General features: G+C 32.3%; 62 protein-coding genes (1 of these 62 running past the window's edge). 9 read left to right on the top strand and 53 right to left on the bottom strand.

The features are described 5' to 3' along the window. Window positions 1-502: 502 nt before the first annotated feature. The 8 genes from BLT22_RS08825 to BLT22_RS08860 all read right to left on the bottom strand — a co-directional run bounded on the left by BLT22_RS08825 (window position 503) and on the right by BLT22_RS08860 (window position 7,963). The gene (locus BLT22_RS08825; RefSeq protein ID WP_091762578.1) at window positions 503-1,717 is read right to left on the bottom strand and encodes a phosphopentomutase; all 1,215 of its coding nucleotides are present in this window, start codon (window positions 1,715-1,717) and stop codon (window positions 503-505) included. A 1-nt stretch (window position 1,718) separates the two neighbouring features. Beyond that, window positions 1,719-2,879, bottom strand: a complete 1,161-nt coding sequence (locus BLT22_RS08830; RefSeq protein WP_091762580.1) for a YhfX family PLP-dependent enzyme — start codon at window positions 2,877-2,879, stop codon at window positions 1,719-1,721. 19 nt (window positions 2,880-2,898) lie between these two features. Next, entirely contained in the window at window positions 2,899-3,246 is a 348-nt protein-coding gene (locus tag BLT22_RS08835; RefSeq protein ID WP_091762582.1) for a PRD domain-containing protein, read from the bottom strand. A 14-nt stretch (window positions 3,247-3,260) separates the two neighbouring features. Continuing rightward, complete coding sequence (gene yhfZ / locus BLT22_RS08840; RefSeq protein ID WP_091762584.1) at window positions 3,261-4,184, bottom strand: GntR family transcriptional regulator YhfZ; 924 nt, start codon at window positions 4,182-4,184, stop codon at window positions 3,261-3,263. Between the two features lie 3 nt (window positions 4,185-4,187). Further along, on the bottom strand, window positions 4,188-5,303 hold the full coding sequence (locus BLT22_RS08845) for an aminotransferase class V-fold PLP-dependent enzyme (RefSeq protein WP_091762586.1): 1,116 nt from the start codon (window positions 5,301-5,303) through the stop codon (window positions 4,188-4,190). Window positions 5,304-5,314: 11 nt separating this feature from the next. Next, the gene (locus BLT22_RS08850) at window positions 5,315-6,187 is read right to left on the bottom strand and encodes a phosphotriesterase family protein (RefSeq protein ID WP_218127266.1); all 873 of its coding nucleotides are present in this window, start codon (window positions 6,185-6,187) and stop codon (window positions 5,315-5,317) included. 91 nt (window positions 6,188-6,278) lie between these two features. Further along, entirely contained in the window at window positions 6,279-7,580 is a 1,302-nt protein-coding gene (locus BLT22_RS08855; protein ID WP_091762591.1) for a YhfT family protein, read from the bottom strand. 11 nt (window positions 7,581-7,591) lie between these two features. Continuing rightward, entirely contained in the window at window positions 7,592-7,963 is a 372-nt protein-coding gene (locus tag BLT22_RS08860; RefSeq protein WP_091762593.1) for a DUF2620 domain-containing protein, read from the bottom strand. Window positions 7,964-8,294: 331 nt separating this feature from the next. Between BLT22_RS08860 and BLT22_RS08865 the strand changes: the two genes are divergently transcribed. After that, the gene (locus tag BLT22_RS08865; protein ID WP_091762595.1) at window positions 8,295-9,332 is read left to right on the top strand and encodes an amidase family protein; all 1,038 of its coding nucleotides are present in this window, start codon (window positions 8,295-8,297) and stop codon (window positions 9,330-9,332) included. A 93-nt stretch (window positions 9,333-9,425) separates the two neighbouring features. On the opposite strand, the gene BLT22_RS08870 is transcribed toward BLT22_RS08865, so the two are convergent. From BLT22_RS08870 to BLT22_RS08945, 16 genes are all read right to left on the bottom strand, one after another. Continuing rightward, window positions 9,426-10,022 carry a KpsF/GutQ family sugar-phosphate isomerase gene (locus BLT22_RS08870; RefSeq protein WP_236048814.1) on the bottom strand — a complete coding sequence of 199 codons (597 nt, stop codon included), beginning with the start codon at window positions 10,020-10,022 and terminating at the stop codon, window positions 9,426-9,428. Window positions 10,023-10,037: 15 nt separating this feature from the next. Next, the gene (locus BLT22_RS08875) at window positions 10,038-12,119 is read right to left on the bottom strand and encodes a BglG family transcription antiterminator (RefSeq protein WP_091762597.1); all 2,082 of its coding nucleotides are present in this window, start codon (window positions 12,117-12,119) and stop codon (window positions 10,038-10,040) included. Between the two features lie 17 nt (window positions 12,120-12,136). Further along, window positions 12,137-12,769 (bottom strand): bifunctional 2-keto-4-hydroxyglutarate aldolase/2-keto-3-deoxy-6-phosphogluconate aldolase, encoded by a 633-nt coding sequence (locus tag BLT22_RS08880; protein WP_091762599.1) that lies wholly within the window; start codon window positions 12,767-12,769, stop codon window positions 12,137-12,139. An 11-nt stretch (window positions 12,770-12,780) separates the two neighbouring features. Continuing rightward, window positions 12,781-13,668, bottom strand: coding sequence for a 4-hydroxy-tetrahydrodipicolinate synthase (gene dapA, locus BLT22_RS08885; RefSeq protein WP_091762601.1), 888 nt, complete (start codon window positions 13,666-13,668; stop codon window positions 12,781-12,783). 28 nt (window positions 13,669-13,696) lie between these two features. Further along, window positions 13,697-14,956 carry a PTS ascorbate transporter subunit IIC gene (gene ulaA / locus BLT22_RS08890; RefSeq protein WP_091762603.1) on the bottom strand — a complete coding sequence of 420 codons (1,260 nt, stop codon included), beginning with the start codon at window positions 14,954-14,956 and terminating at the stop codon, window positions 13,697-13,699. 12 nt (window positions 14,957-14,968) lie between these two features. Continuing rightward, window positions 14,969-15,256 (bottom strand): PTS sugar transporter subunit IIB, encoded by a 288-nt coding sequence (locus BLT22_RS08895; protein WP_091762605.1) that lies wholly within the window; start codon window positions 15,254-15,256, stop codon window positions 14,969-14,971. A 14-nt stretch (window positions 15,257-15,270) separates the two neighbouring features. Beyond that, the gene (locus BLT22_RS08900) at window positions 15,271-15,723 is read right to left on the bottom strand and encodes a PTS sugar transporter subunit IIA (RefSeq protein ID WP_091762607.1); all 453 of its coding nucleotides are present in this window, start codon (window positions 15,721-15,723) and stop codon (window positions 15,271-15,273) included. Between the two features lie 250 nt (window positions 15,724-15,973). After that, window positions 15,974-16,627: a beta/alpha barrel domain-containing protein gene (locus BLT22_RS08905; protein WP_091762609.1), complete on the bottom strand. Its 654-nt coding sequence runs from the start codon at window positions 16,625-16,627 to the stop codon at window positions 15,974-15,976. Window positions 16,628-16,629: 2 nt separating this feature from the next. Continuing rightward, window positions 16,630-17,229, bottom strand: coding sequence for an SIS domain-containing protein (locus tag BLT22_RS08910; RefSeq protein WP_091762611.1), 600 nt, complete (start codon window positions 17,227-17,229; stop codon window positions 16,630-16,632). A 102-nt stretch (window positions 17,230-17,331) separates the two neighbouring features. Beyond that, complete coding sequence (locus tag BLT22_RS08915) at window positions 17,332-18,228, bottom strand: dihydrodipicolinate synthase family protein (RefSeq protein ID WP_091762613.1); 897 nt, start codon at window positions 18,226-18,228, stop codon at window positions 17,332-17,334. 48 nt (window positions 18,229-18,276) lie between these two features. Then, window positions 18,277-18,681, bottom strand: a complete 405-nt coding sequence (locus BLT22_RS08920) for a PTS sugar transporter subunit IIA (RefSeq protein ID WP_091762615.1) — start codon at window positions 18,679-18,681, stop codon at window positions 18,277-18,279. Further along, a complete protein-coding gene (locus tag BLT22_RS08925) occupies window positions 18,678-19,622 on the bottom strand; it encodes a phosphoglycerate dehydrogenase (protein WP_091762617.1) in 945 nt (314 codons plus the stop codon). The genes BLT22_RS08920 and BLT22_RS08925 overlap by 4 nt, the downstream gene beginning before the upstream one ends. Window positions 19,623-19,654: 32 nt before the next feature. After that, window positions 19,655-20,497, bottom strand: coding sequence for a PTS system mannose/fructose/sorbose family transporter subunit IID (locus BLT22_RS08930; RefSeq protein ID WP_091762620.1), 843 nt, complete (start codon window positions 20,495-20,497; stop codon window positions 19,655-19,657). After that, complete coding sequence (locus tag BLT22_RS08935) at window positions 20,494-21,243, bottom strand: PTS mannose/fructose/sorbose/N-acetylgalactosamine transporter subunit IIC (RefSeq protein WP_091762622.1); 750 nt, start codon at window positions 21,241-21,243, stop codon at window positions 20,494-20,496. Before BLT22_RS08935 ends, BLT22_RS08930 begins: the two co-directional genes overlap by 4 nt. 15 nt (window positions 21,244-21,258) lie before the next feature. Next, window positions 21,259-21,741, bottom strand: coding sequence for a PTS sugar transporter subunit IIB (locus BLT22_RS08940; RefSeq protein ID WP_091762624.1), 483 nt, complete (start codon window positions 21,739-21,741; stop codon window positions 21,259-21,261). Between the two features lie 180 nt (window positions 21,742-21,921). Continuing rightward, complete coding sequence (locus tag BLT22_RS08945; protein ID WP_176935421.1) at window positions 21,922-22,113, bottom strand: CAT RNA binding domain-containing protein; 192 nt, start codon at window positions 22,111-22,113, stop codon at window positions 21,922-21,924. A gap of 126 nt (window positions 22,114-22,239) precedes the next feature. Here BLT22_RS08945 and BLT22_RS08950 point away from each other — a divergent pair, with 126 nt between their 5' ends. The 5 genes from BLT22_RS08950 (at window position 22,240) to tnpC (ending at window position 25,220) form a co-directional block, all read left to right on the top strand. Next, window positions 22,240-22,467, top strand: a complete 228-nt coding sequence (locus BLT22_RS08950; protein WP_091762628.1) for a helix-turn-helix domain-containing protein — start codon at window positions 22,240-22,242, stop codon at window positions 22,465-22,467. A 127-nt stretch (window positions 22,468-22,594) separates the two neighbouring features. Further along, window positions 22,595-22,867, top strand: a complete 273-nt coding sequence (locus tag BLT22_RS08955; protein WP_091762630.1) for a hypothetical protein — start codon at window positions 22,595-22,597, stop codon at window positions 22,865-22,867. Between the two features lie 153 nt (window positions 22,868-23,020). After that, window positions 23,021-23,221, top strand: coding sequence for a hypothetical protein (locus BLT22_RS08960; protein WP_091762632.1), 201 nt, complete (start codon window positions 23,021-23,023; stop codon window positions 23,219-23,221). Further along, window positions 23,208-23,567 (top strand): IS66 family insertion sequence element accessory protein TnpB, encoded by a 360-nt coding sequence (gene tnpB, locus BLT22_RS08965; protein WP_091762634.1) that lies wholly within the window; start codon window positions 23,208-23,210, stop codon window positions 23,565-23,567. Before BLT22_RS08960 ends, tnpB begins: the two co-directional genes overlap by 14 nt. Before the next feature lie 102 nt (window positions 23,568-23,669). Then, window positions 23,670-25,220 carry an IS66 family transposase gene (gene tnpC, locus BLT22_RS08970; RefSeq protein ID WP_091762636.1) on the top strand — a complete coding sequence of 517 codons (1,551 nt, stop codon included), beginning with the start codon at window positions 23,670-23,672 and terminating at the stop codon, window positions 25,218-25,220. A 138-nt stretch (window positions 25,221-25,358) separates the two neighbouring features. Here the strand turns inward: tnpC and BLT22_RS08975 are convergent, their stop codons facing one another. Further along, window positions 25,359-25,715: a hypothetical protein gene (locus BLT22_RS08975; RefSeq protein ID WP_091762638.1), complete on the bottom strand. Its 357-nt coding sequence runs from the start codon at window positions 25,713-25,715 to the stop codon at window positions 25,359-25,361. Between the two features lie 132 nt (window positions 25,716-25,847). Here BLT22_RS08975 and BLT22_RS08980 point away from each other — a divergent pair, with 132 nt between their 5' ends. Beyond that, window positions 25,848-26,105 carry a hypothetical protein gene (locus BLT22_RS08980; protein WP_091762640.1) on the top strand — a complete coding sequence of 86 codons (258 nt, stop codon included), beginning with the start codon at window positions 25,848-25,850 and terminating at the stop codon, window positions 26,103-26,105. A gap of 167 nt (window positions 26,106-26,272) precedes the next feature. On the opposite strand, the gene BLT22_RS12500 is transcribed toward BLT22_RS08980, so the two are convergent. After that, window positions 26,273-26,401: a hypothetical protein gene (locus tag BLT22_RS12500; protein WP_256333885.1), complete on the bottom strand. Its 129-nt coding sequence runs from the start codon at window positions 26,399-26,401 to the stop codon at window positions 26,273-26,275. Window positions 26,402-26,458: 57 nt separating this feature from the next. Between BLT22_RS12500 and BLT22_RS08985 the strand changes: the two genes are divergently transcribed. Then, the gene (locus BLT22_RS08985; protein ID WP_091762643.1) at window positions 26,459-26,698 is read left to right on the top strand and encodes a hypothetical protein; all 240 of its coding nucleotides are present in this window, start codon (window positions 26,459-26,461) and stop codon (window positions 26,696-26,698) included. A 119-nt stretch (window positions 26,699-26,817) separates the two neighbouring features. Then, window positions 26,818-27,156: a hypothetical protein gene (locus tag BLT22_RS08990; RefSeq protein WP_091762645.1), complete on the top strand. Its 339-nt coding sequence runs from the start codon at window positions 26,818-26,820 to the stop codon at window positions 27,154-27,156. 743 nt (window positions 27,157-27,899) lie between these two features. On the opposite strand, the gene wzx is transcribed toward BLT22_RS08990, so the two are convergent. The 27 genes from wzx to BLT22_RS09125 form a co-directional block, all read right to left on the bottom strand. Beyond that, complete coding sequence (wzx, locus tag BLT22_RS08995) at window positions 27,900-29,312, bottom strand: O-unit flippase-like protein (protein ID WP_091762647.1); 1,413 nt, start codon at window positions 29,310-29,312, stop codon at window positions 27,900-27,902. Continuing rightward, on the bottom strand, window positions 29,299-29,886 hold the full coding sequence (locus BLT22_RS09000; RefSeq protein WP_091762649.1) for an acyltransferase: 588 nt from the start codon (window positions 29,884-29,886) through the stop codon (window positions 29,299-29,301). The genes wzx and BLT22_RS09000 overlap by 14 nt, the downstream gene beginning before the upstream one ends. Before the next feature lie 20 nt (window positions 29,887-29,906). After that, window positions 29,907-30,524 carry a CatB-related O-acetyltransferase gene (locus BLT22_RS12540; protein WP_280525130.1) on the bottom strand — a complete coding sequence of 206 codons (618 nt, stop codon included), beginning with the start codon at window positions 30,522-30,524 and terminating at the stop codon, window positions 29,907-29,909. An 11-nt stretch (window positions 30,525-30,535) separates the two neighbouring features. Then, window positions 30,536-31,198, bottom strand: a complete 663-nt coding sequence (locus tag BLT22_RS09010) for a xenobiotic acyltransferase family protein (protein WP_091762653.1) — start codon at window positions 31,196-31,198, stop codon at window positions 30,536-30,538. 3 nt (window positions 31,199-31,201) lie between these two features. Further along, complete coding sequence (locus BLT22_RS09015) at window positions 31,202-32,074, bottom strand: glycosyltransferase family A protein (RefSeq protein ID WP_091762655.1); 873 nt, start codon at window positions 32,072-32,074, stop codon at window positions 31,202-31,204. Window positions 32,075-32,111: 37 nt separating this feature from the next. Continuing rightward, on the bottom strand, window positions 32,112-33,569 hold the full coding sequence (wzy, locus tag BLT22_RS09020) for an O-antigen polysaccharide polymerase Wzy (protein WP_091762657.1): 1,458 nt from the start codon (window positions 33,567-33,569) through the stop codon (window positions 32,112-32,114). Window positions 33,570-33,572: 3 nt separating this feature from the next. Then, a complete protein-coding gene (locus BLT22_RS09025) occupies window positions 33,573-34,709 on the bottom strand; it encodes a glycosyltransferase (protein WP_091762659.1) in 1,137 nt (378 codons plus the stop codon). A 29-nt stretch (window positions 34,710-34,738) separates the two neighbouring features. Continuing rightward, window positions 34,739-35,626 carry a glycosyltransferase family 2 protein gene (locus BLT22_RS09030; protein WP_091762661.1) on the bottom strand — a complete coding sequence of 296 codons (888 nt, stop codon included), beginning with the start codon at window positions 35,624-35,626 and terminating at the stop codon, window positions 34,739-34,741. A gap of 9 nt (window positions 35,627-35,635) precedes the next feature. Then, on the bottom strand, window positions 35,636-36,205 hold the full coding sequence (locus tag BLT22_RS09035) for an acyltransferase (RefSeq protein ID WP_143020647.1): 570 nt from the start codon (window positions 36,203-36,205) through the stop codon (window positions 35,636-35,638). Between the two features lies 1 nt (window position 36,206). Beyond that, entirely contained in the window at window positions 36,207-37,181 is a 975-nt protein-coding gene (locus BLT22_RS09040) for an SDR family oxidoreductase (RefSeq protein WP_091762664.1), read from the bottom strand. Between the two features lie 17 nt (window positions 37,182-37,198). After that, complete coding sequence (locus BLT22_RS09045; protein ID WP_091762666.1) at window positions 37,199-38,518, bottom strand: nucleotide sugar dehydrogenase; 1,320 nt, start codon at window positions 38,516-38,518, stop codon at window positions 37,199-37,201. Then, on the bottom strand, window positions 38,519-39,634 hold the full coding sequence (locus BLT22_RS09050) for a glycosyltransferase family 4 protein (protein WP_091762668.1): 1,116 nt from the start codon (window positions 39,632-39,634) through the stop codon (window positions 38,519-38,521). Window positions 39,635-39,636: 2 nt separating this feature from the next. Next, window positions 39,637-40,479: an NAD-dependent epimerase/dehydratase family protein gene (locus tag BLT22_RS09055; protein ID WP_091762670.1), complete on the bottom strand. Its 843-nt coding sequence runs from the start codon at window positions 40,477-40,479 to the stop codon at window positions 39,637-39,639. 23 nt (window positions 40,480-40,502) lie between these two features. Beyond that, entirely contained in the window at window positions 40,503-41,129 is a 627-nt protein-coding gene (locus BLT22_RS09060) for a sugar transferase (protein ID WP_091762672.1), read from the bottom strand. Window positions 41,130-41,229: 100 nt separating this feature from the next. Beyond that, a complete protein-coding gene (locus tag BLT22_RS09065; protein ID WP_091762674.1) occupies window positions 41,230-43,107 on the bottom strand; it encodes a polysaccharide biosynthesis protein in 1,878 nt (625 codons plus the stop codon). Window positions 43,108-43,252: 145 nt separating this feature from the next. After that, a complete protein-coding gene (locus BLT22_RS09070; RefSeq protein WP_091762676.1) occupies window positions 43,253-43,951 on the bottom strand; it encodes a CpsD/CapB family tyrosine-protein kinase in 699 nt (232 codons plus the stop codon). A gap of 15 nt (window positions 43,952-43,966) precedes the next feature. Next, window positions 43,967-44,710 (bottom strand): YveK family protein, encoded by a 744-nt coding sequence (locus BLT22_RS09075; protein ID WP_091762678.1) that lies wholly within the window; start codon window positions 44,708-44,710, stop codon window positions 43,967-43,969. A gap of 238 nt (window positions 44,711-44,948) precedes the next feature. Then, on the bottom strand, window positions 44,949-46,118 hold the full coding sequence (locus BLT22_RS09080; protein ID WP_091762680.1) for a nucleotide sugar dehydrogenase: 1,170 nt from the start codon (window positions 46,116-46,118) through the stop codon (window positions 44,949-44,951). A 129-nt stretch (window positions 46,119-46,247) separates the two neighbouring features. After that, window positions 46,248-47,219 (bottom strand): LCP family glycopolymer transferase, encoded by a 972-nt coding sequence (locus BLT22_RS09085; RefSeq protein ID WP_091762682.1) that lies wholly within the window; start codon window positions 47,217-47,219, stop codon window positions 46,248-46,250. A 102-nt stretch (window positions 47,220-47,321) separates the two neighbouring features. Further along, the gene (locus BLT22_RS09090) at window positions 47,322-48,332 is read right to left on the bottom strand and encodes an NAD-dependent epimerase (RefSeq protein WP_091762684.1); all 1,011 of its coding nucleotides are present in this window, start codon (window positions 48,330-48,332) and stop codon (window positions 47,322-47,324) included. 342 nt (window positions 48,333-48,674) lie between these two features. Continuing rightward, window positions 48,675-49,838 (bottom strand): O-antigen ligase family protein, encoded by a 1,164-nt coding sequence (locus tag BLT22_RS09095; RefSeq protein WP_091762686.1) that lies wholly within the window; start codon window positions 49,836-49,838, stop codon window positions 48,675-48,677. Window positions 49,839-49,871: 33 nt separating this feature from the next. Then, complete coding sequence (locus BLT22_RS09100) at window positions 49,872-50,957, bottom strand: hypothetical protein (protein WP_091762688.1); 1,086 nt, start codon at window positions 50,955-50,957, stop codon at window positions 49,872-49,874. Between the two features lie 36 nt (window positions 50,958-50,993). Next, complete coding sequence (locus BLT22_RS09105; RefSeq protein WP_091762690.1) at window positions 50,994-51,713, bottom strand: acyltransferase; 720 nt, start codon at window positions 51,711-51,713, stop codon at window positions 50,994-50,996. A gap of 23 nt (window positions 51,714-51,736) precedes the next feature. Continuing rightward, complete coding sequence (locus BLT22_RS09110; protein WP_143020648.1) at window positions 51,737-53,062, bottom strand: lipopolysaccharide biosynthesis protein; 1,326 nt, start codon at window positions 53,060-53,062, stop codon at window positions 51,737-51,739. Between the two features lies 1 nt (window position 53,063). Continuing rightward, complete coding sequence (locus BLT22_RS09115) at window positions 53,064-54,173, bottom strand: polysaccharide pyruvyl transferase family protein (protein WP_091762694.1); 1,110 nt, start codon at window positions 54,171-54,173, stop codon at window positions 53,064-53,066. Window positions 54,174-54,201: 28 nt separating this feature from the next. Beyond that, window positions 54,202-55,371: a glycosyltransferase family 4 protein gene (locus BLT22_RS09120; protein ID WP_176935423.1), complete on the bottom strand. Its 1,170-nt coding sequence runs from the start codon at window positions 55,369-55,371 to the stop codon at window positions 54,202-54,204. A gap of 169 nt (window positions 55,372-55,540) precedes the next feature. Continuing rightward, window positions 55,541-57,671, bottom strand: the 3' portion of a protein-coding gene (locus BLT22_RS09125; RefSeq protein WP_176935425.1) for an N-acetylglucosaminidase. 890 nt of this gene lie beyond the right edge of the window; the window shows 2,131 of its 3,021 coding nt (coding positions 891-3,021); its start codon lies off the right edge, out of view — the gene reads right to left on this strand; its stop codon occupies window positions 55,541-55,543.

Here is a 57,671-nt window from a genome sequence, read left to right on the forward strand (position 1 = left end):
TCTTATTGAGTTAAGTGATGAATTGCTCTTATCTGGTAACTGTATGATAATTTCTTAGTGAGTTGATTGATATTCTGCTCTTATCTGGTAACTGAATGGAAATTTCTTATTGAGTCGATTGATATGCTGCTCTTATCTAATAACTGAGTGATAATCTCTTATTGAGTTAAGTGATAAACTGCTTTTATGCGGTAAAGTTCATCTAACTGTGTAAAACACATTAATCCAGCACCAAAACAAATAGATACAAAAATGAACTGAGAATAGTCTGAAATTTGCCTAATTAAAGAAGCACCCTCGAACTGAATTTATTCAAGCTGAAAACCAAATCGAACAATAAAATAGTGATTATGAAGGAGAAATTGATCAAACAAACGATCAAGAAGCATTTAAGAAAAAGAAGAAACCCTGAAAGAATTGTAAAAATACAATTCTTTCAGAGTTTCTCTATATTTGAAGATTTTCAAAAACTTTTGTCCTAGTCTTATTCTCAAAGGTTTACTTATTTTATCAGTTCTTTCATAAACGAAACTCCATTCGCTGGTTTTTGAGTTTCGAAATAGTCACTAATTGTAGCAGCAACATCAGACATCGTTTCTCTCAAGCCGACTTGTCTATTAGATAATCCTTTTGAATAAATCAAAAGAGGAACCTTTTCTCTAGTATGTTGGCTATGACCAACTGTCGGATCATTTCCATGATCGGCCATAACAATTAAAATATCTTCCTCATTTAATTTATCTAACAAACGACCAATATTTTTGTCACTTATTTCTAATCGGTCTGCATACCGAGGAACATCTTCAGCATGTCCAGCTAAATCAGTCTCTTGAATATTCAAACAGATAAAACCAGTGGACATTTTATCAACTTGTTCAAATAATTGATCAAAAAGATATTGAGTATCCACCCCTGGATATAACTCTTGACTTTTTGTTTGAACAATATCTGCAACTTTTCCTATTAAAGAAACAGGTATATCCTGTGTATCTAATATGGAAGGAATTTGTATTTTAGGATCAATGCCATATCCCAAGTGTATAACCTGATATCCTTTATCGTACACACCTGATTCGGGTGCATCGACTCCAGAAAATTTATTGTCTATAATTTTTCTGGCATTCAGCAGATTATCAAGGTCCATATTTTCTCCACCAAATGTGATCACTCTAGAAACCTTGACCACTTCTCTAACCTTTTTTCCAATTTCTGTTAACTCTTCAAATGAAATAAGATCTAAACTACCCGATACGTTATAAACTTGTCCAAGGTCTGTTTCTAAGTTGTCTCCTATGGTTACACATTCATTAATAACCAGTATGTTTGGCTCATGTTCTTCGCCTAATTTTCTAACAGTATATCCATTTTCAAAAAGATGCTTTTTCACTTTATCTATTGAAGCACTGAAAGGTTCATTTAACGGAATCGGCGGGATCGTTCCCATTATTTCTTGATGTCCTAGAAATGAATCCGCACCTTGATGTGATAGATTTGCGGTACCCCAATTTGCTTTTTCAGAAAATTTAAATCCTTCCCATTCTTCTCCTATTGCATTCATCAAACCTAAGTTAAGTAGATTAGGAATATTTATTTCCGGTATTTTTTTGATAATATGAAGTGCAGTATTACTACCAACATCTTGTGCCCTTACTTCTTCTACATCGCCCATAGCACCTACACCAAAACTGTCTAATACAATTACAATAAATTTGCCCATGCTAAATCCTTTCTATTTGATTTCCTTGACTATCGTAAATACCAACTAATTGGGGTGCTCCAGAGTTCAACCCCTCAACAATCGCTACATGGCTTCGCGTCACAAAAATTTGTGTGCGAAATGCCATAATGGCCGTCGCTCCGATAGGTTGGCGATTTTTTATTTCTAGGTAATAATCAATATTTTCACTCGGAAAAGGTTTCACTTTAGTCTCTGAGCGGTTAGCTTTATGATCAATTAAAACATTCTCCAAATTTCCTCTAGGATAGTACCCGCCACCATATATATAAGAACTATCTTTGCTGTTGTGGGAAATTTCACTGACGTATACGTAGGCTGGTTTTTCCTCTAGCTCAAATTCAGCATGCATTGGAGAGGTACCTGATAAAGCATGACCGGGCTCAGCCTGTGTGCCCTTTATTTCTTTAATTAATGGAAGTGTTTTAACTGAAGTAGCCGAAGGTACATTCATTTCTGATATACAAAATCCGTTTTCTTCTAATAAATGCTTAGCTTTTTCTAAAGTAATCACATTATGAGATGGTTCAAATGCTTTAGTCTCCTGATTAAATAAGATACAAGGAAAAGATGTAACACCAACAATGTCACAAAATTCAAATGATTTAAATTCAGTCATATCTGCTTCTAATTCCTCTAACAAAAAGCCTCCATACTGCCCAGGATATATAGCATCCCCTTGATCAATCACACGCAATAATATCTTTTGCTTAATGTCCAGTTCTTCAGCAATTTCATTTATTTTACGTAACTTTTCTACTGAATAAACCGTTATATAATCTACACCATAGGTCATGACTTTTTTGATAAAGTGATCTGGAAGTTGAACCAAATGACCAACATTTCCAATAGGAATATGATTATCCATCATGATTTTTGCTTCTTTAAAATCCACTACTACAGCTTTTTCTATTCCTGCTTCAATAAGTGCATTGGCAATAATTGGATTACGTCCGATTTGTTTCAACATAAAATATAGTTCAATATCTAATTTTTTTGCCTCTATTGACATTTTACTGGCATTTTCTTTTATTTTATCTAAATCAATCACATATGTGTCTGGTAAAATCTGTCCACTTTGATGTAATGAAACAGCATAGTCAATTAATTCTGGATTACGTTTCTTAACCATTTCCAAAAACATCTTATCGTCTCCTAATCAATTAATTTCGTAATAACGTAACTAAGTGAAGATGGAAATACCCGTCCTCATCTTGAGAAAAAGTAGTCGGAGCGATAACTTTTAATTCTTTCCATATTTCAATTGCTTCTTCATACTTCTCATCATTTTCAATTTCTTGTTTTATGATTTCATCAATACCATCGATCATTTCATCTGTATTTTGTCTGGCAGTAGCCATAGCTAAATGTGTGATAAATACATCTGCTTCCTCTTCATTTTCAACAATATTTCTATTTATTAAAAACATTAAAGCCTCTTGAGCATACTCAAATGTTTCTTGATCAATAACTTTATTTTCTTTTAATATGATTAACTTTTCTTGAATCATGACACTTCTCCTTTTTAGAATCTAGGAATTAAATCTCCCGTTTTTACAAGTTGCTGTATTTCTTTCATCTGAGTGATTGAGATATTTTTTTTACAGACTACTTGTCTCATCAGTCTATTTTTTGAACAGACAATAACCGCTTCGCTAATTGCTTTATGATAATCTTTCATAGGAATATCAATATAATTCAAGTCCGTGTATCCTTTTTCTAAAATTTCATCATAGTTCCAGACCCCTGCATCGATTTTCTTTTCTCTAATTGCATGAATCAATTGATTGGCAGGATAGTCTACTAATGTAACTTCTTTATTTTTCACTAATTCTTTCGTTAAGAAATAATGGTCTAATGAGTCTTTATCTATCCCGATTTTCATACCTTTTTGAATCTCTTTTTTATTATCCTCAGAAAATATCAAAATATGTTTAGATAAATAAGAGGATGGTCCAAAGGATAAGGCAATAGATATATTGCGACCATTTTGAATTTCTTGTTCTGCAGCAAAACGAGAAACAACCGCAAAATCATATACTTCGTTTTCTGCTGCTTCTATTCTCTCTTTAGACCCTCTGATAAAGGCTAAATTCAGTTTAATATCTTGTTCATTCAGCATAGAATACAGTCCTGTTGCAAAGCCTTCGTATAGTTTTGAATAGGGTAATGGCATAGTTCCGACTAGTCTATTAGCATTTGCAAAATTCTGCAATTTTTTGTAATCAATTTTTTCAATGAATGTGCCTAAATGACCTCTGCTTTTTGTTTTTATGGCTTTTTCTTTCTTTAAAAATTCCAAAGCATTTTGTACCGTTCCTCTAGAAAATTGATATTTTTCTTGGAGTTCATTCATGATGGGTAAACGGTCATTAATATTTAACAAATAGATTTCTGAAGCAATCTTTTCTATTGCTATACCCTTTTTCTTATAAAAACTTTCTCCCATAGCTTATTCCTTCCTATTATTTGCTTTTTCTACTTTATCTATTGACTGTTTTAAAATTCTTATGATTGTATCTGCTCCAGCTCTCATCGGATTAATTCTAATCATTTTTTCTTCATATGATGAATCATATTGCAAGAATGTATTGGAGACTCTATAAAACATAGGGACAATTTCATATTTTGATTCTGCTCCTACAGGATAAGGTGCAGCTCCAAATTCTTTTGCCTGTTCAAGCACCTTCTTAGCAATTGCTTCTTCAAACTCAACTAGGACGACTTTTGATTGAGCATTCGCTATTCGTGCTGATTTAATTCCTTCTAATTCCCCATTATTTAATCTATCATATAGTTCCTGACTTGTTCTCGCAGAGATCGCTAATGCCACTGGAGCATAAGTTAATCCTCTTAACACCGCTAAAGCTTCATGCCCTTGTACTTGTAATCCTCCTGAATAACTATCTTTTTTTAGCAGTTCGATATACGTCTTTTTACCTACTACACAACCGATTCCTTCAGGTCCTAATAATTTAAAGGTAGAGAAGCAAGACAAAGAAGCACCCATCTCAACACCGATTTTAGGTATTTTCATCACTGCATAATTATCATCTGTAACAATGGGTATTTCTGAATGAATTTTTCTAATAGCTTGAATGAGTTGCTCTGAATCATAAGCGTCATCTGGTTTTTGCCGAGTTAATTGAATCAAGATACCATCAAAAGTCTTATCATTGATTACTTTAATGACTTCTTCTATATCATTAAAGTTAACTTTAATAGTAGCAATATTTAACATATCTAAAGATACTTGAGTAGTCGGATAAACGGGTGCATCGTGGATCATAATCGTTTTATTTGGACCAATAGCACGATATAATGCATTTCTGATGGCATTTGTGCCAGCTCCTCTTACCAATAAAGCAGCTTCAGTACCAAAAAACTTTGCTAATACTTTTTCTACTTTATCTGTTGTTTCAGGTTTGTTCAAACCTGGAACGACTCCTAAGTCTCCCTGACTTAACAGTTCATTTCCTGGAAAGACTTGACTGATACAATCAACAAATTTAAATTGTTTTAACGCAGCTTCTTCTATCGTAATACTTTTTAATGGATAGGTTTGCATTCTGATGCTCCTTATTTATAAAATGCTCTAGGATTATGTGATAACATTTTTTCGATAATAGGCTCTGAAATATCATTTTTTCTCATCAACGGAACAAAAGTATCAAGTAAATAGGCATACCCTAGACCTCCGTTTGCTTTTAGATGAGAACGCCGAGTAATGTCCATTGATAGAAAAATTTTATCTTCGAAACCTTCTTCAATAATTTTCTTCAACATCTCTACTCTTGTCTGATCAGGCATATAATTTTCTTTTCCTATTGTATCAAATTCAACATAAACGCCCTCTCTTAACAAAGACAGTACATACTCTACATCTCCTGTTAAATCAACATGTCCAATTACTACTTTGTTCAACTCTATATCTTTTGATTTAAAGAATTCCACTTGTTCTTTACCAAACGTACCAAGCGTTGTATGTGTGGTAATCGGTACGCCCGTTTCTTTATGAGCTAGTACGGATGCTTCAAATACTTTTCTTTCACGATCGGTCATTTGGTTTTTACTTGTCCCTATTTCTCCGATTAGCGAAGCTTTGACCTCACTATTATCTATTCCTACTGTGATATCTTTTACCATCATAGCTGCTAATTCTTCAACTGTTGATGTTTCAATATATTCAGGAAGAAATTTATCCTGATACCACCCAGTAGATTGAACAATATTTATCCCACTAGCTTCCGCTACTTTTTTGACATATTCAGGATTTCGTTTCATCCCTCTAACTGTAACATCAATAACATTCCGAACACCTTTATCATATAATTCTTTATACTCTTCAATTGTTTGTTTGAAACAATTCAAATTTGTATCTTCTACCTTTTTAAGGGAAGAAAGATCTATTGTAGTATGTTCATGCGCATAGGTATAACCCTCTAATAAAATCATTTATATCCTCCTTTATATGGCTATGTAAGTTAAAGCAGAGAGACGTGAAAATTAAAAGAACTCTCTGCTTATCCTTTCTTCTATTTAACTATCCAGCGGGCGTCCATAAGCTCAATACATAAAGAATATTTACAATAATACCTAGCGCAATCGCTGCTACTGGACCAACTGCCATATCGACAAGCGGCTTTTTAGCTGTACGGTTAAGAAGATAAATACCGATTACCCAGAAAAATCCAATGCCTGGAGCAATTTGTTCACTTGCTAACGCTCCACCAACTAATAAAGCAATTTCAAGTACTCTATTCATTGCAGTTCTGATATGTTCTCCCAATTCACGTACACCAGGGAAACGATCTAATCCTTTAGCTGCTCCATCCAGAAGTGAGATTTCTACTAACATTGCAACAGTTCCTAAAACGAAAGCTAATATAGGATTACCTTGTAAAAAGATTCCTATAGCAAAAACAAAGGTGGTTCCTGCAGGACTGTATACTCCTGTTACAATCGCTGTGGAGAACACAAGTGGAATAAAGCCAATCCCTCTAGCTAAAGCAGCTAATCCTGCTTCTCCAAATTGTCCACTATCCATTAAGCTTAAAGAAATCGGATCTCCTGCAATCAACGTTAAACTTGTAGCAGCAGCAACTAGTCCACCCGTTAATGAAAGTAAAATCATATTCTTCTTGATTTTCTTAACACGTTCAGCAAAGATACTGACTAAATTCTGATTATCTGTGGAGTCACCTTTAACTTTTATTGCAAAATAAAGCATGAAAATCATACCAGCAAGTAAGGTCATACCTTCAGCACTTAAGGTAACTTGTGCACCTCCAGGTAGAGTAAATGACCCAAATTGTTTCGTTAAAAACATAGCCAAGGCAGCAACTCCAACTGTTAAAGCCCCCTTTTTAAATCCATGTTGATAAGCAACTGCTATACCAGGGAACACAGAGAAAGCTACAACAATTGGGTTTCCAACCATTCCAAGTGCATCAAGGAAATTAACTGGAAGTATTTCAAAAATATTTACGATAAATTGCAGACCAAATGTCAGACCTATTCCCCATGCTGCTCCTAAAACTCCAGCAAGTGCTAATCCCAATTTGGAATTTGGTGTCCAAGTTCCAATAATATCTGTCATCAACAGTAAACTATGAATAAGTAAAATACTTGCACCAATTGAAACTGGAATACCAAATCCAATCACTAAACCAAAACTAACCGCAAAGCTTGTAGCCGCCAATTCTTTTTTACTAATTACGCCATCAGAATGATACTCTGGCATAACTGGTCTTAAACCATCATTAAATACTGCTATACCCTTATTCGTTAACATAGTCGCCATAGCACCTAAAGCACCGATGACAATTATTTGAGTTATGTCCATTTTTGAACCTCCTATTTATCTTCTTTTTTTAATATTTCTTTTACGATAATTGGTAAAACTGTATCTTTATGTTGGGCTGTAAATCCAAAAGCCTGTTTCCCAGCTTGTACTTCTTCAGCAATTTTCTCTTCTGACATAATATTGCCTGGCATAGAAACAGTAGAACAATTACTCCGTCCAATCAATGCAATGGCCATCGCTAATGCTCCACCGCCACCGGTATTGCATGCTCCAAAGTAATAATCAGCTTGCTTATTTTTCAAAGCCATTGCTGCATCTAAATCACTTTTCACTTCTACTTCCGCTTTGTCCCCGACTAATTCATTAATAACTTGAGCCACTTCTTTTTTATCAATTTGACCACCTACAACAAATTTCAACATATTTGCATCTCCTCAATGATATTTCAATTTACATTTTTTTGTAAATTGATAGTTAAAAAATATCTATTCAACATAGATTACATTCTTACTCAGGTTTATTCACTTACCTAGAAACCATACCTCACCCAGATAGATGTTCCTCCTTTGAAAATTTGTTAACCGCTTTCTTGAACAAAGTATAATATGCCTAATTTGTTTTTGCAAGTTTTATTTTAAACAAAATCTAAAAAATCTATTAAATAACCTTTTTATAAAATTTCTCTAACTATTTATTTTGATTTATGGTAGTTTATTGGTGGTTGAACCAAATACTTATTAAAAAGGTGATATTATGAACCAGTTAACGATTAAAAAAATGGCAAAGAAAACTTTTATAGCAATGAATAATCCCTATCAATCTGTAGTAAAAGTCTACCCTCAAGCTATTGATAAAATATTAGCTTCCCCTTTTTCTTATATTGGCATTAAGAACAAACCGGAAATTCCAAAAGCGTTAATTGATCTTTTTGAAGACACAAACCAGTATGCCTTGCATACAATAGATTCATCAAGCTTGGGAGGCAGGGCAATTGATACACGTTTAATGAATCCAATTACAGGTAGACCAATGACTGGATCTTCTAGCGGTACTGCCATCAATGTATTACTTGGAATCAATGATTTAGGGATAGGTACTGATGGAGGCGGGTCGGTCCTCGCGCCTGCTATGTCTCTAAATTTGTTCAGTTTCATTTCACCCGCTTTATGTAAAAAGCATGTCGAAAAGTTCCAGAAAAAGTCTACTGATTCGCTATCCTTCACTCCGTCCATCGGATTCATTACAAGAACTTATGACGAAATCAGCAAAGCTATAATGATTTCAATAAATGGTGTTAAAAGCTCTTCTACTGCTCCATTATCTATGTTAAAAGTAGAGAACAAGACTAAACAACTTTCTTTTGATACAGCACTAGACCACTATCATCCTACTACCTGTTCAATAGATTTATCTTCCTCTAGAGAATCACTCATTAAATTTGTAAGTGACCAAGTTGAAAAAAATGATCTTATTGTCTCTTTAGAAGGACCAATTGATTTATTAGGATTAGGTGATACAGTACTTGGTCATATGGGATCACTGGCAAATGATTTACAAGCAAGTGCGAATAAAGGGTTAATCAGAGTTGCTAATATGGCTAATGCTGCTGCATGTACTATTCCAACTGAAAATTATGGTACTGCCTATGTCCTTATCTGCAAAGATACTCCCGAACACATTACCAAAATGCTAAGAGTCGCTTCTACACTCGCGCAAGACCAAGATCCATTACTTGAAAAATACTTTACTAGCTTCGAAAATTATTTTCCGAAGGAATTTCCAGATATTTAAATTTTGGCTAAATTCTTTATTCATCCACTAAAAGATACACAATATTCACAAAAAGCAACGACGTATTCATTGAATACATCGCTGCTTTTTTATTTATATCTTTTTTTCTAGTTGCTTTCCAAGACTTCCTCCTGGATGGTAAAGATGAAAGTTTTCTTTATCAAAAGCTTTTAATTTTGCTACTGTACCTGCTAATGCATCGCCTATTGCTAAGGTTAGTGTTGAACTAGTGGTTGGGGCTACATTTAAATAATCAGCTTCTTTATCATACTGATAGATAAGTGAATAATTGGCAGCTTTTGCTAAAGTAGAATATTTATTTGAAGTTAAAGCAATTTTTACTGGTTTTATTTGATTTAAAGATGGTAGTAAAAAAACCAGTTCACTAGTTTCACCACTATTTGATATAAGAATTACAATATCTTTTTTCTCTATCATTCCTAAGTCCCCATGCAATCCTTCTGCAGCATGCATAAAAAATGAAGGTGTTCCCGTACTTGATAATGTGGCAGCAATTTTTTGTCCAATATGTCCAGACTTCCCGACTCCTACAACCACCACCTTGCCCTCGACATTAGCAATCACTTCAATGACTTTCGCAAATTCATCTCCTATTTGAATTGATAAATCTTTCAATGCTAAAGCTTCTATATCAATAATTCTTTTTGCTTCTTCTAATATATTAATCATAATCACCTCATTCATTTAAGCTGTATTTATTCGTGTCTCAAAGTCGTTTATATATTCTTTTACTTCTAATGCTGTATTAGATGAATTAAGCTTTTCGAAAAAAGAATCTTCTGATATCAGTTGAATAAATGTCGACATAGCTTTTAAATGCGACTCCTTGTCAATCGAACCCAAAGTAAATATATATTTAACAGGATCTTTATTATTATTACCGAATTTAACAGGTTTGGCTAGAACCGTTATCCCCATAGCTGTTTTGTTAACACCATACTTTGGTTTAGCATGAGGCATTGCAACTGAATTAGAAATAACAAGATATTCACTATTTGTTTCCATAGATTTTTTAATCTCATTAATATATTCTTCAGAGATAGCACCTAATATTTTTAAAGGATTAGCCGCTTTTTCAACTGCATCCCATTTATCATGAGCAGTTACATCTAATTGGATATATTCCTTTAAAATAATATCTGAAAGTTCTAAGTTAACTTTTCCGTACGTTTCGTGTGATAAGTCATCGACAATAGATCCTCTAATTTCATTCTCAAACTCTTTAAATTCTTTTTCCGGCACGTACTTTTTCACTATATTGATCATTTGATTAAAACTCGGAAGCTGGTATTGAAAGTTATTTATCTTCGAGTACACTTCACTTATTAAATCCGAGATCTCAGCATCTGTCATTACTGGACTTACTACAAAATATGGTTTTTTCTCTTTAACAAATTCAACTTGGTTAATTGTAGTAAATATAATATCTGCTCGATCAAAAACAGAATCCAGATTAATGAATTCAATAGGCTCCATAAAAATAAATTCAGGAAATATAGATTTCAACCTTGAATACAACAACATTGAACTACCTATTCCATTTGGACAGACGATTGCAGCTACTTTCTGATATTCGGGTTGCTTGCTAAAATTTGAAATAATAGATGCAAAATGAATCGTCAAATATGATAATTCATCTTCAGATATCACTCTATCTAGTTCTTTTTCAAAACTTTTAAATGTTTCTTTAACAATTGTAAAAAGTGCACTATATTCTGATTTTATTTTTTCTAATAATGGATTGTAGACTGGTATTCTAAATAACAATCGATAATAGGCAGGTTGAAAATGTATATATAATTGAGCAATAACATCCTCTTTTTGTTCAATGACTATTCCTGAAAAGGATTCAAAACGATTTAAAAATCTTCTAACCATTTTCATCACATTATTTCTATTTTCATTTGTTATTTCATGAATCCCGGCAGAAAAACCTAATACACATCTACTTAAATATTCTGAAGAAGATTCAGTATACATATCAAAATATTTTAATAAAGATAATGAAAACTCATATTCATCTGTATTCATTAAATCTTTAGCATCAATGTATTCGTCAATTCTTACAGCATGATTTAATAGTCGCTGTTTCAATAAAATAAAACTATACGTAAATTCAATCAATCGGTTTTCCACAAATTTTATATCATGTTTCCTCATTACAGAAGATATAATACTTAGCATCTCTTCGAATTTAATCAATTGGTTTGTTTCGATAAAATAGTCTATGAACTTACGATTTGGATTAAAAGCTAAACTATACAACACGATCTTTAATAAGTATGCTCTTAAATCAAGTTCATCCCCTGAGAGGTTATATCCTTCTAATCGGTTATACTCAATGCCGATATTCTGTTCTTCTAAATCATTTTTTAAGTCTCCTAAATCTTTAAAAATAGTAGCTTTACTAACTTCAAGTGCATCCACGAAATGGTTAATAGACAAATAACCCTCTCGTAAAAATATCATCATATAGATAAAATGCATTCTTTCTTGCCTATCCATTAAATACTGACTATCAAAATGATCACTATCCATATCTATTCGTTTTAACAAAAATGTATAGGTTTCGTGATCTATACTAGCTTTTTCTTTAATAAATCTTACTGGCTGGTGTTTATTATCTTTGATCCAGCCATTTATTTTATCCATAGTATATTCTAACTGTCTTTTAGTAAGGTTTACTTCTTTCATAATATCTTGTTTTAATACATAAGAGGATGTAGTTAGTGCTCTAATAACCTGAATTGATCTACCATCTAACATGATTCCCCTCCTAACAATTAATCTTTCTTTCTAATGTTATCTCTTGATAAAACTAAAGACGCTGCATTCTTTTTAATTTCTTCATATGAACCTTTAGTCAATAATGAACCTACCCCAAGACATTCCACTCCAGTGTTAAACCATTCTTCAGCATTATCAATATTTACCCCACCAGAGGAAAGTAAAGGCATATGTGGAATGGGCGTTTTGATCGTCTTAATAAATGAAGGCCCAAAATGACTCGCTACTGGAAATACTTTTACATATGAAGCTCCGTACTCTAAAGCTTCAATCATTTCTGTCATGGTTGTACACCCAGGCGCATAAGGTATCTGATATCTATTACAACTAAAAGCAATTTCTTTTTTAAAATTAGGTGCAATGATAAATTGTGCCCCTGCCATTATAGCTAGTCTAGCAGTCTCGCTATCTAATACAGTTCCCGCTCCTATAACCATTGTTTCTTTAAACTCTTCTTTTAGAAACTCAATAATTTCTCCAGCATTTGGAAGGGTATAGCTAATTTCCAGTACATTAACGCCACCATCTAGACATGCTTGTGCAATTTCTTTTGCTCTTTCTTTTGTTTTAACTCTTACAATTGCCATTATACCTGTATTTTTAATTTCAGATACTACTTCTAATTTCATGAATATACCTCCTATTCATTCTTATCATATCTTTTCAGCGTTTTTTCAATGACTAATTTAGCTTTAGAGGTTGGATCTAATATTGGTTTACATGCTCTCCCTACATTTAGACCACTTATCGTTACACAATATTTTAAACTACTAGGAATTGTTGAACTTTTCAGAATATTCCTTAGTGGTTCTATACTAGATTGAAGTTCTTGCGCCTTAACTAACTTATTATTTTTCCAACATTCATATAGTTCGATAAACGTTTCTGGAATAACGTTCGAGAGTGCCGTTACACCTCCATTTCCCCCTACTTCAAGTAAATCTAGTATCTTAGAGTCAGAACCCGAAAGTACATAAAACTCATCATTATTCCTGGTAATCTCCAAGTAAGCTTTCATATTTTCAAAATCCCCACTACTATCTTTAATCCCTACAATTCTTTTATGTTCTGACAATTCAAGAACCGTTTGTGGTTCAATATTAACCCCAGTTTTACTTGGCATATTATATAGTAAAATTGGCAAAGAAGTAGCATCAGCTATTGTTCTGTAATGTTTCACCAATTCTTGTTGAGTGACTGGTATAAAATAAGGCGTAATAATAGATAAAGCATCAGCTTTTAATTCTTCCATTTTCTTAGAGAGTTTAATGACTTCGTTTGTAGAATTCATCCCCACACCCACTATGACTGGCACACGATTCGCAACTGTTTCAATTACTTTTTTAGCAAAAATCAGCTTACTTTCTTCACTTAGCAAATGCGCTTCCCCGTTTGTTCCTAGAATAAATAAGCCATTAACACCTGCTTCTATTAACTGATTAACCAATTTTTCTGTAGCATCAAGATTGATCGTTTCGTCAGCATTCAAGGGAGTAACCATAGCTGTAATAATACCTTCAAATTTCATCATATCCTCCTATATCTTGGTTCCATCATTAACTAAATATTCCCAACAACCAATCTAAGAATATTCCGACAATATTATAATCGACATTTGGGAACGTGGAACCTTCAACACCCATACCTGCATATAATGGATATAAAATAGCTGGTAAAAATGCAAGTAATAATCCGACAAAGAAAGATCCTAAAACCGCTCCTCTCCAGCCACCAGTTGAATTACCAAATACACCCGCTGCACCACCAGAAAAGAAACAAATATGTGCTGCTGGTATGATGACTACAGGAAAACTGAAGCTAGCCATAAATAAGATAGCAAGCAATCCTGCTGCATATGAAGATAAGAAACCAACTAATACAGCGGTTGGTGCGAATGGAAAAATAGTCGGTACATCCAATGCTGGTTTAGAATTGGGAATAAATTTCTCTGAAATCGATACAAATGCCGCAGTTATTTCAGCAAGGAACATTCGAACCCCTGTCATCAAAATAGACATTCCAGCTGCAAAGGTAAAAGCTTGCATTAAAGGATAAACTAGCCAATGAACTGATCCTGAAATTTCCGATGTTGCCTCACTACCTGCTGCTATTGTGGCAATATAGAATAATATCAACATAATGACAGAAACACCCATTAAAAAATCTCTAAAAAAGGATAACCACTTTGGAAAATTGATGTCTTCAGTTGTTTTATCTTTATATTTACTGAACGCTTGTCCAATATAACCTGACGCAGCATAACCAATCATATTAAAATGTCCAATCGCCATATCATCACTACCTGTGATTTTTCTAATGAATGGCTGACAAAGTTGCGGTAATGCTGCTGAAAAGAAGCCAAGCATTGTTCCTCCAATGATGATTGCAGTTACATCATCAAAACCATGCGATTTTAGAATAAGAGCTAGAACGCCTGCAAAGAACAAACTATGTCCACCATGAAATAAAATATTTTTTAAAGGTGTAATTCTAGCAAAAAATAGATTCATTATAAAACCAAGAATTAATGTACTCGAAACGACAAAACCATATGAAGTTTGTGCCAATGCAATCGCTGCTTCTGGCGATGCTATAACACCCGTTATATTGAATCCTGTTTGAAACAGGGTATTAAAGTTTTGAAGCGAACCAGTAATTGTACTGGCCCCTACACTAAAGATTAAAAACCCTATGACTGTTTTAAATGTGCCTTTTAAAACTTCTGTTCCGCTTTTTTTCTGTGCTAATAATCCTATTAGCGCAAATGTTCCAAGTAAAATCCCTGGATTGCTTAGAAGACTGACTATAAATTTCATTTTTTCTCTCCTTTATTTCGAATGTGCTTCAATGAATGAGCTTAATTTTGTTTTTATTTCTTCCTTATTGGTAATACTTGCTATACCAATTATTGGTTTATTGATCCCTATACTTTCAAGTTCATCTTTTACATCCGTTAAAGTAATTAATAAATCTCCAGTGAACCCGCTCACGGCATCTAACGAAGCATGTTCTACCTCAATTGGAAAATTTTCTTCCTTAATAACTTGTTCTGCCTTTATTTTCAGCATCAAACTGGATCCTACGCCAGCTCTACATGCAATTAACGCTTTAAACATAAAATTTCCTCCCACTAATTCGTTTCCATATTTTTTATATAATCTAATATTTCTGAGCTATTATTGCTTGTATCTAATAACGATAAAAACGTTTCATCTTCCATTAGTTCCACCAAGTTAGCTAATGCACTTAAGTGGCTGGTACTATCTGTAGCACTTAAAAAGAATAGGTATTTAACTGGATCATTCGCCTGATTACCAAATTCTACAGATTGATTTAAGACAGTTATACTTAAAGATGATTCTAATGCTCCATATTCAGAAGGAGCATGTGGTAACGCTATATGTTTAGCAATTACAATATAAGGACCTGTTTCCTTAGCAATTTGTACTACTTTTTCTACATACCGTTCTGTAACTTTATTGCTTTCCAGCAATGGTTTTGCTGCTTTGTAAATCGCTTCTTCCCAATTATAAGCTTCTACATTTAACTGAATTGCATTATTTCCAATTAACTTACTTAGCAAAATCTTTGACCTCCTTTCTTTTTGAATTTCTTTATATACACATCATAATTTGAAGCGGTTACAATATCAATAAGCATTGAATCTCGATTTTGTTAGCGTTTACTACAAAAAGTATAGTCAGACAGTATTTTTCCCATTTGCTAATTGATCCAGCATATAGTGATAATTCAGAAATATTATAGTAAAGGCATAAACTCTTATTTTCTCAATAAAAGTTTATGCCTTTTGCTATTCGAAACATTTAATAAAATTATTCTATTTCAAGTATTTCACATTCACTTCTTTTTTCATCAATAATGTTACGAATTTTTTTAGCGTTTTGGGTAATTTCTTCTGTAGTTCCTTTAGTGAGTAAGGATCCAAAACCACATATGTCTGTTCCACGTTCGATCCAAGTACTACAGTTTTCTAAATTAATACCACCGCTTGCTAGTATTGGCATATCTGGAAATGGTGTCTTAAAAACTTTAGATAATTTACTACCATAGAAATCGGATATCGGAAATGCTTTAATAAATGCTGCTCCATAACTTAATGCTTCTATTGCTTCTGTAAAAGTTGTACACCCAGGTGCGTAAGGAATTTGATATCGATTACAAATTTTTGCAACATCTTTATTGAAATTTGGAGCGATAATAAACTCTGCTCCACTCATGATCGCATGCCTCGCTGTTTCTGAATCGAGTACTGTACCTGCTCCTATACAAAGAGTTTCTCCAAAGCGTTCTTGTAACTGACTAATAATATCTCCTGCATTATTTAGTGTATAGCTAAGCTCCATTGCTGGTACGCCCCCATTTATACACCCCGTAGCTATTTCAGTTGCTCTTTCAATTGAATGCGTACGGACTATAGCAAGAGCACCTGTGTCGTGTAACCGCTTCGTGACTTCTAATTTTTTCATTTTTATACTCCTTCTTTTCCTATTCTATTTTCTCCAATTGTTCCTCCAGGGTGCCATTTTAGATAACCTTCCATATCAAGTTCCTTTGCTTCCTGTAATAATACAGACAAACATTGTAAAATAATTAGTTGATTTAATATCGAAGCCCGAGGTGGTTTGTTTAAATCATCTCCTTCATTCATAACCTCTGATACTAGCGCAACTTCCGACAAACGACTTAAGGAAGTCCTAATGTTCTTTGATAAACCAATAACTTTAGCTCCATTACATTTCACAGTCTCAACCGAATAAAGTAACTCTTTTGTTTCACCACTATTTGAAATAGCAATAACGATATCTCCAGGAATAACTTGCCCGCTTGATCCGTGAACTGCTTCCGTTCCATCTAGTTCATAAGCTGGAGTTCCTGTTGAAGATAATAAAGAAGCACAATATCCTGCAACATAAGATGGTTTTCCAATTCCCATAACATGGACTCTATTTCCTTTTTTTTCTGCTGATTGTATAAGTTTAGCTGCATACTTGAGGGCAGAAACCGGAAGCGAATCATAAAGTAATTTATTTACTTCACTATCAACTGTATCAATAAATTTCTGTAGCATCTCTTTACTCCTTCATTTTATTTTTGAGCGTTTCTATGTTGCTTTTTACTTTTGAGCGTTACCATTTTAGTTTTCCATTTCTTTTTTTGAGTAAGTGTTACTCTATCTTTCTTTATTTATGCCTATTTTTTTCAACATTTCTTGAATTTCTTTATCTGCTTCCTCTGACAATTCTAACGTTGGATATCTTGCTGGGCCTACCTCAGCGATTCCAGCTAATTCAATAGACCGTTTTAAGGCTGAAGGAACAGTTCCTAATTTCAAAATTTTTCTCAACTCTTCAATCGCTTGCTGGTAACCACTTATTTTATCTACTTCGTGGTACTTTAGAGCATGATTAAAGCCAACTAATTGATCAGTTAATAAATTACTAGTTCCTGCTACAGCTCCTTTAGCACCTAACGCATAAGCCTGTGCAATTTTAGAATCTGATCCTATTAATACAACAGTATCAGTATTCTTAGTAGCATTTATATAGCTTTCAAATAATTCTAAATCACCACTACTGTCTTTGATCCCTCTCACATTTTTAATACTTGAAAGTTTTTCAACAAGTTCAGGTGATAGTTTATATCCAACTGTTTTTGGAATATTATATAAAATGATTGGTATCTCTACACTATTTGCAATACTTGAAAAATAGTAATACAATTCTTCTTCAGTAGGTTCGAAGAAGTAAGGAGCAAGAACAGAAAGTGCATCAACTCCAAGCAATTCCATTTTTTTGGATAATCTAATGCTTTCATGTAATGAACAGCTACCTGTTCCCACATAAACAGGTACTCTTTTATTAACCTTTTTTGTTACATGTTCTACAAACTGCAGTTTTTCATTTTCGGTCAAAACCTGAAATTCTCCGTTACTACCCAGTAAGAATAAACCATCTATACCTTTATCAATTAAACGATCTATTAACTGATCAGTAGCTTCATAATTTATTGTTTGATTATTATCCCTACAAAAAGGTGTTACCATAGGGGTTATCATTCCTTGAATCATTTTTTCATCCTTTCAGAACGATTAGAAAATCACTCTATTATTCACTTTTTAATCTAATTTCTTATTTGTATGAACAGTTCCTTCATTAGCTATCTTAATAGTTTCATCTACTAATTCTTCAATATTTATTTCTTGTTCCCCTGAAACCTTCATGTAAAGATCAATGAATATACACAGACTAGCCCCCGTAATTACTTCAAGATTGTATTTTTTTGTTAGAGCCGTTAGTACATTAGAAGGGGTTCCCCCGAACAAGTCAACTAAAGCTATTGTTTTTCCATCATTCCGTTTCAATATAGATTCAGCAGTCTTCAGAAAATCATCAAATGACATTTCTGGTAATAAAGAGATAACTTCTACTCGCTCAACTTTTCCTATAATCATTTCAGCAGAAGCCACTAGTTCTTCAGCAAAATGTCCATGACTAGCTACAAGTATATTTATCGGGGTCATTTTTCATCTCCACCTACTAAAAGTTTTTCCATTACAATACTAGTTGCCAAGTGACAAGTCCGTTGTTCGGATTCTTCAGTTCTTGAAGCAGTATGAGGTGTCAAAATAAATTGATCTAACTTTAGTAATCCTATATTTTCTACTGGAGGCTCCTGGCTAAATACGTCAAACATAGCAGAACGAATTATACTGTTCTTTAACGCATTTAATAGGGCTTCTTCATTAACGACTCCACCTCGTGCACTATTGACTAAACAGGCAGTAGATTTCATTTTTTTAAGCTCGTAACCTGAAATTAAATTTTTAGTAGAAGAATTTAGTGGAACATGTAAGGAAAGGTAATCGCTATCTTGAAGAATTTCGTCATAGGATACTTCTTTAACCTTACTTTCTTCTTTAATTTTTTCATCAATTTCTATCACATCATATACAAGTACTTCCATACCTAATCCACTGACTTGCTTTGCAAGGCGTTGACCAATTGCTCCAAATCCTATTATTCCCAATGTTTTCCCTTTTAATTCTCTTCCCGTCTCTTTTATCCAGTTTCCTTCCTTTACTTGTTTAGTTGAAGAAAAAAGATTTTTTGCGTCCATGAACATTAGTGAAAGAACATGTTCTGCGACTGCATTTGTATTTGTGCCAAGGGTTTTTCCTATAAAAATATTTTTTTCAGCAGCATATTCCAAATCAATATTGTCGGTTCCTACCCCAAACTTACAAATCACTTTTAGATTTGGACATGCATCTAAAAAGTCTTTATCTATTGTATCCACTCCTACAATTAGTCCATCTGCATCTTTTGCTTTTTTCAATAATACGGCAGCAGTATAAGGCAACCCTGTCTGATTGAAATCTACATCAATCCCATTTTCATCAAACTGTTTTAAAGCTTTTTCTCCATAGTTTGCGAAACCTCTCGGAGTAATCACAACTTTCATCTGACCTATTTCCTCCTTTTATGTTTTTGTAACTAAATAACACCAATTAATGTGAGCAGAATTGCAAATACCATTACAAATAGAATAATCTGCAAGTATTTAGGTCCTTTTTTTATAATGAAATAATAAATACCCATTACTAAGGCAAACGGCAATAAATTGGGAATCATATTGTCTATCAATTCTTGAACCTGTACAGTTTCTGCTTCACTGGAATAACTTAAAATCGTTTCAAATTTAACGTAAGCAGCTGATAAACACCCAATCATAAATAAGCCAACAATACTTGCAATATCAATAACCTTTTTAATTGCTCCAGATTGAAGGATCGATAGAACTGAGTTTTTACCCAAATTGTATCCTCTATTAAATAGGAACCAAGAAAATCCATAAGCCCACGCCATATAAATAAGTGAAGGGACAAAAGCAGCAAAAATTGATCCATTCAATGCCATTGGAACAAAAATAGCCAGTGGAATAGTCATTACAATTCCTTGATCCACACTATCTCCAATGCCGGCTAAAGGCCCCATCAAACCAATTTTTAATGACTCCATCATTTCTTCACTAACGTCTTTATTCCCTCTTGCTCTTTGTTCTTCCAAGGATATGATTATTCCATGAATTACACTCCCCCAGTCCGCATTAGTGTTAAACATACGAGCATGACGTCTCATGGCTTGTTGTAATTCTTCTGGTTGGTCTTTATAAACTTTTCTCAAAATTTTATTGATAGAGTAACAAAATCCTAGTGCTTGCATTCGATCAAAACTCACCGGTACCTCTACCACTAGACACCATCTCAACCAAGCAATAAATAAATCAAATTTTGTTACTTTTTTTGAATCATTTTGTACTTCTACTTTTGAGCTCAAGCTATTCCCTCCTCATCTGAATGTTGTTTAAATAAAGAAACTATCATTGCTAGTGATAACGCAAAAACAGCTCCTGTCAACATAGAAAATCCTGCTATCGAATAAGCAAAGAACCCTAAAACAAAGAATGGTAAATAATGACGTTTACCCATAACCACTAAGGTTAAGCTAAACCCTAAGGCTGGTAGCATAGCCCCGGCATTAGATAGACCATTCATAATCCATTCTGGTATAAAATCGATAAAAGCTTGTACGACATTTGCTCCAAAAAGCGTTGCTATAAATACAGGTGTAAAATACAAAACACCATTTGCTAACCAGGGTAGTAAAAAGGTATATAAAGAAACTTTATCGTATTTTTCTTGTTCAATCATTGTATCGGAACGACTATTAAAAAAAGTATTAATTGTTCTTCGGACATTATTAATCAGTACACCAAGTACTCCAAATGGAATAGCTAACGCTACAGCAGTTGTAGGATCTAAATTATTTAATAAAGCTGCCGGTATAGCAATACAAGCTGCCAAGGCTTGGTCACTTGGTATATTACCTCCTGCTTCAATTCCACCCATATAAAGTAATTGAATAGTTGCACCATATAATAATCCTGCTTGTGCGTCACCGAATATCCAACCGATTAATACACCAAGAACAACCGGTCTTCTAAGTGCGTAAGAAAAGAAGTAATGTGCTCTTCCCATAGAGAGCCAATACAGTAAACCTACTAATATTGATTGTACGAACATAAATAAACCTCCTCTTTATAGTTTTTTAACTGCATCCTCCAACTTCATAGAAGGATAATCAGGTGTAGTTTGCAGATATACCTCAATTCCTTTATTTTCTATTTCAATTAGCCAGTCTGCATCTTCTTGATTTAAAGTAATAGCATTATTTACCGACTTTCTATCTGGTCCACCACCTAACCCTCCTACTTGAACATCCTTTAACTCTAGTCCTTTTTGAACTGCTTCATATAACTGCTGCACAGTCTTAAATAAAAGTAAGACTTTCCGATGTTCGAAGTTACCATCTAATTGTGATTTTATGGCTTTATCCACATCCATTATTTTGATATTTACACCCTTTGGAGCTGCCATTTTAAACACTTCTTGCATAAAGATGTCTTTACTTAGTGATGTATCAACAGCAATAATCTCATTTGCATCACATCGCTTCACCCATTGAGTAATCACTTGTCCATGAATCATTCTGAAATCTATTCTCGTTAATACGATTGGCATTGCTGTTACCTCCTATTTTTTAAAAAAATGTTAATACTTCTATCCCCCTCTCATCAATCTTGTTTCGTAGATCACCTCCTTAAATAAATCCAAATAAAAAACCCAAACTCTCTACGGACACAATGGTCGTTGTAAAGAATTTGGGTTAAAGCCTCATGATTGACATTGAGTAACTCCCCATTATTCAGTTTTAATTATGATTCGTTCTTTGTATCTTTGATCTTCGACGAATACATTTTGGATCAGTTTCTTATTGATGATATCTCCTCTCGCTTTTTTGAATCCCAGTCCCTTACCTGTTACAACACATTTCCTCCCCTCTTCTGTCCTGACTATTACTGCATTATTAGATACAACATGAAGGGCTTTCATTTTATCTAACCTTTCATAATAAATTATAATAATTAAATCACAAATGATGTTCATTCAGTAATCACTTACATAGTATATTTTAGTTTATGATGGTTATAAAGTCAACAATGGAAAGAGGTTTTTTATATGAAAGAGAAAAAAATTGTTTTCCATATCCATCAGCTCTTAACAGAACGCAATATGTCTATGCGTGAGCTAGGTAGGTTAAGTGACATCGACATATCTAAATTAAGTCCTTTAGTCAACGGCAAACGTCAGCGTGTGGATATTGGTCATCTACAACGTATTGCGGAAGCACTTGATTTAGATGATATCAATTCAATGATTTCAATTGAAACTGTTGAAAATGAGTAATCAATCTTTGATTAACTAAATATTACCACATAGTGAATAGCTATCTGTTATAGATAGCTACATCATATAAGAATAATTTTAGAAATAACCAATTTTGGATTAAAAATTATAGAAAAGGAGAATTATCATGAATCAAAAAGGAACTTTAACTGAGGACAAAAAGGAATATCATTATAACATTCCTCTATCCGATAATATGGATTACACTAAATTTGAAACAAAACAATACTTAGAAGAACAATCAAAAAAATTCGAATTAATATCTATTTCACATAGAAAAGTAATCATTGCTAAAATAGATCACTCTGAAATCAGTGCTGAAGAGTTTCAATGGTTAGACAAATTGGTACCAGATTATTTTGATGACATTGAATATCAAGTCTTATTTGAAAAAGAATAATTTTTTTCTAAAAGTCTAAATTGTTCAATTTCTTAAATCACATAAATAGAGGTAGGATTGTCAAAAAGGTAAGCGATGAATAGCTGGGTACCTGTTAGTCCGTATGTCCTCCTGTTAAACTTAAGTTATCTTAAGTACGCAGGAGGTATTAAATTGGAAAAGAATAAACAGGCCATCGTTCCTATCAAATTACAAGAGAACCAAAAAGATCTTCAAACCGCTACGAATGCCTTACCACAGAAAGTAGTAGCCCATTTGAAACGTAGCCAAACTGAGCTGTTTATATATGAGGGGATCAAACCATCGACGTTGAGAATTCTCCTTACGGAGATGGCTATCCATGAAACTCATTGACTTTACTCAGGTAGAGAATATTTTTATTGTGTGTGGTAAGACAGATATGCGCCGCCAAATTGATGGATTAGCCGCAACGATCACGGAAGAATATGATATGGATGTTTATAACGACGCTCTATTTCTCTTTTGTGGTGGACATAAAGATCGTTTCAAAGCTCTTTATTGGGAAGGCGATGGCTTCCTTCTTTTATATAAACGCTTAGAGAATGGCAAATTGAATTGGCCGCTTAACCAAAACGAGGTTCAAAAGTTAAGCGCGCAACAACTACGTTGGCTACTAGAAGGGTTATCAATAAACCAGAAAGTCTCCATCAAACCTGCGGTTAAAGGAAGCATAGCCTAAGAAATAAGAGAGAAATTGATAAAAAAATCAAGGACTCTCTCGTTTTCTTTTCCTCATTATAGTAAAATTTAAGAACTATTTAGGTGAGGAGAGGCAAACAACATGTCTATCAAGAGCGAAAAACAGTTTGAAGTGATTATTGAAAAATTAGATCAGCTTTTAGAAGAAAACAAACAACTGAAGACCCTTATTGCTCAAAAAGATGATGAGCTCTCTTTACAGAAAGAACAAATTGATTTCCTAACTCAAAAACTTTATGGTCCAAAGAAGGAAACGCTGAAGAATAACCCAAATCAAGGAAACTTGTTCAATGATCGGCTTTTTAATGAACCAGAGCAGACTGGTGATCAAAGCGACGAAGATGAAATCATTGTCACGAAAGTTGTCCGTCGCAAAAAACGCAAAGGATTAAAAGACCAACAGTTAGCATATCTACCGACGGTCGATCATATCCATGAACTTGAATCTTGCACTTGCCCAACCTGTAAAGAAGCCATGAAAGAAGTGTCTACTCAATTGATTCGCCAGGAAGTAAAGTTTATCCCGGCAAAATTGGAAAACCACAGACATTTCCAGAAAACCTATGGATGCGCGAACTGTGAGAAAAGTGGAACGAGGACACCATTTGCAAAATCTGAGATTCCTAGACTACCGTTAAATAATACGGCTGCCTCTGCGTCACTGATAGCGGAAACGATGTATCAGAAGTTTGAACAGAAAGTCCCGGCCTATCGTCAAGAATCTTACTGGAATCTCCTTGGTTATCCGCTCCCTCGCCACACCATTACGAACTGGCACATTAAAACGTCGCAGTATTATTTCGAAGAACTCGTGGCTGAAATGCGCCAAGAACTCTTGAACCAGAAGGTTCTTCACGCCGACGAAACAACATTCAAAGTACTGAACGACAAAGACCGTCAAAAATCCTATATGTGGTTATTCAGTACGGGCAAATACAGCGAACGCGCCATACATATCTTTAAGTTAGGTCCGTCACGCAGCGGATCCGTTCCCAGAGATTTTCTAGAGCATTATACTGGCTATCTGCATAGTGATGGATTCTCTGGGTATAATCATCTTCCAGGGGTGACCATGATCGCCTGTTTGGCGCATATCAGACGGAAGTTCTATGACGCACGTCCAAAGAACTATTCCAATAAGAGTGTAGCTCATAAGGGTGTCACGCTGTGTAATGCGCTATTTGCATTGGATAAGTCCCTAAAGGACTTATCTGTTAACGAACGGTATGATTACCGCCTAGCCTTAGTGAAGCCGAAGCTTGAGGAATTTTTTGACTGGTGTGAATCCCTGACTGCGCATGGGAAACTTGGCACAGCAATCAACTATGCGCTGAATCAAAAAGAGCGAATGATGAATGTTCTGGAAGACGGCCGTCTTGTGCTATCCAACAATCTAGCCGAACGTGGGATCAAGTCCCTCGTCATGGGAAGAAAAAACTGGCTTTTCTCTAAATCATTTGAGGGTGCACATGCCGTTACGACTATTTTAAGTCTCATCGAAACGGCCAAATCTAACGGATTACATCCGCGAAAATATTTGGCTTATCTCTTAACGAACCTTCCAAATCGACAAAATACACCTTTGGAGGCTTATTTGCCATGGGATCCAAAGGTGCAAATGGAATGTCGCTAGACATTTACTCTTATTATAATCTTCGGACATCTCTTAGTATAGAGGTGTCTTTTTTTCATGTGAAGGTACTCAACTATTCATCGCTTACTCAAAAAGGACAATCCTACCTCTATTTAGTTTTTTAATAATAGCTTCTAATTATTTTGATTCAAATGACAGTTCTGGACTTGTACTCACAATTACTGTCTGACCTTCTTTTAATTCTACGTCTAGTGATTCAGCTCCAAGTTCTCCATCAGGATCAATTGGGTCCATAACTGCCGGTAATTTTTCGCCAGCATCGTAAACCATAATCTTTCCACTTTTTTCTCCCGTTGTTGTTACGGTGTAATTTCCGGGTTCAATATCTGTTCCAACTTCCCACATTCCAGTTGTTAAAACATTGGATACTGATCGTTCTTTTACAGGAGTGAAAGTAGTCTCTTCCATCCCTTCTAATTGAATATCCTGTCCTTCTATTAAATCTAAGGTTAGATTGGGAACCCCCCATTCCAAGTCCTTCCCCTTGTGACTGCTAAACTGTATTGTGCAGTTACCGCTAGAAAAGAATGTGCACTTTTACCCTAACACTTCGTTCCTTTTGATAAACTAGAGCAGTTAGTTTATTGACTGGAAGGAGAAGAAAAGGTGGATTTTGAAAAAGTAAACAGAATTACGAAGGTGCACCATTACAAAAAGAAAGGATTCTCAAATGCAAAGATAAATCGAATGCTCGGCATTCATAGAAATACCGTTAGAAGTGATTTGCAGAAGAAGCCCAAAGAAGCAATATTCTGGGTCAAATCACTGACCAATCGGGAAAGAAAGGTTGAGCCTTATAAAGAAACGATAGTGAATTGGCTTAGTAATGAGCCAGAATTATCCGCAGCTCAAATTGAAAACTGACTGAATGAACAATTCGACTATAAAGAAGCAGCTTCTAGTACCATTCGCTCGTATGTTAAAGAGTTAAAGGAAACCTACAGTATCCCAAAAGTCTTTACTCACCGCCATTACGAAGCGGTATCTGAAACTCCCCGTTGGCAAAAAAATCCAAGTAAATTTTGGAGAAATCATAGTACAACATGCATTAACCGATAAACGAGTAAAGTTGTATTGGGTTCGTCCTCTCCCATTCCCGATTCAAATACATTAAATGGCAGGATAAGTCTTTCACCACCAGAGATGTCATATGAACTCATAAGAACGCCTTCGATTATTTTGAGGGACTCACAGAAGAAATCGTATATGATCAAGATATGCTAATAATCGTCAGTGAAAACCACGGAGATATCTTATTTACTAAACAATTTCAGTCGTATGTATTGAAGAAACAATTTATCGTTCATGTCTGTCGTGCCGCTGATCCAGAATCAAAAGGAAAAGTCGAAGCTGTCATTAAATTTGTGAAGTATAACTTTGCGAGAGGACGACGCTTTCGGACAATTAAGTCGTGGCAAGAACAATGCGAAGCTTGGTTAGACCTAACGGGTAATTAAAAAATTCATGAGAAAACAAAAATAGACCGATAGACGTGTTTACTCTGGAAAAGCCACACCTCAGCTGAATCTCTAAGAAACGCATTCTTTCGAATAATGAAAGTATAACAAAGACCATATTGAAAGACAATACGATTCAATTTCAGTCAAATTACTACTCGGTTCCTATAGGAACCTACCAATCAGGAAAGACAACGAAGGTCCGTATAACGACAATTGACACTCATCTTTACGCGTACGATATGAAGAGCGATCGGCTGATTGCCCAACATCCCCTAACAAAAGGTAAAGGCAACCTTATCAAAGATTCTAATCATGGTCGCGAAGAAGATAAGAGACAGAAGCTTGATCAGCATATCTGTGAAGCGCTCCGCAACTTTGAAGAAAAAGAGAAAACGGCGGTCTTTATTGATCACCTAAAAGTTAGGTATCCTAGACACATTAGGGACCAGTTATGAGTCATAGAATCCATTGTAGATAAAAACAGCGATGTATTAGACAAAGCATTGAACGCATGTCTAGCATTGAATTTGTTCAGTGCGTCTATTTAAGAAACGTGGCAATAGATATGGCCCGTCGACACGGCCAGACAGATACTCACTCTGAAAAAATTGACAAGTTACCTAAACTATCAAGCGATTACCGCTAAAGAACGTTCCTTTGAGTCGTACTTAGAGGTGCTGGGAGGTGAACAACAATAGGAACAACAGAGAAACTTCAAACACAATTCAAACAATTTCGAATACCTGAAACAGCACAGGCTCTACCGTCGTTTCTTCGGGAAGCGGAACAACATGTAAAGCACAGTTATAAAATGTAGGAAAGTGACAATGAAAAATTGTTAGTTTCCTACATTTTTTATATACTCTTCTTATCCCCTATGAAATTGGAGTGTGATAAGAATGAGAAGAGACCTCAAAGGAGGAGTGAAAAAGTATATGATAGATGATGGCATAAAGCCTAACTATTCTGTATTAGTGGACAATATAAATGTGATTATCGGATCGTAATAGCAACCTACCAAGAAGCTTTACAAGGTGATAAACTAAGTAGATTAGACCCATACAAGCAAATCATAGAAATTAAATTGGAAGAACAATGTACCGCAAAAAGTATTTACAAATTTATTCAGAAGAAAGGATATACCGGCAATTACATGGGGTAAGAACAAAATATTACTCATATGAGATAAATAATAATCTTATTTTATTAATTTACTAACTTCATTGAAACCAATTTTAATAATTTCACTTATTTTCATATCTAATTCTTTGAGGACGAATTTTGGCCAGTACCAATAATTATAGATCCCTTGAATCATTGTACGAGATATCAATATACTCCATATTCCTAAATTAGTAAAATTCAAAAGAGCAAATGTTAAAATGACAACTCCAACACCTGACAAAAAAGACGACTTATAAAATGGAATACTATTTCCTGTCAAAATATAAGAAACAAACTTATTATAATTAAAATCTAAAAACAAATCTATTCCCATATACATTAAAATCGGTCTAGGTAACATTGACGTGTTTGACCCTATTATTCTAAGTATAGGTTCTGAAAAGAATACTATACCTATGACGCCTATAACATAAGCTATCCAAGAGACAACAATTGATAGTGAAAAAAATTCTTTTATCATTTTATTATTGTTATTCACTCTTGCTTCGCTCATTTTTATCATGTAAGTACTAAAAAATATTGATGCAAGTGCATATAACATGTTAAACATCTGAAAGGCTAGTCCATATGAAGCCGTTACTTTTAAACCCAAATAATTTGAAGTAAATAACACTGAAGATTGTAATGTCAAAAAAGTTCCTAATGAGAATATTCCAGTTCTCCAAGCGCTATGCCATATAACCAAAAAAACTTCTTTAATATTCTCAACTATATCTTTGTATGCGACTTTATAATTTAGTTTACCTTTTATTCTTTCACTATTATAAAAATATTTTATCGAGAGCTGTCTAGTTACTACTCCTGATACTAGATATGCTAATGCAACTCCAATGATAGTCAATCCTAGAAAAAGACATACAAGAGAAACTACTATCTGTACTAATCTTGCATATAGTATACTTTTTTGTGAACCTTTAACTAATCCAACACCCTTAAGCGCTGCCCTCCAATAACCATAGTACATATTTAGAAATACTGCGACAGAATATATAATCCATGCAACAATATATTTCAAACTAAAGTTATCTTCAAGTATATTGATTACATATAATGTTCCTAAAGTCGTCATACCAGCTAGCGCAGTTAAAGCAATAATCAAATAGATCATTCTACTGGCTTTTATTATCAAGTATAGTAGTTCATAATTAGGTGTTGCGTCCGTTTTTTCATTACCTAATCCAGATTTAGTTAGTTTTTTAACTCCACTCCAAGAATATGTAAAGTTTCTAGTTATAGTGGGTAAGAATCCAAAATCTAAAAGGTTAACCATTCCTCCTACACTTAAAAATGTATACCACAATCCTAGTTCTTGTGTTGGTAAAAAATTTAATACGAATGGCATTAAAATTAAATTTGTTCCATTATTTAATATATATCCCATGTAACTCCAAATTACTTCTTTTTTTCCAATTTTAATATTCATCATTTTTTACCGCCATGGTATCAAGGTCTTTTATTATCTTTGCCGGAACTCCACCGATCATATAATTTCCCCTACTAAAACTTTTGGTTACTACACTTCCGGCTGCTACTATTGTATGGTTTCCTAGATTAACTCCTGGTAAAATCACGGAATTCATTCCTATCCAGCATTTTTCTCCAAGTATTATAGACTCACCTTCTAAATGGTTTTCAAGATTTTCTGGATCATGATTAGCCGTAATTAAACCAACGTTAGGGCCAATATAAGTACCTTTTCCTATAAAAATATCTGCATAGAAACTTTGAAAGTATACTCCAAAACCTTGAAAGTTATTCATGTCATCTAAATTAAATTTTATGTTTTTCCAACCGCTTCCCATGGTCACTTTAAAAGATACTGGCCATGGTACTTTTCTATTAATTCCCAGTATTTTTTGCCAAAGCAAACCTTTCCAACACCATTTCCAACCACTTACATTATTATCAAACCATTTACCTCTTAAATACTCTTTTTCATAAAATAGAGGCATAATAATTTTACTTATAAGGATAAAAGCATTTTTACAAAATCTTTTCATTCTTCATCACCTATTTTCGATTAAATTTTTTCGATAACACTATTTATATTTGTAATGTCAAGTCCGCTTTGTAGTATTTCAGATGGCTCTTTTTCCCACCATTTGCTACTTGTTAGGCTATCAATAATTTCATTATTAAATCTATACCTTATAATTTTAGCTGGATTACCTCCAACAATTGCATAATCTGGTACATCTTTAGTAACTATTGAACCTGCACCTACTATTGCTCCATTACCTATATTGACTCCACTCATTATTAATGAGTTTGTGCCAATCCATACATCGTTCCCTATATCACAATATTTATCTATATCAGTTTTAAATAAATTTTCCGAAACAAATCCTCTATTTGGATTGCAAAACACAGCACTTGTTGATATCCAGTCAATAGGATGTTGAGCCAATCCTATTCTTACACCATTCGATATAGAGCAATATCTTCCAATATTTTTTACATTTTCCAAACTTAAATTATCTCCCAAAAATGTATATGCACCAATACTAATAGATTTATATCTTATAGAAATTTTCCCATCAATATGAACTTTAGATGATATATTTTTAAGATTCATGACCTTTTTTATTTTAAATTTTTCTTGTATATAAATGGGGGTTATAATTTTAAAAATTTTCATCATATTTCCTCCTATTCATTTAGGAATACTTCAATTGAATTACCAAAGTTCATTTTTTTAATTATATAATCTAAATCCTGATCCCACCAATTTTTATCTAGTTTAGATATTTCTTTTATTATAGTATTACTGAACCTCATCTTAATTTTTTCACATGGAATGCCAACCGAGATAGAGTATGGTTCAATATCTTTAGTTACTATACTTCCTGCCCCAATGACTGCCCCGTCTCCTATTTTAACATCTTGCATAACTACAACATTGCAACCTATCCAAACATCGTTTCCAATAACCACATTTCCTTGCATATTAACTTTTTGTTGAGTATTTTCATCAGTATCTCCAACATAGTATTTATCATATGTTACTGGGTGGGTAGTAAATCTATCTAATGGATGATTACCTATTCCAATCATACTATTTGGTCCTATAGAGCAATATTTTCCAATAATAGTGTTACTATTTATATAAACTGGATGCATTCCTTGTCTAGAATTAATATAAGTATAGTTATCAATCTTACATCCTTCCTCAATAATAGTATTTTTACCGATTTTTACATTTTTTCCCATCTCAACATTAGAACTTATATATTTAGTTTTAATTTCACAATTATTTTTCTTGTAATATTTTCTTTTTTTTATTTTATTTTCTATTTTTTTTATTATACTCAATTTTTATTTACCCCGCTTATTTTTCATAATAAAGTACAAACACCCCGGAACAGATAATACTTTTATAAATGAAAACTCGCTGAACAATATTGATTTCCATTTTTCACCTGACAATTTCCTATAACTTTGAATCCTTATTGTGTTTAAATACTTTTCTTTAAAATTTCTACTTAATTTAAACATGAGTTCATAGTAATCTACCATACCTTTAGGACTTCGGAATCTATCTCTTTCTATATTATTACTTATTCCATCTAATTGATATTCAACAATGCAAACTGTCTCATTTAGCAATAATAGATCACCTTCTTGATCCATTTGGTAATAAACGTACGAAGGTGGTATTCCTTTTTCCCCTTTATAAACTGGATACTTATATTTATTTAGTAAATTCGTTCTATATATTAGTTTTTTGTCTCCTTTAATCCCTTTTATTTTATATAAATTATACAAGCTAGATGTAGTGAGATTTTTTGGAAAAAGTTCTCCAACAATTTTCTTATCCTTTGTTTCGTTCAACGCTATTATACCCACTATACTTTTACTATTATTTTCTTGGTAGTAATCGTATATTTTTTGGACAGCACCAGTGGCTATGTAATCATCTGAATCTATACACATACAAAGTTCACCTTTTGCTATCTCACAAGCCAAGTTTCTAGCAGAATGTACTCCTTCGTTTTTTTTGTAAACATATACAATATTTAATTTACCAATCTCAATCCATTCCTCTACTTGTAACCTTGTGTTATCAGTAGAACCATCATCTATAACTATCCATTCAAATTTATTTTTATCTTCTTCACATAAACTTTCATAACACCTTTTTAACAGGTTACACCTATTATAGGTAGGTGTGTATATGGATAAAAACATTTTTATCCCCCAATCTTTTATAATTGTACATTGGTTTTTAGTTTGCAATGTTTAATCTATATCTAGACTTCAAGTGATTATACACAATCATAATGAGTACGTATAGTACTCCTGTAGAATAGAACAAATACCTAACTAACAACAATACTGAACTTCTTGAATAAATAACCAGATAAAAAATACTAATAGCTACAAATATATTTTTCAAGATTTGTTTGTCTTTTGATAGAGATTTTGGATATAAGACTTTTATTATTAAAAATCCTAATATTGACATAAAAAAAGTCCCGAACCATCCAAAATTATAGTATGCTTCTGCGATTAATGAGTATCCTGGTCCATAATTCATAGAAAGTGACTCTTTTAGCCAAGTAGCTAAAGCAGCTTGCTCAGCAAAGCTATATCCACCAAATAAAGCACTAGGTATTATAGCTAAAATTGAGGAAATATATGTTGTACCAAATCCAAAATCCTCTATATGATTGACAATATTCATTGTCTCTATCATAGGAAACATCGAACCACCAAATTCAGCAATACTTTCGAAAATTGGATTACCAAACAAAATATTATCGCTAATTAAAGTAAAAAAAGATTGAATGGTTTTATCACTCATATTTCTAAAATCAGATACAACACTGATTAATACTAAACCTATTACACCTGAGATCATCAACATTAAAAAATGTTTAGTTTTGAATTTTTTTACTTGATTACTGTACAGCCAAATAAAACTTATAATAAGAGCAAATGCATATCCTCGTAAGCCGATGATAATATTTCCTATGAAGATAAAAAATACTAAAACTGTAAAAATGTTTCTCATATTTTTTTTATGTTTATAAACAACAAATAATGTGAATAGACTTGGAATAAAAAACATATCTAATGAGTTTATTATATTTGAAAGTCCGCTCACTAAAGATGTGTCTTCATATATGGTTCTATATCCAGTAGTTACTGATGTTTCTATTTTATTGATTAGTTCTAGCATAAATCCAATACCTGAGAACAAAAAAATAGGTATTATTACCAACTTCATACTCTTTACTAAAAGTTTGTCTTCAATTTTTTCTATACAAGATACTTCATTTATAGAATTGAATTTGTAATTTAATAATGCACCTAGGTGTAAAAACAAAAAGCCTATACACGTAAATATTTCTGCAGCTAGTAACTCTTTATCACCATACATATAATATAACTCAAAATTTCCTGCTCTAATATTTAAAGCATATAAAAAAGTTTGTCCTAACCAAAACAAAAAACATGAAAGTAGAAATATTATATATGGTGAGAATCTTTCTTTAGTTAAAAACATCCAAGATGAGAAACACCAGATAACACAAATAATACTTATTATAGAATACAAAAGCGGACTATAGTCTGTTGATAGGCCTAGATTAATAACACCTAATATGATTGAGCTCACTATCACAATTATATTTATTAAGATTACAAAATTAATATTTTTTTTTCTATAGCTGTAGTTCATAATTTATCTTCCTTTATAAATATCACTTATTATTTTAATAGAAGAGCTTACATCATACCCATTTTTGTAAATATTGTTATAAGCTTCTTGTTTACTGGTCTTGTTATTAGTTTTTGCGTTTATAATAGCATTTACCCATTTATCCTTGCTGCTTTCATCAATATTTATGTAATTTATCAAATCCATGCCCATATCAATATCTTTTGTCACTTCACTAGAGACTATACAAGGTTTTCCTAATGATTGTGATTCTATCATAGTTAGCGGTAAACCTTCGTACTTTGATGGTAATAATACTACATCTATTAATTCTAATATATTATTTACGTTTTTACTCTTCCCTACAAAAAATACTTCTTCATCCAGTCCTAGCTCGTTTCTTTTTAATGTTAGTTCTCTTTCTAATTCGCCTTCACCTACAAAGTATATTTTAAAGTCTACGTTTTTTTTCTTTAATAGATTTGCTATTTCTAGTGAGTACATATGATTTTTTACATCTTTAAGTGTTCCTACTTGAACGATATTTATTCTTTTTTCGTTAATATCAAGACTTTCTGTAATATTTGCTGATAGGTGTTTATCTATTTTTTGAAAACTCTCACAATTTATAGAATTTTTTAATACAATACCTTTGGTAGCAAAACTCTTTCCAAACAAAAATCTTCCTGCATCATTCGAACATGCTACGTTTCTAGTTGTAGAAAGCAATATAATTTTTCTCATTATCTGGTGTTTCAGAACTGCTATCCTATTTGTTGCAGATGAAGATTTAGTACTATGAGCATGTGCTATTCTAACTTTTATATTACATATTTTTGCTACTAAAAGTGGCCATGATGAGTTAAATAGGATATGAGAATGAATAACTTCATATTCTTTGTCTTTAATAACCTTAAACAAATCACTTATAAATGAAAACAATCCTTCATCAGTAGGAGATGCAACATTTATTACCTTACCCCCTAATTCAATAATTTCTTCATCAAAATCTCCTTTTACTTCTCCAAAAGTAACAAAGTCAAACTGGATTTTTTTTTTATCAATTGCCCTATATAAATTCATTAAAAATGTTTCTGCTCCTCCTATATCCATTTTCCCTGTTATTTGGAGTATTCTTATAGGTTTATTTTCAGAATTCATGGTTATCTTTAACTCCTTATTATTTATAATTATTTAAGAAAATTAAATCTAAGTCTGATGAAAATATTAAGCATAATTCCCATTGGGATTGCTAAAAATGTCAAAACCTTTGCTGGTGAATCGCTTAAAAAATTTATGTTTTTTTCAAAAGTAGAACTTGATACATAATGAATAGCATTTCTAAATTTAACAGAAGTTAAACTACTATTTTTCATCATTTCTTTTCTATAATGCGAAAATCCTTTTGGAGATTTTACATAGTGCTTAATTTTATTAGAAGTTCCACCATCTTCTAGATATTCTACATAACACAATACATCATTTATAACAGATAATTTATAATTTACATCTAAATTGAAATATTTATAACCAACTGCTAAATATTTTTCTCCGGCAAATTCTGGGTATAGATCCTCTTTTATTAATTCCGTTCTATAAATCAATTTATAATCTCCGCGCAATTTAAATTTAAATCTTAAATCAAACAAGGTAGTTTCTTTTAATTCATTAGGTATTTTAGCCAAATGTTTACCTTCTAAATTTGCATCTATACCAATCATTCCACTAAATCTACTCTTGTCTTCGATATTATTCCAATTATTTAGAATAAGTTCAATAGAATTGTCAGATAAATAGTCATCAGAATCGCAGCACACACATAACTCTGTCATCATATTTATATGCGCTGTATTATGCGCTCCGTGCATTCCTTTATTTTCTTGCAGTATATATCTTATTTCAATTTTATTTTCTTTAATCCATTCATTAATTAATTCTTTTGTACCATCAGTCGATCCATCATCTATTATTAGCCAAGTAAAATCCTTACTCGTTTGGCGTAAAAGACTTTCATAACATTTATATATCGTATGTTTTCTGTTATATGTTGGTGTGAAAACAGTTATGCTTTTCTCCACTTTAATCCTCTATTCTAATAATTTTATTTTTTTAGCTGGGATACCTCCAGCTAAAATATTAGATTCTATTGTTTTATTTACAACAGCTCCTGCAGCTATTACAACTCTTTTATTAATAAAACTTCCAGCCAATATCCTTACACCACATCCTACCCATACATCACTTTTAATCGTGACTGGTTTTAGTGATAATTTATTATATTTTATAGGTAGACTCTTATCATCCCAAGTATGGTCACTACTTAGTATTGAAGTGCTGTGCGCTATAGATACATTATCACCTATATAAATATTTCCACTTGCATCAATATAAGAATTTGCATGAATGCTTACGTTATTTCCAATACTTAAGTTTTCAAAACAATTAATATATACATTTTTACCTATAAATACATTTTCACCGCAGCTTTTAGAATTTGTTTTCAAAATGCAATACCTTAAAACAATTCCTAACTTACCGTTCCAATTATTTATAAAATCCCACAATCTATTAATAAGAATATTTGGCAATAAATTTATTAATAGACTAGTGGTGTTTATAATATATATATACTTATTGAATTTTTCTTTCCCACTCATATTAGATATTCTCCTTATACCAATTTAAAGCTAATAGTATTCCTTTCTCAAAACTATAATCCGGATCGTAACCAATTAATTCTTTAGCTTTAGCAATAGAGGCATTAGAATGTTTAATATCACCCTTCCTAGTAGGTCCAAAAATAGGTACAACTTCTTTTCTTAGAGCTTTAGCTAATTCATAATAGATATCAATTAAATATTCTCTTCCTCCGTATGCGATGTTATAAGCTTGTCCAGCAGCATGTTTAGGTGCCTTACATGCCTTTAAGTTGGCTTCTATAATATTTTCGATATAAGTAAAATCACGACTTTGCTTACCATCACCGTTAATTGTAGGTCTCTCATCATTTAATAATTGTTTTATAAATTTAGGAATCACAGCTGCGTAAGCCCCGTTTGGATCTTGTCTTTTTCCAAAGACATTGAAGTATCTCAAGCCATATGTGTCCAGATTGTAGAGTTTAGTATATAACTTTCCATACTCTTCATTCACTTGTTTAGTTAATGCGTAAGGTGAAAGTATATTCCCTTCTATGCCCTCTTGTTTAGGTAAATTAGGCTCATCTCCATAAACTGATGAACTAGATGCATAAATAAACTTTTTAATGGCATTTTGTTTGGATGCTTCCATCATATTTAGAGTTCCCTTGATATTTACTTCTTCATAAAATAATGGCATTTCAATACTTCTCGGAACGCTCCCCCATGCGGCTTGATGTAATACATAATCCACACCCTCGCAAGCTTTGATGCATATATCCAAATTCCTTATATCCCCTTTGATAAAGGAGTAATTTGGATCATCAATAAACAGATCTACATTTTCTTGTTTTCCATTTGAAAGATCATCTAAACATCTGACTTTATAACCTTTATTTAATATAGCTTCACACAAATTTGAACCAATGAAACCTGCTCCGCCAGTCACAAGAAATACACTATCTTTTTCAAATTCTATATTTTCATATCCCATAGTATGCCCTTCCCTTTTTAAAGTCTCCAGTATTTATATCCTGCTATTTCATACTCTTTTCTATCTAAGATCCCTTTAATATCTAATAATACTTTATTCTCAGCAGATTTATTTTTAAACATCCCATCAAATTTTTCTCTTGTAAATTTTAAGAATTGATCATGACCAACAGCTACAACAATTGCATCCATTTCCTTAATGTCTTGCACTGAATCAAAAATTATATTATATTCGTGCATTGCTTCTTCAGCATCTGCTTCTGGATCTGCAATCATTGGATCAATACCATATTCTTTAAGTTCATTAACAATATCAATAACTCTTGTATTTCTTGTATCAGGACAATTTTCTTTAAATGTAAACCCTAGAATGGCTACCTTTGCATCTTTAACTGGTACATCTGCCTTAATGAGATTTTTTATTAAGTTTTCTACTACGTATTTACCCATATCATCATTAATTCTTCTACCTGAAAGAATGATTTGTGAACGATAACCTAATTGTTCAGCTTTATAGGTTAAATAGTAAGGGTCTACTCCTATACAATGACCGCCAACAAGACCTGGAGAAAAATTCAGGAAATTCCACTTAGTACCCGCTGCTTTAAGGACTGCCTTAGTATCAATGTCCATTTTATTAAAAATGATTGATAGTTCATTCATGAAAGCAATATTGATATCTCTTTGAGAATTTTCGATAACTTTTGCTGCTTCTGCAACTTTTATGGATTCTGCCTTATAGACCCCTGCGTATACTACCAATTCGTATATATTTGCAATAATATCAAGTGCCTCTGCATCACTTCCAGAGACGACTTTTATAATTGTTTCTAATCTATGAACTTTATCTCCTGGGTTTATTCTTTCTGGTGAATATCCTACCTTAAAATCTTTTCCATATACTAATCCAGATTCCTGTTCAAGAATTGGTATACAAATATCTTCTGTAACCCCTGGATAAACCGTAGATTCGAAAACCACTATTGAACCTTTAGTCAAGTTTCTTCCTAAAGTTCTAGTAGCAGATTTAACTGGAGTAAGGTCTGGTGTGTGGTCTGCGTTAACCGGTGTAGGTACAGCAACTATATGAAATTTAGCTTCTTTAAGCTTATTTTCGTCTGCAGTGAATTCAACAGTCGTCTTTTTTATAACCTCGTCTCCAACCTCTTTAGTTGGATCAATCCCATTATTATATAATTCAACTTTTTCATTACTGATATCAAAACCTATAACAGATGCTTTCTTGGCAAAAGCAACTGCGATGGGCATTCCAACATATCCTAGACCGATAAGTGAAATTTTTTCTTCCTTATTTTTGATTTGTTCATATAAATTCATTTATATTTCCTCCAAAATTCTATTGATTTCTTTTAAATAGGCGTCAACAACTATTGTTCTATCAAATTCTTTTTCGATTTTTCTTCGTCCTGCTCTTCCCATTGCCACCTTTTTTTCATTAGGCAATTCAATGAACTTACCTATTGCTTGAGTTAAACTTTCAGAATTTCTAGGTTCAAACCCAAAGCCGCTTATACCTTCAACAAATATTTCTTTACAGCCTGGAATATTGGATGCTAATACTGGTCTTCCAATTGCAGCAGCTTCTAACATAACATTAGACATTCCTTCATGGTATGTTGGGTGTATTATGGCATGCGAATTTTTGATGTACTCTCTAACATTATCTTTAGCTCCATGAAAATTAATGATCTTTTTCTCTTGTAGTACTTTAACTCTATCTTTATACTCGTCCTCGCAAAAGCCTAAAGCATCGAATTGAACATTTTTATACAACTTTTTTATTTTTTGAGCTGCTTCGATAAGTTCTTCTATCCCCTTATCTTTCATAATTCTTCCTATAAATAAGAATTTTACAGTAGAATCATCTTTAAAATAATCTTGATACGAAAATTCATCTATATTAACACCAGATCCTGGAATAACATTAAATTTTTTCATAGAAATACCATTATTAGTGAAAAAATCTTTATTGCTTTCGTTCTGAAAGAAAATACATTCCGCTTTTTGAAAAGCTTTTTTATAGAACTTAACTAATATTTTTTGAAGAATACCACCGCTGCCAACTGCAGTACCTAACCCTGTAACATTTGCTATAAAAGGTATATTTAACACTGAGCAGATAAGCCCACCATATATGTTGGGCTTAATCGTATATGAAAGTACGATATTTGGCTGTATTCTTTTCATTAACTTATAATATGATTTAATTAATTTAAAATCAGTTATAGGGTTCATTCCCCGTCTATCTAGTGGTGATTCTGTATAGATACATCCCATCTCGATTAATAGATCCACTTTTTCCCCATACGGTAAAGCGATGTGTACTTCATAACCTTCCTTCAGCAACCTTTGAATTATTTCTTTTCGAAAATTATAAGTATAAGAATGATGATTAGAAAGAATCAGTATTCTTTTATTCTTTTTAATGCTCATACTTATTCCTCCGTAGCCTTAATAGATTCTCTAAATTCACAAACTCTATAGTTGTTCTCAAACTCAGATAAACTCATCTCATATACTAAATCTCCAAATACTTTATTGACTATACTAATATTTATTAGTCTTAATATTGGATTAAACAATTTCGTCACTCTAATTTTTTTCCCATACATGTCAGCTATTAATCGAACCATCTCACTAGTATTCACGTACTCAGCGTTCTGAGGAAAGAAATGTCCATTACTTCTATTATCAATAAGCTGTTTTACAAATTCTGACAAGTTGTCTATGTAGATCATACTGCGCTTATTATCTATTTTCGGGAAAATTGGAACCTTAAGAGCTAGTCTCGAAAGTTTAGGGTAATTTCCTTTGCAGCCCTTTCCATAAACCATAGGGGGTCTTAGAGTTGCTACAGTAAATGAATTATTTTGAAGTGTATTAATTAGTTCCTCAGCTTCTAGTTTAGATTTTCCGTATGCACTATTTGGTTTAAGAGGAGTATTTTCATCAATTATTCCATTTTCAACACCGTACACACTCATTGAGCTCAAAAATATAAACTGCTTTACTCCATCTTCTTTTGCTTTTAGAGCAACTTCATAGGCTAAATCTCTATTTACTTTATAGTAAAGATTTTTATTGTCATTTGTTTCTTTAATGTGAGCTATACCAGCAACGTGAAATACAACATCATATGAATTAAAATCTCTTTCTTTCCATGATCTGTCTTTAATATCTATAGTATCAATACTGTATCTATTTGGTTCTTTCATTAACCACTTTTCAAGAGATGTTCCTATATAACTATTTTCACCAGTAATTAATACTCTTTTCATATCTTCACCTCAATCATATGATATTATGTTTCTTTAGAATTTTTGGTCATTTTTGATTTATTGCCAGTACCTCCTTCAAGAATACCGTCACTCCTAAATACACTGATTATGGTTCCGATAAAACATTTCACGTCCGTCAAAAAACCAATCTTTTCAACATACTCTCCATCTAGCTGTGCTTTTACCTCTATTTCCAGTTCATCTCTGCCATTAATCTGCGCCCAACCAGTAAGACCGACCGGTACATTGTTAGCGCCGTACTTGTCTCTTTCTTTAATAAGATCATACTGATTCCATAGAGCGGGTCTTGGACCGATAATACTCATTTCACCCTTGAATATATTGACAATTTGTGGGAGTTCATCTAATGACGTTCTGCGTAAGAACTTGCCAACTTCTGTAATCCACTGATCCGGATTTTCTAAGAGATGCGTTGGTGTATCTTTGGGCGTATCAATCCGCATCGTTCTAAATTTCAAAATCTTAAAATGACTTTTTTCTATACCTACTCTTTTTTGCTTGAAAAAAACAGGTCCAGGAGAATTTAATTTAATTGCTATAATAATTATTAAAAAAATTGGAGACAATAGGATAAGCCCTAATGAGGCAAGTATAATATCTATTAACCTTTTTACTTTTAAATAGCCCATATTGCTCCCTCCTACTTCATCTATTTATTTTAATCTATCTTGTATAATTTATATTTAAACCTATCAAGTTCAACTTGACTTTCCCACAATATTTAGTTAATCAAATATTCAAACTTTTTGCATAAAGCATAGATGATTCTCTACTCATGTTTTTTAAGTCTTTATTAGAATTCATGTTATTATTTGCAAATTTTATTAGCTTTTCTTTTAACGCTTCGTCATTCAAATCTTCTAAATTATCAGCAAAGATAAGAACCTCTTCAAGTGGAGCATTATTTACTTTTCCGACAAAGATTTTTTCAAAAACTTTTTCTTCGGTTAATTCTTCGTTAGTCAGTAATTCTTCATACAGTTTTTCTCCAGGTCTGATACCTGATTCTACGACTTTTATCTGACTATTCTTTTCTCCGCTTAATTGGATCATTTTGTTAGCTAAATCAACTATTTTAACTGGCTCTCCCATATCAAGGACAAAAATTTCTCCACCTTTTGCTAGGGACCCAGCCTGCAACACTAAACGGCTAGCTTCGGGAATGGTCATAAAATAGCGGGTCATTCTAAAATCAGTGACCGTTATGGGGCCACCTTTTTTGATTTGTTCTTTAAAAACTGGGATAACACTTCCTCTGCTACCTAAAACATTTCCAAATCTGACTGCTGCAAATTTTGTTTGGTCCTTTTCATTAAGCCCTGTCACAATCATTTCAGCAACTCGTTTAGTTGCCCCCATGACGTTTGGCGGGTTCACAGCTTTATCCGTTGAAACCATCACAAAGTTTTCAACACTTGCTGCTTTGGCTGCTTCAGCCATATTTTTCGTACCGAAAATATTGTTTTTTACAGCTTCTGAAGGATTATATTCCATAAGCGGAACATGTTTGTGTGCTGCTGCATGGTAGACGATATTTGGTTTATTCTCTTTCATAACTTTAAAAATACGCTCTCTATCTTGAATATCTGCAATCACAGGGATTAGTTCTATATTCTCTTCTTTCGCAATTTGTTGTAACTCTCTATTTATAAGATAAATAGAGTTTTCACCATGACCGAGTAGTAAGAGTTTCCTTGGAGAAAACCGGATAATTTGTCTACAAATCTCCGAACCAATCGAACCTCCTGCTCCAGAAACTAAAATAGTCTTTCCAGAAACTTGGTTAGAAATTTCTTCCATATTTAATTTCACTTCTTCTCTACCTAATAAATCAGAGATTTCGATTTCTTTAAATTTGTTAACTTGATAAGTTCCTTTGACAATATCTTCCACTGAAGGCATCTGGTTAACTTTTACCTTAGTTTCAGTTGCCTGACTTACGATACGATCTAGTTCTTTGGGTTCAAGTGAAGGAATAGCCACTGTAATCTGATCGATATCATATCTATTTACGATGTTACTTATTTCGCTTGTATTCCCTAAGATAGGAATCCCATAAATCGTGGTTCCTACTTTATTTATATCATCATCCACAACACCAACTAAGACAATTTCTGGATTATGCCTTAAATTCTTAATAAAAAGGCTCCCACCTTCACCAGCCCCTACAATGAGCGTACGAAAAACTTTGTTATTTAGATTATTCTCTATCTTTTCAAGTTTAACTCTGTGCTCAATCATAATTCTCCAGACAACTCTGCTGCTCGGAATAATAATCACAGTTAATATGTAAGATAAAAAAAGAAATCTCATACTAATTGAACTCCAAAGCATGAGTACTACAGAAGAAAGCAAATAATCTAGGGTAATCACACCACAATGTGTAAAAGTCTCTTTAATGCTTGTATACCGATTGATTTTATTAAAAATATTAAAACTATACGCTAGTATACAGTAGACTATTGTCAGAAATAAAAGTGAATAAATAACATCAGAGTTAGATATTGATACAAAAGGTTTTAAAAATAGATAAGAAAAGCCAATAGTAAGAATGATAACAATCAGATCTATAATGGCTAAAATGACTCGTTTAAGTTTGCGGTTCATATCAATACCCTCCTACTTTATTTAAACACTTTTGCATTTTCAAAAAACGACCGGATGCTAACTGTTCAATTTATTAACATGCTTTATGTAAAAAACATCGAAAGAATATTATGCCATCTATTGTTTCACAATATTCTTTCAATGTTTATTCTCCGTAGTAGTAATAATAATCGTCGGTTTTATCTACTTTATTTAGTACTGCACCCAGAATGTTTGCTTTTACATTTTCTAACAATTCTTTGGATTTGAATACTTGGTCTTTACTTACTTCACCTTTAGGAATAACAAACAATACCCCATCTACTTTAGAAGCCATGACTTGAGCATCTGTCACTGCTAATACAGGCGGCATGTCAAACACAATCATATCAAAGTAATGACCCATCTCTTCAATCACTTCACCCATGCGCTTAGATGACAACAGCTCAGCTGGATTAGGTGGAATAGCGCCACTAGTCAATAAATATAACCCCTCAGTATGGGTACGGTAAATGACATCTTCTAATTTTGTCATCCTATCCGTCAATAGTTTCGTCAAGCCCTCACTATTTCTGATATTAAAGGTTTTATGAACAGTCGGTTTACGCAAATCAGCATCAACTAATAATACTCGTTTATCGTCAGAAGCCAGTGTTGCCGATAAGTTAGCCGCAACCGTTGATTTACCCGATGAAGGCCCCGCAGATGTTACAACGATGGTTTTTAAGGTATCATCAATCATTGAAAATTGTATATTTGTACGAATCGTCCGGAATTGTTCAGAAACGACTGAGGTTGGTCTATTTAATACGACTAGTCCTGGACGTTCATTTAAGTTTGTATCTCTTTTCTTTTTAAAAAGCATTCACTTAGACTCCTTTTATACTCTCGAACGGGATGTACGAGATTCGTTTTTTCTTTGTGGCGCTAAAGGGCGATTTTCAGATTTTAATTCATCCGGTGACATCATAGAAATCGTCCCAAGGTTTGTCCAACCTAATTCATCAACGATGAATTTTTCATCTTTAACAGATGTATCTAAAAATTCTAATAAAAAAGCCATTCCGACACCAATCATGCCTCCTAGAACTATACCGATTGCTAAATTAAGTACATTATTTGGAGAGACAGGGTTTGTGTCTGCAACTGCTTCAGAAATGATGGTTACATTATCAACATTCATAATAGAATCCAAATTATCTTTGAATGCAGTTGAAGTCGTGTTGGCAATTTTCGCTGCCTCATAAGGATTATCATCAGATACTTGTAATGAGAACACTTGAGAATTTTCTGCTGTAGTTACCGTAATTTTATTTTTTAGTTGTTCCGTTGTCTGATTCAGACTCAATGTATCTATAACGGGGTCTAAAATGATCGGATTCCTAATGATATCTGAATATGTATTAATCAATTGAACGTTCGTATCAATGTCCGTTCTTTGGATCGTTTCGGTTTCTTGTGTGCGATTGACTAACAATTGACTTGTTGCGCTATATTCTGGTGTAGCAATAAAATAAGTATAAGCAGCGGATAGTGCTAAGCCTACTAATACCATATTGATGATTAATCCCATTCTTTTCTTAAGCGTATTGAACAGTTCGACCAAACTTATTTCTTCTTCCATAATTTCCTCCTGTAAAACAATAATGATTATTGTCTAAGAATAGAAAAATCATGCTAAATTACTTCCCTATAAATTAGACTATACAAATATTTTATCATAAATACAATTAATATCATTATTTTTTTAATAATTACGACATTTTTACTTAATTTTACGATAATATCGTCACATAATGAATAAAAAATGCATCCTTCTTTATATTGATTTAGAAGGATGCATTTTCTTATATTGTAGTATATTAATCTAAATGATATAAATCTCTTGTATATACTTTTTCTTTCACATCGTAAATATCATCCGTTAATCGATTCGCAACGATTACATCTACTTCTTGTTTAAACTCTTCCAGATTATTATTCACTTTCGAATTATAAAACAAGTCATCTTCTAGTACAGGTTCGTAAACGACCACTTCAATTCCTTTTGCTTTTAATCGTTTCATGATTCCTTGAATAGAGCTTTGTCTAAAGTTATCTGAACCAGCTTTCATGACTAATCGGTAAATACCTACTTTTTTAGGTTTTTTAGCTAGGATTTGATCTGCAACAAAGTCTTTACGCGTACGATTAGCGTCTACGATTGCACCAATAATTTTATTAGGCACTTTATCGTAGTTTGCTAGTAATTGTTTTGTATCTTTTGGTAAGCAATAGCCCCCATATCCGAAGGATGGGTTATTGTAGTGATTTCCAATACGTGGATCTAGTCCTACGCCGTCAATAATAGATTTCGTATCCAAATTGTGAACTTCAGAATACGTGTCTAGTTCATTAAAATAAGCAACACGAAGGGCCAAATACGTATTCGCAAATAATTTAACGGCTTCTGCTTCAGTAGATTTCATTAACAGAACAGAAATATTTTCATCTTCTGCACCTTCAACTAATAAATCAGCAAACGTTTGAGCACGTTCTGAATCTTCGCCTAATATAATTCGGCTAGGATGTAAGTTGTCATAAAGCGCTTTGCCTTCTCGCAAAAACTCCGGCGAAAAGATAATTTTATCCGTGTTATATTTTTTTCTCACTGACGCAGTATAGCCTACTGGTACAGTAGATTTTATAACAATGACTGCTTCAGGTGCATAATTCAATACATCTTCGATCACTGTTTCTACTAAAGAAGTATCAAAATAATTATTTTTATCATCATAGTTTGTTGGAGCAGAAATTATGACATACTCTGGTGAATGACTATAAGCTTTTTCTTTATCGGATGTTGCCTCTAGATTTAATTCTTTATTACTTAAGTATTCTTGAATTTCTTTATCTTCGATAGGAGATTTTTTATTATTAATCATCTCTACTTTTTCTTCGATAATTTCTAATGCTTTTACTTGATTGTTCTGAGCAAGTAGGATAGCGTTAGATAAACCAACATATCCCATTCCTACAACTGTTATATTCATATCTCATTTCCTTCCAATTCAAATTAACTTAATTATAACGTATCTTTCTACAAATTGAAATCCTATTCTAAAATAGTTAGTAAAAACTTTAACAAAAGGGTACTATCAATTAGCGATAGTACCCTTTTGTTAATTTACTTCTAGCTCTCTTTTTAAGACTTCACTGACACGTTCTATTTCTTCCTCAGGTATAAATTCATAATAAACACCATTTTGTTTTTGTCCTGTTCCTGACAGTTGATCTTGTTTAACTGTACCAATAGCAGAGTTATATTTAGTAAAGACAGCTACCATATCATCAAATGATAGGTTAGTCTGCATATTCGCACTTAAAGAATTTAACACACTCTTATAATTCATCACGGAGTCAACAGAAGCCATCTTTTCAACTGTAGCTTCTACTACAGCCCTTTGTCTTTCTTGACGTCCATAATCTCCATTCGGATCTTTCTTTCTCATTCGAGAGTATTCAAGAGCAGTATTTCCATCCATATGCTCTGTTTGTCCTTCAACAAAATTATATCCACCCTGTTCAAAAGTTAATTGAGGTGTAATATCTACTCTATCCATTGCATCTATGATTTGTTGTAATCCTTCCATATTCACAGACACATAATAATCTACAGGAATATCAAACAGTTTTTGTACAGTATTCATCGCCATAGATGTTCCACCAAATGCATAGGCATGGTTGATTTTATCCATTGTTCCTTTACCCACTATTTCAGTATAAGTATCTCTAGGGATGCTTACGATCGTAGTCTTTTTCGTATTAGGATTAACAGTCATTAACATCATAGTATCTGAACGTCCTTGTTCTGTCCTTCCCAAATCACCTGTATCGATTCCCATTAGTAATACAGAAAATGGATCTTTTCCATTATTCACAACAACAGGCTTATTTCGGATTTGATCATGTCCAGCTTCTTCGTACATTTCATTCGTTGAAGATTGTACATCACTGTATACTCTCCATGCAACAAAAGCACCTATTCCAACAATAAGAGTTAATAGTATTATTACTGTAATAAGTATTTTTTTCCATAAAGGTTTCTTTTTCCTTTTTTTACGTTTTCGTCTAACACGTGATTCTTCTTCCATTATACACCTTCTCTCTTTAGTAAATAAATTCATACTCAAAACTATTTTACCAGTATAAAGACAAAATACAATGGAGGAGTTATGAAGAATTTATTAACTTTATTATATACGATAGTACTCTTTATACCATTTTACAAATTTACCTAAACCAGTATCAATACTTGTACTAGGATTAAATCCTGTTACTTTATTCAAATCTTCTATATCAGCAAAAGTTGCTTTAACATCCCCAGGCTGCATAGGTAAGAATTCTTTATCTGCTTCTACACCAAGGTGTTTTTCTAATGTTTTAACAAAATCTAGAAGTTGAATGGGTGTATTATTTCCAATATTATAAACTTTATAGGGTGCATAACTCTCTTTAGGAGTAGGATGTTCACGATCATAAGCAGGATTAGAAACTGGAGATTTATCTAATAATCGAATAATCCCATCTACAATATCATCGATATAGGTAAAGTCACGCATCATATCACCGTTGTTGAAGATTTTAATTGTATCACCTGCTAATATTTTATTTGTAAAAGAGAAATATGCCATATCTGGTCGACCCATAGGACCATAAACGGTAAAGAAACGGAGTCCAGTAGTTGGAATATTATATAAATGACTATAAGTATGAGCCATTAATTCATTCGACTTTTTAGTTGCGGCATACAGACTGACTGGATGATCTACAGCATCATCTGTGGAGAAAGGCATTTTAACATTTGCGCCATACACTGAACTTGATGAAGCATAGATGACATGTTTTACATCATTATGTCTTGCAGCTTCTAAAATATTGATAAATCCAACCACATTGGAATCAATATAAGCGCGTGGGTTTTCAATTGAATAACGCACACCTGCTTGCGCTGCTAAATTAATAATGATATCAATATCATTATTTTTAAAAACAGTTTCTACTGCCTCTTGATCTTCTAGACCCGCTTCAATAAAGCTAAAGTTCTCATAAGGTCTCAGCATATTTAAACGATCTCTCTTTAGCTGAACATCATAGTAATCATTGACATTATCAAAACCAACAACTTCATGACCTTCTTCTAACAATCTTACCGATAAGTGCATTCCGATGAATCCTGCTGCACCTGTTACTAAAATAGTTGACATAGATATCTCCCTTATCAATGATATTTTTTGAATCAAGTTCTGCTTGTTTATATTATACTATCAATATCATTGTAACTAAACATTATAATAATTAAAATTTTTTGGAAAATAGCTTCCATAGAAACTAATTTTAATTTCAAAAGTATGTACATTAATTACCACAATAAAAATATGATGCATATCAAGATATTATATTTTTAATTCAGCAGTTTCTATACATACATGCCAATAATTTCTATACTAACAAAAAACCTCTTGTTCACTAAATTATTTCAAAATTAATAGATTCTCTTAAAAATATATAAATAAAATTACTGACTTTCATTAGATTAAAATTTCAGACTATATTTTATCTACTCTAAATTGATCATTTAAAGTAGTGCTTGTAACTAGCAATGTTAATGAAGTAAATAGCAAATATGAACTACTTAGATCATAAGAAATATTCCAAGTCAAAAAGAAATAAGTAAAAAGACTGAACCAAACTATAGAAAAACCTTTATATACAAAAGCCTTCCTTATTGTATTTACTATAAAAGCACCCAAAAAAAGAAGTGGAAAAATCATAAAGTAACCACCAACTAAGAAAAATTCCAAAAAAATATTATGAGGATACATGATACCATAATCTAAAGTACCTTTTAATCCAATTCCAAAAGGGTTTTTCTTGATCAAATCAAACGATGATTTATATAATTCATAACGTGGTTCTTCTTCCAATGATGAAAAGACCCTAAAAATGCGATTAATCGTTGATTCTGGAAGAACATAAGTTAAAACTATAATGCTCACAATTGCAACTACTACTATTGATAACAACATCAAAATTTTTCTCTTTACTTTTGTCTCAAATAATGTATTCAAAATAAGAACCACAAATGGTACTATAATAGCCAGTAAAATTGGTGTTCTTCCCCTTAACGAAGTAACTCCAACAAAAAGAATCAAAAAGATTGGGAAAGAAAGAACTTTGATTTTTATACTTCTATTACTAGCATAAACATAACCAAAAAAAGTTACAATGGATACTGCTATAGCAACACCACTAGTTAAATAATTTTGCCCTAAACTAGTATTTTTATCAATTCCCACAGTAGCTTCTAATAAGGATAATATTATTCCCCAACTTGTTTGATACAAAACTAAAAAGTTCATATCTGTTTTTTTTAAAAAAAGCACTATACCAAGGCTAAATAATATGACTGATATATACTGAACTTTGTCAGATAGCGAGAGTGATTTAGGGGCATATAAAAAAGAAACATATAGCATCATGCCCCATAATAAAAGAAAAAAAGTTATATACTTAATTTGAATTCCTTTTAAAAGTATCATTTTTTCTTTTATTATTTTTTTTCTAACAATTCCAATGACAAGCAAACCTAAAAGAGCTAGTATATTCCATATCGAAGATGAATAAAACAACTTAATGCTAGGCAAGTTGATGGTCATAAATACAAATAAAGCAAAACACATACTTAGAATTAATTGAATTTTTTTTTTCATAAATGCTTCACCTCCTATTACAAATCCTAATTATTATACCTCAATAATTTTTATTGGTATTAAATTACCTTTGATTTGATTTCTCTGTTTTTCATACCATTTTTTGCTAGTGAATCCGCGCTTAACTATAATAACAGCTTCATCTATTTCTTTATCTATTTGAACTGAAGAAAATTCATTTACAATTTCATTGTCCTTATAAATGTTTTTTTGAGATTCATTAATTATATCTTCATTAATTTTTTCTACTAAAATTATCCTTTTTAGTCTCGAAGGATAATGTATTGCATGGTTCAACGTTTGACTGTCTTCAGTATTATTCGTCAAATTAATTAACTTGTCCTGTTTTTTCATTTTATAATTATATATAGCATCCACCTTATTGCTGAAAATCGAATGAATAACTGAAAATACTATACCAAATACTATACCAAATATCCCCCCTAACAGAGCATATATAGCGCAGTCCGATACAGATCTATCTTCTATAATATCTTCAGAGCCATTTACTAAAGATTCGTCTTCAAAAGAAAATAAGCGAGGACTATCAAAAAAGTATAAACTTCTATCATTTAATATTTCGATATTATCTTGTTTAAGAATATCAAAATAGGCACTAGATAATTCGTCATTTAAAGCAGTATTCCCTGTTGAAACATAAACTGTAAAGATTGCATTATCTGTATTTAAATCTACATTAATATAGTCATCCAAAAATGATTCGTTTTCTATTGTTACTTCTTCTTTAATTAATGCTAGTACTTCATCACTTAATAGAACTTCCTTAAACAAACTAGTCCTATTAAATACGCTAAAATCATTATTTTCAATATAAACACGGAAAAAATACATATCATTAGATAAATAGTCAGTTATTTCTTTCTGTTCTAAAGAAGTTCTTTCTTCTTTATCAATTTTTAAAAGTTCATTTATATTAATATCTTCGCTAATCTCTTCTTCACTTGATTTAACATTCTGTTCATTATCCCCCGTTACATATGTATCTAGCAACAAGTACCCAATACTTAATAAACCAAAAATAAGCATACTTCCAATTATAATCATTTTCTTGTTTTTCAAATAATATATTATGTCTTGTAACGTTAAATCATTGTCCATGATGGCCTCCTGTTTTTTATTTACTTTTACTTTTACTTAAACCAGTTTTCTATCCCATGTAATATTTTCTTTAACTATACGAGCTGGGGAACCTACAAGCATTAGATTAGAATCTTTATATTGCTTAGTAACAATTGACCCAACTCCAACAACTGATCCTGAACCGACTTTGACACCTTTTAATATTGTAACATTTTGTGAAATCCAACAGTGATTGCCTATTTCTACAGAATTAGCATCGTTAATCCGATTATGTGTCTCATTTAAAATAGAGTGCCCATCCGAAGATCTAATAATAATTCCCCGAGATAGCATACAATCATTTCCAATTGAGATAGAAGTACCTTCTTTGAGGTAGAGCTCAACTTTCCCACTAGTAGTAGTGTTATTTCCAACTGTTAGACGATTATCAGATTGTTGTACATTGATTTCAACAAATTTCAGATCATTATTGCTTCCGATTACAATTTCATTAAAATTTCCATTAATTATTACTACACTATCTCTTAAAACTGTATTTTCACTAATAATTATTTTATTATCTTTCCCTCTAATAATAATAGTAGAATTTTTCATTCTACTATTATTTTTAAACTCTAGACTATTATTGCTTCCTTTTACTTTCAGTTTGATTTTATGAAAAAGAACTTTACTACCTGTGTTTCTAAAATAATGATTTTTAATAATATAAATATATCTAAACTGAATCATTTCAAAGAAACAATTCAGTTTTTTTATAAAATTATATAATGTCACTCTGAACAGCTCCTAAACTGGACTTATTTCTTTATTTCTTTATTTAATATAGATTGTGCAGTTAAGTATGTTGTAAAATAGACCAAAGCCATAGAAATAGAATAGAGTAGGATAGTAATTTCAGCATTCCAATTAAAAATATTAGCAGACAAAAACACTGATGCGATAATAATTAAACTACTAGCATCAATAATAAATTTCGCTGCTTGTCTTCGAAAGACTTCAAAAACCTTACTAATAGGCGAAAAAATCAAATTTGCTAAAATCGATATGGATAATATTCTAGCATATACTCCTGCTTCTACCCATTCTGCTCCAAATGCCAATGAAAAGAGAGTTGGTCCAACTAATAACAAGACTAACATTGGTAACGAACCAACTAAAACCAGTTTTTTAAATAGATTATTAGATAATTTTTTTATTTTTTTGGGATCTTCTTTTCCGATACTAGCAATTTCTGCAAAGAAAACATCCATTACAGATTGCCCGATTAGTGTCATTGGAATTTTTACAATAGTGTTTGCTAATCCATATAAACCAACAATTTGTGTTCCAAATAAAGGTGCAAGAAACAATACTGGAAATTGATTCCTAAAATGAACCACTCCTGTACTTGTTGCTTGGAACATTGGAAAGTCCCTATACTTAATCGCAAGATTCTTTATTTTTCTCCATTCAACTTTCACGTCACCTTTTTTTCTATTAGTAAATTTTTTGTAAAAACTTAAAGTTCCTGCACTTACACTAACGATTCTTCCAATTATTAAGCCAATGCCTCCAAAACTTAATAAACCAAGTATCACTTTAATTACATTTCCTATTAGGTTTTGAGTTACTCTGGTTTTAGAAATGATTTTGAAGTTTTTTATTCTAAACATCCACTGGTTAAAAATCAAATACAAACCTTGAAAGAAAATACCAATTGGAATAAAAAATCTATATGGAAATAAGCTTTCAGCATTTAACAAATTGAGTACTTGTTCCCCAAAAAAAGTTACAATTAAACCAGCGCTAAGTGAAATGATAGATAATACTAGTATACTTAGTGAAAGAATATTCACGGATTCATCTTCTTTTTTGGCTATTGGGATAGCTAGTTCATATTTCAAAGAACTAAAAGAGAATATGAGCAAAATTGAACTAAATACTGATAGAATACCATATTCAGAAGGTGAGTATACTCTCGTTATAATTGGAGTAAACATCATATTAGCTATTTGACCAATAGCAGTTCCGCCAGAGACAACAGCTATATTTCTTACCATTTTATCTGATAAAAATTTATTCTTTAATAATTCAATTATTTTTTTACTATTGAACTTTGACAACTTAAAATCATCTCTTTTCAAATCATTTACTATTTAATACTTCTTTTAATATTTTTTTATTTAATAATGATAATCTCATCATTTCACTTCTCTTTTGTTGATATTTTTTTTTATTACCCTCTTTTATATTTTTATATACAGAGCTTAATGAATTATATGTGATCTGTTCTTCAACTTCGCTTATTGGTGTACATAAATTCTCTAAGCCAATTTGTTTATAAAAACGTTTTGTTTTTGAATGATAAGGAAAACTAATAGGAACATTTCCCATTGCATAATTAACTATTCCAATATGCAGCTTGTTTGTGACAACAGTATCTAATTCGGATAGTAACGCTGAAGTTTCCCAGATATCTTCATGTTTAAATATGCTACATTTTCTATTAATTTCATTTTTAATATACTCCACTGCTTCATTTTGAACTTTATTATTATTGTCAATTATTAGTACAGGAGTTAATTCTGGTTTGTCTTTAAAAAATTGAATTATTTCATCAATAACTGATTGTACATTTTGCCCCGTATCTTCGGCATGTCTGTCAGCACCAATATGTACCCCTATCTTCATTCCTTCAAAATCTAAATATTGCTCTTTCACTTTACACACTATTTCTTTATTTAAATCGTCTTTTGTTAAACTTAATGCTACATCAGCTGTTATATTAATTTTATTATTATTCTTTAAAAATTGGCTTAAATATATTTTTGATTCTTCATCTCTTACAGCTATCATTTCGGCTCTTTTTGTAATGAACTTGAGAGCTTGTCTTGCAATCCAGACATTTGCAGGTCCTGCTCCTGTGCCTATTATAGAATAAGGTACATTATTTCTACTTGCAATCCAAGCAGGCTTGAAATGGTTTCGTATAAAATTTATAGACCATTTAAATCTTCCTAAAGGCGGTTCTCCTAAATAGCCACCTGCACCATAAATAAGATAGTTAGATTTTATAATACTATCTTTCCCTGCAAGATTAATTGGTTCAATTGTTTTTCTATATACGTTGGTAGCAAAAGGCAGGCTAACTTCTTCTCCTGTCAACTCTTTTATCCATTTTGCTTGAATTGCTAAAATCAGCACATCTCCATAATTATTAGGGAAATACGCACCATGTAGACTAGTAAATTTCATAGTTTTGTCCTCTCACTAATTAGAGTTTCTAATTGATTTTATTTGAAAGTTCTCTGTATATATTAATGTATTTTGCAGTAACATTATCGATTGAAAATCTTTTAACTACATCACGTCTAGCTTCTTTTCCCATTTTTATTATTAATTCTTTATTTTCATTTAAAGAGCTAATCCTATCAGCTATTTCTAATGGAGAATTAGTTGGCACGATGTATCCAGTAACACCATCTAAGACAATATCTCTTGATCCACCTATATCAGTAGTTATAACAGCTAAGCCAGATGCACTAGCTTCTAATAAAACATTGGGTAATCCTTCGGAATAAGAAGGTAATATAAATATATCAGATGCATTCATATATTCATTAACGTTTGAAACCTTTCCTCTGTAATCAACGATAAATTTCTTTTTTTTGTTTAAAGAATTAATGATTTCAAAAAAGTTCCGATCTTCTAATACTGGTCCGCACATAATTAATCTAAAAGGAGATATCGATTGAAAGTGTTCAAATGAGTTTAAAAGATCATAAACTCCTTTTCTCCTATTAATAGCTCCTACATATAATAACACTGTTTCTTGTTTTTCGATATTTAATTTTTTGCGTAACATTGTCTTTTTTAGTAATTCTACTGGTGCAAATTCTCTTATATCTACACCATTTGGTATACTTATAATTTTTGTGTTCTTACCTATTCTTTTATCTAAATTTGATTTTATTTCTTCACTTATTGCAATAAAATAATTTGAAGTAGACAAATATTTTTGTCGAATTAGTCTAAAAATAAATTTGATTTTTTTATTACTATATAGTTCTTTGTCACTTAATTCATCTTGGGCAACCTTGACAATTAAAGGTTTTTTGTACAGTTTACTAATTAGATTACATGCCATTGCTTCCGGACCGGCTTTGACACAGTGTATAACTGAATAATTTTTTCTATTAGATTTTAACCATTGAAATACCTTTTTAGCAAAAGGAAATACACTTTTACTATTATTGTCATATTCACTTAGAAGAGGTATTATATTTAGTTTTTCTAAACTACTTTCCACAGATTCTTTATACCCAGTAAGCAAAGTAATTTCAATGTCGTCGGAATTTTTTAATATATTTTCAGTAATCAACTTTAATTGCTTACCATATCCAGAGTAAATAGGTGGATATTTAAAGCATACTAGGACTATTTGCTTATTCATAGCGTATACCATCACTTTCACAATAATTATAATATTCATGCTTTTTTATAATACAAGATGTACCTTACAGGGTCAATATTATATTAATAATAATAAGTTTTCCTTAAATATCATTTAAAAAAGCCACTATAACAGTGGCTTTTTTAAATAAATAATTCTTAAAAATGCATCATTTATATATAGGTACATCAAAATTTAATACTAAATCATATTTTTGAGATAAACGAACTAATAAATCTAAACTGTTAGTTTGCTTAACTGCCCATCCAATATCTGTAGCATACTGATGAATACTAGGCATACTAGGATTCCATCTCATTTTATAGAGTGTGTCTTGCAAATAAATTGAATTATTAATATATTGATTAGATATCCACTTAGCTCCACCTAATATCGCCTTTTCGGGAGTTGTCCAACCTAACTCATAAGCACGTTGAGCGCCTAATTTTACAGCGTTTGAGTCATAAGCACCAATACCAAACATATTGTATACTGTGACTCCGTTTACTTTAACTCCAGTTGCTAATTCAGAAGTTCCATATCCAGTCTCTAACAAAGCGTGAGAGATAAGATATATCTCATTAATATTGTATGTTTGGCTAGCTTTGGAGAATACACTTCCCATATTTTTCAAAATTCCAGCACTTGCTAACTCTTTATTCATATCATTAACTGAAATACCAGAAGATCCTGAAAGCTTCAAAAATTGCAATACATCATTATCCACTTTTACATAGTTTTGACTACCCGATATCCAAGCATTTCTACCATTAAAGTTAATTTCGAACCAACCATTTTGACTAGACAATATCTGGAAACTCTGATTTTTTTCGACTTGACCTATATTAGTATAATTCGTACTAGGACCTGTTCTTACATTTAAAGTTTTTGTTATAACTTTCAAAGTAGAAAGCATAACGTCAATATCATTTGAATTTTCTGGTAAAAAATTTTCTGGATTTAAGTAATATTTCGTTTGTTCAGTAGTAGCTTTTGAAAACCCATTACCATTTAAATCTGTTTGAGGATTATTGTTCATTTGCTTACTGAGTGCTTCAGAAAAACTAGATTTATACTGAGTCCCCTTAATAACATAACTAGTTAAGAACATATTATTATTTGACAAATACAGATAAGAACTTGCTCTTGCAATTAAATATGATGGTAAACTTGGATTTCCAACAATCATATTATAATAAGTAGTTGCAATATCAAAATTCCCTTTTCTGTGATTACTTTTTCCTAAGCTAAATACTCTAAGTCCTGCTTGTTCCAAAGAATCTAGGAGTAAAGAATTATTAGGATAGAATTCAAGTCCCTTGATTGATAAATTCCAAGCTTCAGAAGCAGTATTTGCTGATAGTGATTTTTTATAAATTTTTTCTGAATTCATATTAGGAAATTGACTTTTAGCTTGCATAATATAAACTTCTAGAACTGATTTATATGAGAAAGGAACTAAACTTTCATTCAAAACCATCTCATAATAGCTTATTGCCTTATCATATTCTTTGGAACTATGAGCATTTTTTCCAAGGGCAATTAATCTATCTGCTGCAGAAATTACAGCATCTAGGATTAACTCAGAATTGGGGAAATTTGCTTTCCCTTCTAAAGCGATTTCCCATGCTTTTGAAGCTGTTTTAGCTTTAATAGACTTATTCTTATAATCATTATCTGTCACTAAGTCTATTTTCCCATCAGCTTGCTCTACATACTGTTTAACAGATTGCTCTAGTGAATCAGAAATTCTTGATTCATTGATTAAAAGGTTATAATAATGTAATGCTTTATTAAAATCACCCTTTCGATGATATGACTGTCCCAAAGAAAATATTCTATTAGCAGAAATTTCAAGTGCTTTGAAAGCTTTATTTTCTGTAGGGTAAAGATTTAGAAAATATAAAGCTAGATCCCACGCTCTCGAAGCAGTCTTAGCGTTAATTGTATCATTAAACAAAGTGGTAACGTAAGATAATTTCTGGCCATTTTTGGCTTGTAAAAAAGATAATTCCACTGATTTATTTAAAATACTATTAACTAAAGGCTCGTCTAGTATTTTATCATATAATTCTTTTGCTTTGACCAACTCACCTTTACGGTGATAACTTTGTCCTAGATTCAAGATTCTTTTTGCTGCATCCTCAATTGCTTGAATTAATAGTTCGTCATTTGGATAATATTTTTTGAAATTCATTGCGCTACCCCATGCTTCTGAAGCAGTACTCGCATTTATAGTATCACTATATAAAGTACTTAAGTATGGTAATTTTTTGCTCTTATTTATCAAATTTAGATAT

This window comes from Marinilactibacillus psychrotolerans, assembly GCF_900101525.1.
Classification (GTDB): Bacteria; Bacillota; Bacilli; order Lactobacillales; family Carnobacteriaceae_A; genus Marinilactibacillus; species Marinilactibacillus psychrotolerans.

Bases quoted from the DNA above. Each gene is read 5' to 3' on its own strand.
- BLT22_RS08825 (WP_091762578.1), bottom strand. From the start codon at position 1,717: ATGGGCAAATTTATTGTAATTGTATTAGACAGTTTTGGTGTAGGTGCT.
- BLT22_RS08830 (WP_091762580.1), bottom strand. From the start codon at position 2,879: ATGTTTTTGGAAATGGTTAAGAAACGTAATCCAGAATTAATTGACTAT.
- BLT22_RS08835 (WP_091762582.1), bottom strand. From the start codon at position 3,246: ATGATTCAAGAAAAGTTAATCATATTAAAAGAAAATAAAGTTATTGAT.
- yhfZ (WP_091762584.1), bottom strand. From the start codon at position 4,184: ATGGGAGAAAGTTTTTATAAGAAAAAGGGTATAGCAATAGAAAAGATT.
- BLT22_RS08845 (WP_091762586.1), bottom strand. From the start codon at position 5,303: ATGCAAACCTATCCATTAAAAAGTATTACGATAGAAGAAGCTGCGTTA.
- BLT22_RS08855 (WP_091762591.1), bottom strand. From the start codon at position 7,580: ATGGACATAACTCAAATAATTGTCATCGGTGCTTTAGGTGCTATGGCG.
- BLT22_RS08860 (WP_091762593.1), bottom strand. From the start codon at position 7,963: ATGTTGAAATTTGTTGTAGGTGGTCAAATTGATAAAAAAGAAGTGGCT.
- BLT22_RS08865 (WP_091762595.1), top strand. From the start codon at position 8,295: ATGAACCAGTTAACGATTAAAAAAATGGCAAAGAAAACTTTTATAGCA.
- BLT22_RS08870 (WP_236048814.1), bottom strand. From the start codon at position 10,022: ATGATTAATATATTAGAAGAAGCAAAAAGAATTATTGATATAGAAGCT.
- BLT22_RS08875 (WP_091762597.1), bottom strand. From the start codon at position 12,119: ATGTTAGATGGTAGATCAATTCAGGTTATTAGAGCACTAACTACATCC.
- BLT22_RS08880 (WP_091762599.1), bottom strand. From the start codon at position 12,769: ATGAAATTAGAAGTAGTATCTGAAATTAAAAATACAGGTATAATGGCA.
- dapA (WP_091762601.1), bottom strand. From the start codon at position 13,668: ATGAAATTTGAAGGTATTATTACAGCTATGGTTACTCCCTTGAATGCT.
- ulaA (WP_091762603.1), bottom strand. From the start codon at position 14,956: ATGAAATTTATAGTCAGTCTTCTAAGCAATCCAGGGATTTTACTTGGA.
- BLT22_RS08895 (WP_091762605.1), bottom strand. From the start codon at position 15,256: ATGTTTAAAGCGTTAATTGCATGTAGAGCTGGCGTAGGATCCAGTTTG.
- BLT22_RS08905 (WP_091762609.1), bottom strand. From the start codon at position 16,627: ATGAAAAAATTAGAAGTCACGAAGCGGTTACACGACACAGGTGCTCTT.
- BLT22_RS08910 (WP_091762611.1), bottom strand. From the start codon at position 17,229: ATGCTACAGAAATTTATTGATACAGTTGATAGTGAAGTAAATAAATTA.
- BLT22_RS08915 (WP_091762613.1), bottom strand. From the start codon at position 18,228: ATGATTCAAGGAATGATAACCCCTATGGTAACACCTTTTTGTAGGGAT.
- BLT22_RS08920 (WP_091762615.1), bottom strand. From the start codon at position 18,681: ATGACCCCGATAAATATACTTGTAGCTAGTCATGGACATTTTGCTGAA.
- BLT22_RS08925 (WP_091762617.1), bottom strand. From the start codon at position 19,622: ATGAAAGTTGTGATTACTCCGAGAGGTTTCGCAAACTATGGAGAAAAA.
- BLT22_RS08935 (WP_091762622.1), bottom strand. From the start codon at position 21,243: ATGTTCGTACAATCAATATTAGTAGGTTTACTGTATTGGCTCTCTATG.
- BLT22_RS08940 (WP_091762624.1), bottom strand. From the start codon at position 21,741: ATGCCAATCGTATTAACGAGAATAGATTTCAGAATGATTCATGGACAA.
- BLT22_RS08945 (WP_176935421.1), bottom strand. From the start codon at position 22,113: ATGAAAGCCCTTCATGTTGTATCTAATAATGCAGTAATAGTCAGGACA.
- BLT22_RS08950 (WP_091762628.1), top strand. From the start codon at position 22,240: ATGAAAGAGAAAAAAATTGTTTTCCATATCCATCAGCTCTTAACAGAA.
- BLT22_RS08955 (WP_091762630.1), top strand. From the start codon at position 22,595: ATGAATCAAAAAGGAACTTTAACTGAGGACAAAAAGGAATATCATTAT.
- tnpB (WP_091762634.1), top strand. From the start codon at position 23,208: ATGAAACTCATTGACTTTACTCAGGTAGAGAATATTTTTATTGTGTGT.
- tnpC (WP_091762636.1), top strand. From the start codon at position 23,670: ATGTCTATCAAGAGCGAAAAACAGTTTGAAGTGATTATTGAAAAATTA.
- BLT22_RS12500 (WP_256333885.1), bottom strand. From the start codon at position 26,401: ATGAGTTCATATGACATCTCTGGTGGTGAAAGACTTATCCTGCCATTT.
- BLT22_RS08985 (WP_091762643.1), top strand. From the start codon at position 26,459: ATGCTAATAATCGTCAGTGAAAACCACGGAGATATCTTATTTACTAAA.
- wzx (WP_091762647.1), bottom strand. From the start codon at position 29,312: ATGATGAATATTAAAATTGGAAAAAAAGAAGTAATTTGGAGTTACATG.
- BLT22_RS09000 (WP_091762649.1), bottom strand. From the start codon at position 29,886: ATGAAAAGATTTTGTAAAAATGCTTTTATCCTTATAAGTAAAATTATT.
- BLT22_RS12540 (WP_280525130.1), bottom strand. From the start codon at position 30,524: ATGAAAATTTTTAAAATTATAACCCCCATTTATATACAAGAAAAATTT.
- BLT22_RS09015 (WP_091762655.1), bottom strand. From the start codon at position 32,074: ATGTTTTTATCCATATACACACCTACCTATAATAGGTGTAACCTGTTA.
- wzy (WP_091762657.1), bottom strand. From the start codon at position 33,569: ATGAACTACAGCTATAGAAAAAAAAATATTAATTTTGTAATCTTAATA.
- BLT22_RS09025 (WP_091762659.1), bottom strand. From the start codon at position 34,709: ATGAATTCTGAAAATAAACCTATAAGAATACTCCAAATAACAGGGAAA.
- BLT22_RS09035 (WP_143020647.1), bottom strand. From the start codon at position 36,205: ATGAGTGGGAAAGAAAAATTCAATAAGTATATATATATTATAAACACC.
- BLT22_RS09040 (WP_091762664.1), bottom strand. From the start codon at position 37,181: ATGGGATATGAAAATATAGAATTTGAAAAAGATAGTGTATTTCTTGTG.
- BLT22_RS09045 (WP_091762666.1), bottom strand. From the start codon at position 38,518: ATGAATTTATATGAACAAATCAAAAATAAGGAAGAAAAAATTTCACTT.
- BLT22_RS09050 (WP_091762668.1), bottom strand. From the start codon at position 39,634: ATGAGCATTAAAAAGAATAAAAGAATACTGATTCTTTCTAATCATCAT.
- BLT22_RS09055 (WP_091762670.1), bottom strand. From the start codon at position 40,479: ATGAAAAGAGTATTAATTACTGGTGAAAATAGTTATATAGGAACATCT.
- BLT22_RS09060 (WP_091762672.1), bottom strand. From the start codon at position 41,129: ATGGGCTATTTAAAAGTAAAAAGGTTAATAGATATTATACTTGCCTCA.
- BLT22_RS09065 (WP_091762674.1), bottom strand. From the start codon at position 43,107: ATGAACCGCAAACTTAAACGAGTCATTTTAGCCATTATAGATCTGATT.
- BLT22_RS09070 (WP_091762676.1), bottom strand. From the start codon at position 43,951: ATGCTTTTTAAAAAGAAAAGAGATACAAACTTAAATGAACGTCCAGGA.
- BLT22_RS09075 (WP_091762678.1), bottom strand. From the start codon at position 44,710: ATGGAAGAAGAAATAAGTTTGGTCGAACTGTTCAATACGCTTAAGAAA.
- BLT22_RS09080 (WP_091762680.1), bottom strand. From the start codon at position 46,118: ATGAATATAACAGTTGTAGGAATGGGATATGTTGGTTTATCTAACGCT.
- BLT22_RS09085 (WP_091762682.1), bottom strand. From the start codon at position 47,219: ATGGAAGAAGAATCACGTGTTAGACGAAAACGTAAAAAAAGGAAAAAG.
- BLT22_RS09090 (WP_091762684.1), bottom strand. From the start codon at position 48,332: ATGTCAACTATTTTAGTAACAGGTGCAGCAGGATTCATCGGAATGCAC.
- BLT22_RS09095 (WP_091762686.1), bottom strand. From the start codon at position 49,838: ATGAAAAAAAAAATTCAATTAATTCTAAGTATGTGTTTTGCTTTATTT.
- BLT22_RS09100 (WP_091762688.1), bottom strand. From the start codon at position 50,957: ATGGACAATGATTTAACGTTACAAGACATAATATATTATTTGAAAAAC.
- BLT22_RS09115 (WP_091762694.1), bottom strand. From the start codon at position 54,173: ATGAAATTTACTAGTCTACATGGTGCGTATTTCCCTAATAATTATGGA.
- BLT22_RS09120 (WP_176935423.1), bottom strand. From the start codon at position 55,371: ATGAATAAGCAAATAGTCCTAGTATGCTTTAAATATCCACCTATTTAC.